The sequence below is a fragment of the Janibacter terrae NBRC 107853 genome (assembly GCF_001591405.1).
GTDB lineage: Bacteria > Actinomycetota > Actinomycetes > Actinomycetales > Dermatophilaceae > Janibacter > Janibacter terrae.
In genome coordinates this window covers 844,047-892,834 of record NZ_BCUV01000006.1, presented here as the reverse complement: position 1 = coordinate 892,834, position 48,788 = coordinate 844,047, and the positions used below count along the sequence as shown (strand labels likewise).

Here is a 48,788-nt window from a genome sequence, read left to right as displayed (position 1 = left end):
AGGGGGCGGGAGGGGCGTCGGGTCAGGAGCGGATGGTCGTGCTGTAGGTCAGCTGCATCCCGGTGGAGTAGCCGGTGCGGCGGGCGATGACCTTGGCCTGGATGCGGTGGCCGCGGTCGATCGAGCGGACCGTGTAGGTCTTGGCGGTCGCGCCGCTGATGACGCGGCCGTCGCGGTACCAGCGGTAGGCGTACGAGGTCGGCTTCGGCGTCCACGACCCGACGTAGACGGTGAGGCGGGACCAGGCCCGAGGGGTGCCGACCAGGTACGGGCGCTGGGTGGCGTGGATCGGGATCCCCACGCGGGGGGAGACCGAGGACTTCGAGGTGTAGCCGGTGCGACGGGCGGTGACCGTGACGGTCAGGTAGCGGCCGGCGTCCCAGCGGGTCGGGGTGTAGGTGCGCCCGGTCGCGCCGCTGATCGCGACGCCGTTGCGCCGCCACCGGTAGCCGTACGACGACGGGGTCGGCGACCACGACCCGTTCGTGGCGGTCAGGGTGCGGCCGACCCCCTTCGTCCCGGTGATGCGGGGCCCGGCGACGAGCGCGAAGGACTTGGGCGTCGAGGTGTTGGCGATCCGCACGACGGCCTGGGTGGAGGAGACCGACTCCGTCGTGATCGCGATCGTGCCGTCGTAGCTGGTGAGGGTGCGGCCGGCGGCGAGCGACATGGAGTTGTCGCGGGTGCCGGTGGGGGTGGGATCGAGGAGCACGCTGGTGCGCTCCTTGGAGTTCAGCCGCAGCACGCGCACGCCGGTGGTCTGGCCGAGCGGGTTGGTCGCGTCGCGGCCGGTGGCGGCGCGCAGCTCGACCCAGTACTTCACGCCGGAGCCGCGGTTGGTGACCACGGCGGCGCGGGTGCCGGCCATGCCGGAGACCGGGCGGAGCGTGACGCGGGTGGTCCCGGGGCCGACGGCCGTCGCGGCGGAGGAGGGCATGAGGCCCTTGGCGAGGGCCTGGGGAGAGGAGAGCATCGGCGCGGTCGAGCCGGAGACGCCCATGACGTCCAGCGAGTCGCCGTAGGCAGCCTCGCGGCAGCCGCTGTCCCACGAGCCGTCGCTGAGGTTGCGCGTGTCGCTGCGGCTGGAGCACACGAGCGAGTTGGCGTGGTCGAGCGAGATGTTGTGCCCGAGCTCGTGGGCGAGGACGGGGTACTTGGTGTCGGCGACGTGCAGGAGGCCTGGCGCCGAGGTGGTTTCGCCGAGGGTCCCGAGGCCGTAGCCGCAGGTGCGCTCGGTGGAGCGCGGCAGCGCGAGCACGAGGCTCGAGTTGTCCTCGACCCGCCAACCGGTCTCGACGAGCGCCTCGTCGAAGCGCGCCATCGGGTCGTCGCTGCACGTGTAGATGGAGGTGTAGTGGGGCTTCATCGTCGGCGCGCCCATGCGGATCCGACCACCGGACTGGTCGCTCCAGTACGCGTCCGCGGCCGAGACCTGCCGCGTCGCGACGGCACTGGTGACCGGGTCGCGGGTCACTCCCTTCGGCGTGACCTCGACGTAGGTGATCTTGCGGGTGCTCGTCGCGGCCTGCGGTGCGGCCTCGGCGGAGAGGACCTCGGTGACGGGCAGGGGGTCACCGCCGGGGGCGAGGGCGGTGTCCCGGCTCGCGGCACGCAGCGTCGCCGTGGGCGCGGTGGGGGAGGAGCGGCGCAGGACGGCCCGCGGGACGGCGACGTCGATGCTCACCCGGGAGCCGGGCGCGGTGTGCTCCAGCCCGGCGCCGTCGACGGGGACGACCCGGTCCTCGCTCAGCACGCCGAAGTGCTGCCGGCCACCTGCGTCCTCGACCGCGGTGCGCACGAGCGTGCCCGTGACACGGACCTGCGGGTCGGGAGAGGTCGTCGGTTGCGCCTGGGCGGTGAGCGCGGTGCCGCTCAGGGCTGCGGTGAGCAGGGCGGCGAGCAGGGTGCGCGAGCGCATGGACGACTCCGGTGGCGAAGGGGGGTGGTTCGCCGAGCGTAGTGGCTGGATGTGCGAGGATGGGCGCGGCTCACCAGCCGCCCGCTGCGACCCACCAGGTCGCCCAGGGCGCTCCGTCTCCTGTGTCTGGTATCGATTCATCCGAGGTCTGTCTGCCGTGTCTGCGCCCGAGCCCACCACCACCTACGACCTGACTGCCCCGCAGTTCGTCGCCCACGAGGGCGGCAAGGTCGAGGTACGGGCCACGAAGCCGCTGCGCGACCAGGACGACCTGTCCCTGCTCTACACCCCGGGCGTCGCCGACGTGTGCCTGGCCATCGAGCAGGACCCGTCGCTCTCGCGCACCTACACCGCCCGCAACAACACGGTCGCCGTCATCACCGACGGCACCGCGGTGCTCGGCCTGGGGGACATCGGGCCGCTCGCGGCGATGCCGGTCATGGAGGGCAAGGCGGTGCTCTTCAAGCACTTCGCCGGCGTCGACGCGATCCCGGTGTGCCTCGAGTCCGGCTCGATCGACGAGCTCGTCGACGCGATCGCCCGGATGGCGCCGAGCTTCGGCGGGATCAACCTCGAGGACATCTCGGCCCCGCGCTGCTTCGACCTCGAGCGCCGGCTGCGCGAGCGCCTGGACATCCCCGTCTTCCACGACGACCAGCACGGCACGGCGATCGTCGTGCTCGCCGGGCTGATCAACGCCTGCCGCGTCGTCGACCGCACCATCAGCTCGCTCAAGGTCGTCGTCGGCGGTGCCGGCGCGGCCGGTGTCGCCGTGACACAGCTGCTGCAGCTCGCCGGCGTCGTCGACATCGTCGTCTGCGACTCGCGCGGCATCATCGGCAAGCACCGCAACGACCTCGTCGCGCACAAGGAGATGCTGGCCGCCACGACCAATGTCTCGGGCCGGACCGGCTCGATGGGCGACGCGCTCAAGGGCGCCGACGTCTACATCGGCGTCTCGGGCGGCACCGTGCCGGAGGAGCAGATCGCGACGATGGCGAAGGGGCCGATGATCTTCGCGCTGGCCAACCCCACGCCCGAGGTGCACCCCGACATCGCGCACAAGTACGCGTCGATCGTCGCGACCGGCCGCAGCGACTTCCCCAACCAGATCAACAACGTCCTGGCCTTCCCCGGCATCTTCCGCGGGGCGCTCGACGCCGGTGGGGTGCAGATCAGCGAGGAGATGAAGCTCGCCGCCGCGCGCGCCATCGCCGACCTCGTCGAGGAGCCCACGGCCGACTGCATCGTCCCGCCCGTCTTCCAGGAGGGCGTGGCCGAGGCCGTCGCCGCTGCGGTGGCGGCCCACGCGGGCTGACGCCTCCCGCTCGTCGTGGCCGGGCGCCGGGCGGGCTACTTCGTCTGGTTGGGGTGCCGGGTGTGCACCTCGACGAGCACCACGGTCGACTCGTCGACGTAGAACCAGATGCGTGCGCCGTTGGTCAGCTCGTGCTGCCACTGCTCGTGGGTACGTCCGTCGTGGGTGACGGTGGACAGCTCGCCTTTGAGGCGGTGGTTGCGCGGGACCCGCTCCTGAGGCGTCCGGGTGAGGAACTCCCACGTCTCGACCACGGCATTGCGCTGGGTTGCGACCAGGTCCCGCCAGCCCCGCTCGGCCTGGCGGGTGCCAAAGATGAGTGTGTACTCCGTGGACCTCGTCGGCCGCGGTGCCCGTGACCGCCTGGCCATCACGCCTCGACGGGAGCCGGGGCGATGCGCGGGTCGGGTACCACCATCGGCTCGTCCAGCCACTCCAGGTCATCAGGGGACGTGTACCCCGCAGCCACGGCAGCCGCTGTCGCCTGCCACTCGTGGAGCTCGACGAGGAAGGGCCCGAAGTCGTGGATCGCCGCGCACCCGCGGGCGGTGTCGATGATGTCGGTGGTGAAGGACGTCCGGTCGCGAGCGCTGAGGAAGCGCAGCCAAGGGAAGCGCTCCAGCAGCCGATCCTCGAGGGGAGAGTCGCCGGGTGCGAGGGACACCGCGACGAGGTCGGCAGCGACAGCCAGCGCGGCGAAGTGCTCGTCGTACTCACTCTTGCGGGTGAGCACCAAGGACTCGCCGTCGCGGCGGGTCACCTCGACGGGTGACTCTTCCGCCGACCGGAAGACCTTGGCGCTGTCGCGAGAGAGGTCGGAGGCGCGATACGTGGTCATGACAGCCATCCCCCCATTGTTCTGAACATGATCAGAACAGTCAAGGCCGGGCTGACGCTCAGATCGAGTACTCGACCCCGTGCGTGCCCGAGATCATCCCGGCGCCCACGGTGTTGCCCGTGGCCGGGTCGATGAGGATGAAGGACCCCGTCGCCCGGTGGGTCGCGTAGGCGTCGACCGCGAGCGGCTGTGACAGGCGAAGGGAGACGGTCCCGACCTCGTTGAGCCCCAGCTCGCTGGCCTCGCCGTCGCGCTCGAGGGTGTTGACGTCCAGGCGCGCCCCGAGGCCATCGACGATGGCCTTGACCGTGCGGGTCGTGTGCTTGAGCAGCAGCTTCTGCCGGCTGTGGAGCGTGCCGGTCGTCATCCAGCAGACCGTCGCGGTGATCTCGCGGGTCACCTCGGGGGCGTGCTCGGCGTCGGCGATGAGGTCGCCGCGCGAGACGTCGACGTCGTCACCGAGGCGCAGGGTGACGGACTGGCCGGTGACGGCCTGCTCGTGCGTGGCGTCGAGGGTGTCGATGCCGGCGATCGTCGTGCGGACGCCGCTCGGCAGGACGACGACCTCCTGGCCCACGTGGAAGGTGCCCGCCTCGACGCGGCCGGCGTAGCCGCGGTAGTCGCGGTGCTCGCCCTGCTGCGGCCGGATGACGTACTGGACGGGGAAGCGGTCCCCCTTCGTCTCGAAGAGGTCGGCACTCTCCGCCGTCTCGAGGTGCTCGAGCAGGCTCGTACCCGAGTACCAGGGCATCGCGTCGCTCGTCTCGACGACGTTGTCGCCGACGAGGGCCGAGATGGGGAAGGTCGCGACCGCGGGCACCTGCAGCTGCTCGGTGAAGGCGAGGAACTCGTCACGGATGCGCGTGTAGACGGACTCGTCGTAGCCGACGAGGTCCATCTTGTTGACCACGAGGGTGATGTGGGGGACCTGGAGCAGGGACAGCAGGACGGTGTGCCGGCGGGACTGCTCGGTCAGGCCGTGGCGGGCGTCGACGAGGACGAGCCCGAGGTCGGCGGTCGAGGCGCCGGTGACCATGTTGCGCGTGTACTGCGCGTGCCCCGGGGTGTCGGCGAGGATGAACTTGCGCCGCGGGGTGGCGAAGTAGCGGTAGGCGACATCGATGGTGATGCCCTGCTCCCGCTCGCTGCGGAGGCCGTCGGTCAGCAGCGCGAGGTCGGTGTGGTCGTGGCCCTTGGCCTTGCTCGTCGCCTCGACGGCCTCGAGCTGGTCCTCGAAGATCGCCTTGCTGTCGAGCAGCAGGCGCCCGATGAGCGTCGACTTGCCGTCGTCCACGGACCCCGCGGTCGCCACGCGCAGCAGCCCCAGGTCCAGGTCGGTCCCCGTCACGCTCCCTGAGTCCCCCTCCACGCTCCCTGAGGTGCGAGGAGCGCCAGCGACGAGCCTCGAAGGGTCGGTCACGTTCTCCACATCAATACTCATCAGAAGTACCCCTCCTTCTTGCGGTCCTCCATGGCGGCCTCGCTGAACCGGTCGTCGCCACGGGTCGCGCCGCGCTCGGTGAGGCGGGCGATGGAGATCTCGTCGATGATCTCCTCGACGGTGCCGGCTGCGGACTCGACACAGCCGGTCAGCGTCAGGTCACCGACGGTGCGGAAGCGCACGGTGCGCTCCTGCGCCTCTTCGCCGGGACGAAGGGGGTTGTGCTCGCTCTCCGTGAGCAGCATCCCGTCGCGCTCGAAGACGCGTCGCTGGTGCGAGTAGTAGATCTCGGGGATGTCGAGCTGCTCGCGGCCGATGTACTGCCAGATGTCGAGCTCGGTCCAGTTGGAGAGTGGGAAGACCCGCATGTGCTCGCCCTCGTGGATGCGCCCGTTGTAGAGGGACCAGAGCTCCGGGCGCTGGTTCTTGGGATCCCACTGGCCGAAGTCGTCGCGGTGGGAGTAGATGCGCTCCTTGGCGCGCGCCTTTTCCTCGTCACGGCGTCCGCCGCCGAAGGCTGCGGTGTACCCGCGCTCCTCGATGGCGTTGAGCAGCGTCCCGATCTGCAGCCGGTTGCGCGAGGTCTTGCCGTCGTCGATGACGATGCCGTCGGCGATCGCCTGCTCGACGGACGCGACGTGCAGCTCGATGCCGAGCCGGTCGACCCAGCGGTCGCGGGTGGCGAGGACCTCGGGGAAGTCGAACCCGGTGTCGACCTGGAGCAGGCCGAAGGGGATCTTGGCGGGCGCGAAGGCCCGCTCCGCCAGCCGGAGCATGACGATCGAGTCCTTGCCGCCGGAGAACATCAGGACGGGGCGCTCGAACTCCGCGGCGACCTCACGGATGATGTGGATCGACTCGGACTCGAGGACGTCGAGGTGCGTCAGGGCAGCCTGTGGGGCAGCAGTGGGCACGAGGGAACCTCTCTTCGGACGGACCCCCGGAGCATAACGTCTGGTTATGGATGCCCAAACTGGTGTTCAGGTGTTGGATGGCGGGGCCGACCGAGCGAGAGGAACGTCAGCGCGTCAGGCAGAATGCTGCGCATGACATTCGGGGGGGTTGTGTGCGCGTCCTCTTGTTGACCCATCACTACCCGCCCGAGATGGGCGCCCCGCAGCAGCGGTGGGACGGCCTGGTCGAGTGGTTCACGGCCAACGGCCACGAGGTCGCCGTCATCACGCCCGTGCCCCACTACCCGAATGGCAAGGTGTGGCCCGAGGTGGCCGCGCTCGTCGTGGGAGCGGTGCACTCCGGTGCCCATGGTGAGGTCGTCCACCGGGCGGCATACCGCCCGACGAAGGGCTCGGTGTGGTCCCTGCTCGCTGACCAGGTCGTCGGCGCCGCCCACTCGGCCTGGCTCGCCCGTCGGTTCGCCGGCAACGAGCGACCGGACGTGGTCATCACGACGGTGCCGGCACTCCCTTCGCTCATCTCCGGGGTCATCGTCTCGCGTCTGATGCGTCGGCCGCTCGTGCTGGAGATGCGCGACGCGTGGCCCGACCTGCTGGCCGTCATCGACCGCTGGGAGGGGGAGAAGGTGACGGGCCGCCAGCACCTGAAGCGGGCGCTCGCGCGGGTGGCCGCGGTGGGGACGAGCGTGCTCCAGCGCCGCGCGTCGGTCGTCGTGACGACGACCCACTCCTTCGCCGAGCGGTTGCGCGAGCGTCGCTTCCGCCACGTGCGGGTCGTCCGCAACGCCGCGCACCCCTTCGAGACCACGCTCGAGCTACCGACCCGGGCGCCGGAGGGGGAGCTGCGCGTCGTCTACGTCGGCACCGTCGGCCGCGCGCAGGGTCTGGAGACGGCCGTCGAGGCAGCGCGGCTGGCGGCTCTCGCCGGTGTCACCGTACGACTACGGGTCGTGGGCGGCGGAGCGGGTCGCGCGCTCGTCCAGGCAGCGGCGGCCGAGGCAGGCGTCGACGTCCAGCTCCTCGGCATCGTCCCCCGCACCGAGGTACCGCAGCACTACGCCTGGGCAGACACCGCTCTCGTCATGCTGCGCCCGTGGCCGGGGCTGGAGCTGACGATCCCGTCCAAGGTCTACGAGCTCATGGACGCCGGGCTGCACATCAGCGCAAGCGTCACGGGCGAGGCCGCCGACGTCGTCGGTGATGCCGGCGCCGGCGATGTCGTCCCCGCCGGTGACGCGCAGGCCCTCGCCGACCTGTGGGTCAGGCTGGCCCGCGCCCCCCAGCCGCCGATGCCCTCGCCCCGAGCCAAGGCCTGGGTGGACGTGCACGCGCGGCGGCCGATCACGGGGGAGCAGTACCTCGGGTTGCTCGGCGAGCTGCACGTCGCCGTCGGTGAACGAGGGGTCAGCGCCGGGCAGCGGCTCGTCGGGCTCGCGGACAACATCTCGCTCCTCGCGACGACCGCCGTCGAGCACCTCGGTGACGACCCCGTCTCCTTCGGCGTGCTCGTGATGCGTCGCCTGCCGGGTCCGGCGCGCGACCAGGTGGCGGGGTCGCTCGCCCGGCTCGAGGCATCGCCGGTGACTGCGGCCCTGGGCCACGTCCTCGCAGACCGCCCCGAGCGTGCCCGCGCGCTGCTCGACCGTGCCGGCGCCTCCCGCCTGCGGGACGAGCTCGAGCTGCTGTTGTCGGGCACGACGACCGACGAAGGGAGGCTGCGCTCGCGTGCCCTGTGGGCCGACGGCGAGATCTCGGCAGCCATCGCCGCGCTGTCGACGAGCACCCGTGGGGCCGACCGTCGTCAGGCCGACCGCTTGCGCTCAGAGCAGCGCCTGCTCACGCCGGGCCATCGGCTGGCCGTGCCTCCGACGCGTCGGCCGGGAAGTCGAGCTCGTCGCCGCAGCGTCACGCACCTGCTCACCAACTCCCTGCCGCACACCACGTCCGGCTACGCACTGCGCAGCCACGCGATCCTCCAGGCGCAGATCGCCGCGGGCATTGCGTCGCGCGCGATAACCCGCCCGGGGTACCCGGTGACGGTGGGAGTGCCGACCGCGGCGAGGACCGACTTCGTCGACGGGGTGCCCTACCACCGCGTGCTCGCCCCGAGGCTCCCGGAGACTGTCGAGGCCCGGCTCGAGCTGTGGTCGAGTGCAGTCGTCGACCTCGGGGTGCGCTCGCGCACCGAGGTGCTGCACGCGACGACGCACTACCCCAATGCCCTCGTGGCGCAGGCGGCCGCCTCGTCGTTGGGGGTCCCGTGGGTCTACGAGGTGCGCGGCCAGCTCGAGAAGACCTGGGCGACCTCACGCCCCGGTGTCGCCGAGGCTCAGGCCCTCACGAGCGAGCGCTACCGGCTGTGGCGAGCGCGCGAGATCGAGATGGCCTGCGCGGCCGACGCGGTGGTGACGTTGTCCGAGGCGCTGCGCGACGACCTCGTCACCCGCGGGGTCCCCGCTGAGCGGATCACGATCGTCCCCAACGCGGTCGATGCCACGCTGCTGGCTGACGCGCCGCCCGCGCAGCAGGCCCGACGTCGTCTGGACCTCCCGGAGGACGGCGTGTGGGTGGGCACCGTGTCCTCGATCGTCGGCTACGAGGGCCTCTCGACCCTCGTCGACGCGATCGCCCTCGCCCGCGACGCCGGCGTCGACGTGCGTGGGGCGATCGTGGGTGACGGTGTTGCCCGCCCGCCACTGGTCGACCAGGTCCAGCGGCTGGGCCTCACCGAGCACGTCCTCCTCCCCGGGCGGGTCTCGCGGGGCACGGCCCGGTTGTGGCACCAAGCCCTGGACGTCTTCACGGTGCCCCGGCGCGACGTCGACGTCGCGCGCACCGTGACGCCGCTCAAGCCGATCGAGGCCATGGCGGTCGGTCGCCCGGTCGTGGCGAGCGACCTGCCGGCACTGGCGGAGATCGTCCAGACACCGGGCAGCGGGCTCCTCGTCCGCCCCGACGACCCCGATGACCTGGCGCGCGCCCTGGTCCGGCTGGCGACCGACGAGACCCTCCGGATGGAGCTGGGCCTGCGCGGTCGGGCCTTCGCCGAGACCCGGACCTGGACCGCCCTGACGCACCGGTACGCGGCGCTGTACGACCAACTCATCGGGGTGAGCGCGTGAGCCGTGAGGCGCCGAGCGATATGGAAACCACTCCGCAGACCCGGTACGTCGATGTCAGCCGCCTCCACCCGGTCGGTCGGCGCCCTGCGCTGAGTGCGTACCTGCGGGGCCTGTGGCACAGGCGTGCCTTCATCGTCGCGGATGCCCGGGCCCGTACCTTCACGACGAACCGGGACATGCTCCTGGGCAACCTGTGGCTCATCGGGCGACCGCTGCTCGACGGAGCGACCTACTTCGTGATCTTCGGGTTGATCTTCGGGGCCCGTGACGGTGTCGAGAACTTCATCGGTTTCCTGCTCATCGGGATCTTCCTCTTCGGCTACACGTCGAGGAGCCTCAACAGCGGCATCACGGCGGTGTCCACGGGCAAGAACCTCATCCGCACCTTCGCCTTCCCGCGTGCCGTCGTGCCTTTGGCCACGTGGTTGCGGGAGTCCTACTCCGCGATCCCCAGCGTGCTCACGATGTTCGCCCTGGTCATCCTGATCCCTCCCCACGCCGAGGTGACCATCTGGTGGGCGCTCTTCCCGGTCGTCCTCCTCCTCCAGGCAGGACTCAACCTCGGGATCGTCCTGTACGCCTCACGCTTCGGCTCGATCATCCCCGACAGCAAGGTCTTCGTCGGGTTCTTCAGCCGCTTGTGGATGTACGGCTCGGGCGTGATGTTCTCCATCGAGCGGCTCAGCGACGGTCATCCGCTGGTCATGTCCCTCTCCGAGCTCAACCCCCTCTACTGCGTCCTCGAGCTGTCCAGGGACACCCTCCTCTACGGCAGCCCAGGAGACACCAAGCTGTGGGTGGTCCTTACGACGTGGGCATTGGTCACCCCCCTCTTCGGCTTCCTCTACTTCTGGCACGGCGAGGAGCACTATGGCCGTGAATGAGACCGATGGCCAGGACCCGCTCGTCGACGACGCGAGCGTCGCCGTCAAGGACCTCCGGGTGACCTACCGCGTGATGGCTGACGAGGAGGTCGGCAGGCGTAGCCGACTGCCGTGGCGCCGCACGGTCCAGGTGCACGCCCTGCGCGGCGTCAGCTTCGTCGCCCGGCAGGGCGAGATCGTCGGCATCCTCGGGCACAACGGCTCCGGGAAGTCGACGCTCCTGCGGATCATGGCCGGCCTCGAGACACCGACGTCGGGGACGGTCCTCGCCACGAGCACGCCGACGCTCCTGGGAGTCAATGCTGCCCTGCTGCCCGAGCTCACCGGGACGCGCAACGTGCACCTGGGACTCCTCGCGATGGGGTTGACCCCGGGGCAGGCCAAAGAAGCCCATGCCGACGTCCTGAAGATCGCCGCTCTGGGATCAGCGATTCACCGACCCATGAAGACGTACTCCTCGGGCATGAGCGCGCGCCTGCGGTTCGCCATCGCGGCGGCGGCCCGGCCGGACATCCTGCTGATCGACGAGGCGCTGGCCACCGGGGATGCAGCGACCAAGGCCCGCAGCGAGGCGCGCATGAAGCAGATCCAACAGGACGCCGGGACGATCTTCCTCGTCTCGCACGCAGCCCAGACGATCGAGGAGATGTGTACTCGCGCCATCTGGTTGCATGAAGGGGAGATCATCTCCGACGGTCCTGCCCGGATGACGGCGCGGGCCTACCGCTGGTGGGCGTGGTTGATCGCACAGGGCGAGGAGAGCAAGGCCGAGGAGTTCCTCGCCACGGTGAAGGACAAGCACGAGCCGACGCAGGTGTCCTTCATGGCGCCGCGTCGCAAGCGTGCCCGGATGAGGAGGGTGCTCAGATGACCATGCCGCAGCTGCCCGACGGGTGGCGGCCTGACCCCGGTGACTACTCGCGGTGGACGCCCGTACGCGCATGGGGCAGTCTCGAGGACTTCCTCGACGGAGCCGCGCTGGACAACGGCACGGACGTCATCCGTCTCCCTTCCGGGGACCATCTCGACGTCCTCTTCGGAGGTGAGGACGGCCCGACCGGCCAATGCGTCCCGGCATTCTTCACAGGAGCGATGCCGGCCCGGGCGGAGCGGACGCCGCCCTTCTTCTCGGGCGTCAACCTCGGCCGTCTCGCAGGTGGCCGGTATGTCGCCTTCAGCGACCCGTTGGTGGCGGCTTCGACGGACGTCTCTCTTGGGTGGTACGCCGGTCGGGCGGGGGACCGGGTCCAAGAGGCCGTCGCCGCCGTCCTCGAGCTCGTCCACCTCCGGCTCGGTCGTGAGCTGCTGCTCGTCGGGGGATCCGGTGGCGGGTTCGCGGCGCTCGAGCAGCTGCGGCGGGCCCGGGTCCCTACGTCCGCCTTCGTCTGGAACCCGCAGACCGACATCCTCAGGTACCTGCCGCAGGTCGTCGACACGTATCTGTCGACCGCGCTCGGCATCAGTCGTGCGGCGTTGAGCCGACTCCCGGATGATCAGCGAGTCAGCCGAGCAAGCGCGGTTGGCATCTCGCTCACGGCCGTCGGCCGGAACGTCTCCGCGGTCGCTGACGGCGGACGGGCGCTGGTGCTGCAGAACGCGAGTGACTGGCACGTCGCCGACCACATGGGGCCCTACCTCGATGCGGCCGATCTTGATGACCGGGGTGCCGGCCTCTGGGGCAAGGACCGGGAGACCTGGCTCGTGTCCACCATGGGCCGTGGGCACGCCGTGCCCCCCCGGGCAACGCTCGAGGCGGGGTACCGGCAGATGCTGCGCGAGGGCGCGGACCCTGAGCAGATCGCGCACGACCTGCGGCGTCGTGGACACGCCCCTGTCACCCCGCCCGCCGAGTTGCCAGTGGATCTGCGGGGGATGGCTCCGTCCCTGGCGCGAAGTGGGATCCGCGCCATCCGCGACGCCTGCGGTCTGGTGCGGGTATGGCTGGCCAACCCGGAGGCGCTGCCTGATGCGGTGGGCGCCAAGGTCGAGCTGCACCAGGCCGGACACACCATCCGGCGCGACCTCACGGGCCAAGGGATCACGGTGCTCGGGCCGGGGGTCACGGGTGCCACCGTGGTGCTCCGTGACCGCTTCGGCCACGAGGTGGACCGCCAGACCGTCCCGGTGGCCCTCGTGCCAGACGGTCCCGGTGTCGCCGTCGTCGGGAGCTGCGTCTCACGAGACGCTGTTCCCCACATGTCCGTGCCGATGACCCTCGTGGACTATGAGGCCCGGCAGAGCCTCATCAGTGCTTTCTCCGGGGCGGTGCCGCTGCCCGCCGAGCACGTCGACCTCGCCAGCTCCTTCCAGCGCAGGATGTTTGAGGCTGACCATGCGAGCACCCTGCCCGATCGGGTACGTGAGCTCGCCCCGGCGACGGACCTCCTCGTCTGGGACCTGGTCGACGAACGTCTCGGCGTCTTCATCCACGGAGATGGGCGGGTCACCACGGATACGGTCGAGTGGCGCTCCCTCAATCCCGGCCAACAGGCACCCGTCGGGTCACGGCACGTGCCGTTCGGATCTGCGGAGCATCTCATGCTCTTCCGGCAGGCGCTGGTCCGCTGGCGCGAGCTGCTCGACGCGACGGGCCTGCGCGCGCGGACGGTACTGCTGGCTCCTCCGTGGGCCGATCGCGCGACAGGTGGTCAGCCCACCGACCCCAGCTTCGGGGTGAGCGCGCCGGCGGCCAATGCGGCCACGGCGGCCTATGTCGCGGCTGTCCAGGAGCTGGTCGGGATCAAGGTCGTGGGCAGGGACCTCGACACGCGTGCGGGCGAGGACCACCGGTGGGGCAATGCCCCGTTCCACTTCGACGACGCGACCGAGCGGTCGATCGCCGATCTCATCGTCGCGCAGCTGCCGAGTGGCCAGACCCTCGGGGGAACCATCGTGGGTCCATCAGGTGTCGCGGTCTCGACCGGCCCGGGCGGACCTGGTGCGGTCGTCGTGGGCGCGACACCGCCCCCGGGCTCCAAGGTGGCCTTCCACCTCTTCCGCGGGTCGGAGCGGATCGCGACGACGCCGTACGGCACGGCGACCGGGCACACCTTCTGGCGACTGACGTCCGGCCGGTACCTCGTGAGGGTCTTCGTCATGCTCCCGGACGGATCCAGGGTGTCCCAGGCATCGCCGGGCGTGGTGCTCAGCTGACGACGCGCAGCCGCAGCTGCTCCGCCAGGTACTCGTACGCCGCTGTGCTGTAGTGGAAGGGGCTGGCACCCCACCGGTGGTCGACGGGGGAGACCGCTAGGTCGGAGGGCAGGTCGATCATGGGGACGAGGCGCTCGAGCCGGTCGTAGTAGCGGCGGTAGCGCTGGTTCGCCTCCTCCGGAGCCATCATCCACTCCGGGACGTCCAGTTCGTGCCCCGAGTCGTCGTGAGCCGCCCACGGAGTCCGCAGAGAGACCGTCCGGTCCAGCAGGCCAAGTTGATCGACGGCGGCGACGATGCGGGTCATCGCGGCGGACCACAGCGCGAAGTGGGCGTCGGTCCCGAACTGGAGGTGCTCACCGCCCTTCGTCGCGCGTGCGCCGCCCGCCGACCAGATCTCGCTCAGGCGAGTGACGTAACCCCCAGAGGTGGCGACCACCCCGGACCGTTCGTCGATGAGGTCGATGACGAGCTGGTCGATCGAGTCCGCGTGGGTGGTCAGCTCGGAGAGCAGGTTGCCCTCGATGTCGCCCCGGACCATGCGCTCTTGGAAGGAAGAGGCGATCGGGGCGAGCTGCTCGGCAACGCCGGCAGCAGGCTGGCCGACACTGATCGCCGACTGCCGAGCGACGTAGCGCAGCACCTCGTGGGTGTCGTCCATGACCTCCAGGGTGTCGCGGCTGACACATGATCCGTAGATGAAGGTCCTCACCCGGCTCCGGGCCACCTCCCCACCGCTGCTCACGTCTGGTCCGTGATGATCGCGGTCAACGCGCCCACCGTCCGGTGGGTGGGGAAGAGCCGGCGAGCGGACGCCTTGTGCGGATCCGGGGTCCTGTCAGCCGTGAGGATACGTTCGACCATCGAGTCGACGTCGGGACTGATCCACTCGCGCGGGTAGATCAAGTCAGATCCGGGCCACGCGAGCAGAGCGGGGAGTGCGCCAGAGGCCGCGCCGTCGGCGACCGTGAGGTGGAAGGACTCGAAGTCGCTCGTCGAGAGCGCGACACCGATGCCCTGGTACCACTCGGCCATGTCGTCGCCGTGCGGGTCGAGCACCACCGCGCCAGGGCGCTCGGCGTTGATCCGCTTGATCCTGGCGAACTGCTCGTCGTAGTAGGCCATCTCGTCGGGGCGCCCAGCCATCCACGGGTAGTCCGCTGGCGTCTTGCCCTTGATCCTGAGGGTGTAGTCGTGCCCCCTCGCCCGGAGGATGTCGAGCACGTCCAAGGCGCGGTCGAGCCGCTTGGGACGGGCCACGATGCCGACGAGACCGAGCGTCGTCTCGGCACCAGGCGCCTTCGGCAGGTCGAGTCCGTCGAGGTCGACGGCGTTGGGCACGACGTGTGTCTTGTCGGTCGGCACACCGTGGCTGGCCACCGCGGCATCGCGGATCAGGTCGCCGACGAAGACGAAGGCGTCGACCCGGGAGTGCTCGATCGAGGCCAGGTAGGGGCGCCGCAGCTCCTGCGAGTGGACCCGCACCACGAGGCGCTGGCCCGGCATGACGTGCTGGCTGTACCAGACGGCGTTGCCCAGACCCCACTCGCAGACGACGACGTCAGCGCCCTGCAGGAGTCGGCTGGAGCGATCCTCGTCGTGGTTGGCGTGATCTTCCCACTGGTCGATCTCGACCTCGTGCCCGGCGGCGCGCAGGTCCCGGATCATCGCCCGGGCGAACTTCAGGTCGTGGCCGGCGACGACCACCTTGAGGTGGCGCGTCGGACGCTCGGTCTCGTACCCTCCCGAGACCTCGGCCGCGCCGCGCGCAGCCTCGGGCAGGGTGAGGTGCACCCCCTTCGCGTCCACGAGCTCGAGTGCTGTCTCGTACGGACGTGGGCTCGCGTGGTGCTTTCGGATGAGGCTGCGATGGACCAACGTCGGGCCAGGCATGGGCACGCGGCTCTCGTGGGCCAACGGATCACCAGCCGTGTGGTCGGGGTCGACGCCGCCGCTGATCCGCTCCCAGTTGGCGAAGGTCCGGGCGAGGAGGAGGTCTTCCATGCCGGTGCGGGTGGGGATCGGTTCGTCGACCCGAACGACGTAGTCGGCGGTCATCGCGTCAGCAAGCGCTCGTCCGTCCCAGGCCTGCACGTCGACGCCGAGGTGCGACAGCCGCTCGCGCGCGGCGTCGTCGTCGCCGACCACCAGCACCCGGGTGGGCAGGACTGACTGGTGGGCGATGGAGTCGAAGACCTCGCTGCGGAAGTCGTCGGCGATGACTGCGTACGTGGGCAGCACGTCGGCGCGGGTCGGGATGCCGGCCGTGCGGGTCAGGAGCAGCAGGGCGCTCGTCACGGTGTGCGACCGCAGCACGGTGCGCATCTGGCGCCAGGCCTCACGTAGGCGGGATTGCGGGTCGCTGGACCACAGGCCGAGCGAAGCGCGCCAGATGTCCGCGTCGTTGGTCGCAGGGATCGTCGGACCGAGGGTCTCTGGGATACCGCGCCCGGGGCCGGACAGCACGACGCCGCCGCAGGCGGCGACCTCGACGACCCGTCGGGAGAACATCGTGGGGGAGTCCGCGACGGAGTTGACGTTGAGATTGGCCAGGTGTGCCTTGTAGGAGTCGATGACCTCGTCATAGGGCAGGGAACCGCGCACGTTGCCACGGAAGATCGCCGGGAAGTGGTACGGCGAGTCGGGGATCGCGGCCTGCCGGTCGTAGATGCTCAGGCCGAACGGTTGGGCCACTGTCAGCAGGCGGCTCAGCTCGGCGGATCGTTTCGCGTAGCGCTCGCCGTAGTAGGTGCCCGCGTATGCGACGGAAGCGTCGTAGGGACGCCGGCCGGGCAGCGGGTTGTGGATGAGCGGCTGGGCGTAGAAGGGCAGGGCGGAGGCGGTGCGCACCGTCCCGACGCCCGCCGCGAGGTAGCGCGGCACGCAGTTGGCGTCGGTCGTGAAGACGTGGTCGCACAGTGACGCGGTGGCGATGAACCGCTCGATGTGGACGGGGTCCTCCTTGTTCCAGAAGACCGACGGGATCCCCAGCTCGCGCGCTCGTCCGAGCAGCGCCACGACGTCCGCGTGCTCATCGTCGTCGTAGCGACCGACGCCGCGCAGCCACTGGCCGTCGTTCCCCTTCCACGCCGACTCGATGAAGATCAGGTCCAGACCCTCGAGCTGGTCGCGCCAGCCGGCCCGGTCGAGCGGTACCAGATCGAGGCTCGGCCGCAGGGTCTCGGTCGTGAATTCGTCTGCGATGATGCCGACGCGCAGCGAGGCGAGGTCACGGTCCGTTTCCGCGTCGTGCGCGGTCACGGCAGCGGCGGCGCGTGCGTGCGCCGTGCGAAATGCCTCGGCGACGCGCACCCAGCTGCGCTCGTCGAGGGACCACAAGCGCGCGCGGCGACCGAGGTCGGCGCGTGCGTCGGCGTCGGCGAGCAGAGCGCCCAGGTCATCGGCTAGGGCCCGGGCGTCGTCGGCCGGCACGATCACCGCACGCTCGCCGTCGGCGCCAGCGAGCGTGCGGTGCGGGGAGACGTCGGAGAGGACGACCGCCTTGGCGCAGGAGAAGGCCTCGAGCGGCTTGAGCGGGGAGACCATCTCCGTGACGGGCAGGGACCGGCGCGGGCAGGGCATGACGTCGAAGAGACTGATCATCCGCTGCATCTCGTCGGCGGGGACACGTCCGACGAAGCGCACTGCCTCACCGAGGCCGAGCGCCTCGGCCTGCTGCTTCAGTCCCGGCTCGGCAGCGCCGGAGCCGGCGAGCACGAGCTGGGTGTCGACCCCCTCATCCCGCAGGAGGGCGACAGCGTCGACGAGCAGGTCGAGCCCCTCGTAGCCCACCATCGACCCGGCGAAACCGATGACCGGGATGTTCGTGCGAACCCGGTGCTTGGCCGCGTAGGTCTCGTCCTTGGGCAGGGGGACAAAGACGCTGGGGTCGACGGCATTGGGCGCCAGCGAGATCTTGTCCGCGGGCACGCCGCGTCGGATGAGCTCCTGGCGCGTCTCCTCCGTGATGGCGAGGACCGCGTCGGCCTCAATAGCCACGAGCGTTTCTAAGTCGGCCTGCTGCTGGTAGCGCTCGGTCTGCTCCCAGTCCTGCTTGCCGGAGGCCTCGGTCACCTCCCACAGGCCCCGCACCTCGTAGACGAAGGGCACACCCACGAGGCGGGCTGCAATGAGAGCAGCCAGGCCGGTGACGTGGTTGGAGGCGGACTGGATCAGCGACGGACGACGGAGCCGTGCTTCACGGACGAAGGCGTCGGCGCACGCGAGGATGTAGTGGTCGATGGGTGTCGAGCCGAGTCGGGGACCGGGGAGATGCGTGTACTCGACGTCGTCGAGGGCGACGACATTGCGGTGGGCCTTGGGTGCCTTGCCGTCGACGGCGCTGTCCCACGGGTAGCCGGCGCGGGCCACGACTGCCACGTCGACGCCCGCCTCGCCGAGACCCGCCGCGACGCCGCGTGTCCGAGTCGAGTACCCGTTGGTGTTGTAGGCCGGCGTGGAGTGGACGCAGTAGAGGAGCCGCCCCGGCTCCGGTACATAGGCGGCTCCAGACGACCTCGGTGGCACGGGTATGCCACCGACGCGCACACGTTCTGCGGCTAGGACGCGGTCGATGAAGATCTTTGCTTTCGGGTCGAGCGACGCCACGAGGTCGGGATGCTCCGAGACGAGGCGATCCGCCTCGGTGATGGACCCAAGGCCGAACCACGCGCGGTTGAGCGCGTTGACCAGGTCCCCGGTCGTGGGGCTGGCAGTCAAATTGCCGAGGAGCTCCTCGTAGGACATCTCTGACGGGAGCTTGGCGGGCGAACGCACCGGTTCGCTCGTTGCTGGTTCGGACCAAGATGCTCTGGGACGAACAATCTCTCGCTCGGACGTTCGAACGGGCCGCCCAATAACCCTGAATGCGCGGGCAGGGGAGGTCAGAACCTTGCCGACCCGCATGGAACGGGACCCCCGGACCCGCTGTAGGTCCTCCTTCAACCGCGCTGTCTCGGCGCGGTAAGCGACAAGCGACCCGTTGGCGCTAACCAACTCAGCCTTTAGGCTGGCGGCTCGCGCAACCGCGGCTCGGAGCTCGATCTCGGCAGTCTGCAGTTGGGACTGGGCCGCGCGCAGCTTGCTCCTCAGCTTCTTGGCATCCGCGACCTGCTGGCGTAGACCCCGCAACTCTGCGAGGAGGGTCGCTGGATCGTCCGAAACTTCCTCGTGCAGCCTACGGATCAGCGCCTCTGCGTCTGGACGTTCGTCGTCGTGCAAGTCGAGCCTCCTCTGGGCCATCAGGCCCCTAGGCTAGACGCTGCAGCGCAGGGCTACTCTCACTCCATCGAGTTGCTGCCCAAGCGGCCGAACCACATGTGAGGAGCGTCACCGTGTCGTTGAGAGTGCTCACGATCTACGGAACACGTCCGGAAGCTATCAAGGTCGCGCCCGTAATCAAGGCAATTGACGACGCCAAGGACATGACGAGCGTCACCGTCGTTACGGGACAGCACCGTGAGATGCTTGACCAAGTCAACAGTTTGTTCGGACTTGTTCCGGCACATGACATGGACATCATGCACCCCGGCCAAGAACTTAATTCGATCGTCGGGCGCGTCACCACCGGTGTCGACGCCATTTTGGTCTCCGAATCCCCCGACGTTGTGCTTGTCCAGGGTGACACTTCCACGGTCATGGCTGCGAGCATCGCCTCATTCAACCGGGGGATCCCTCTGGTCCACTTAGAGGCTGGCCTGCGAAGCGGCGATCTGCATTCGCCGTTCCCAGAGGAGGCGAATCGCCGACTAACTAGTGCCATAGCAAGCCTACATCTCTCCCCCACCACCGTCAGTCGCGAGAACTTGATCCGCGAGAATGTCTCTCCTGACGACATTGTTGTAACAGGGAACACGGTTATTGATGCACTTATGGATGTCACATCCAGTAACGAGACTTCCTTAACGAACCCTGCACTGCAGGAAATCGCCGTCCATCGTGCGCGAGGAGAAGGTAAGGTGCTGCTCGTCACGGCGCACCGAAGGGAGAACCTCGGACGGAAAATGGAAGGCATCGTAGCGGCCCTTGCCGACTTGGCCCAGATGGTTCCTCGCCTTTCCATTGTGTTCCCAGTGCATCGAAATCCGCGTGTGCGGGCAACTGTTATCCCTGCCTTGGAGAGCCTCCCGAATGTGCATCTGGTCGAACCCTTGGACTACGACCAATTCGCGCGGACTCTAGCGTTGGCCGATATCGTCCTCACCGACTCAGGCGGCGTTCAAGAAGAGGCACCGAGCCTCGGCAAGCCCGTGTTGGTGATGCGGGAAAACACGGAACGACCTGAAGCGGTTACCTCTGGAACAGTGAGATTGATCGGGACCAATAGGCGACGGATCGTAACTGAAGTGTCGCGTTTGCTGAGTTCTCAGGAGGCCTATTTAGAAATGGCCAACGCAGTTAACCCCTACGGAGACGGCTACGCTGCGGCCAGAAGTCTGGAAGCGCTGAGGTGGAAATTTATGGGCGCGCCCAGGCCACACGACTTCACAGTCGGCTGAAGGGGCGATGATGGGGTTACTCCGTAGCGACTACACGTCTCTCAACCTTCCATTGAACATGTGGGACTCAGTTGCATCGTTCATCTCTGACAGCTCAAAGTCAGACGCAGTTCACGTGATCAAACTTCCGAGCGGTCGTCGTCTTGAGGTGGCGGTTCGTGGTATGACCACGTGGGAGGGATCCCGCCTGCCAATATTCTTCTCGGGTGCCCTCCCCGGTCGGAAGGGCACCATCCCTCCCTATTTTTCGGGGGCACGTCTCGCCGGTCGGCTAGGGCTTCCTTGGGTCGCTATCTCGGACCCGTTGCTAGCCTCGGATCCAGAAATATCGCTTTCTTGGTATACTGGCGCGATAGGAGACGCAACTCAAGCGCGAATTGCCGAGATAGTGGCCAGCCTTGCTGGACCCCGTGAGCCGTTATGTATAGGAGGTTCGGGGGGCGGGTTCGCAGCTCTCGTCACAACGTCCCTCATACCTGGGCGGGCTTCTGCTTTGGTCTGGAATCCACAGACGGATGTACGCGCATACGCCCCATTCGCAGTGGCAAAGTATTTCGCTGTCCTCGGCATTGATGCCACCGGCGACGATCTTGGCACGACGTCGATCCCTGACGGCATCCATTGGACCATTCCCAGGCTGGATTCGGACAAGTCGGTGCTGTACCTCCAGAACTCAGACGACTGGCACGTTTCTGCCCACGCGAGTCGATTCGTCACGAGTAACGAGTTGACCAAGGTCAGGATCGGCGTTTCGCAACGGGACAACTTGGTCATGCTGCTCGCTCGCTGGGGCGAGGGGCACGCAGTGCCACCCGGCTGGCTAACAGATGCGGCGATAGGCGCGATGGGTGCGCGCGGGGTCGCTCCGATGGAGGCCGTCGTTGAGTTGGAGGACCTGGGTGCTCTGGACAGTTCTACGCCATTCAATACGCCTACCCCGCTGGCCGAAGGGCAGCGCGCGGGCTCGGCATTCCACGCAAACCTGACCTATGAGGGTCATGACACCGTCTTGAGGATCTCCCGTACGGACGGGGCGCCGACGACGGACATGGTAGTTTACGCAATGAGCGGCAGAACTGCAGACGGGCACAAGGTCGCGACGGGGCGCCAGCGAAAGCCGAACATACGATTCGTAGACACTCGCGTCGTATCTGCGTTCGTTGTAGTGCGAGATGGCTTCGATCGCACCATTGACTCCTTCACGGTTACCCCGACGGGCAGGGCAGAGGGCGGGGACGTGCACCGCTCGGGCCCTGGCGTCTTCTTATACGGCAGTTGCGTCTCACGCGATGCCTTTGCCCACGCAGGCGCTCCTCCGTTCGTCGACTACGTCGCACGTTCCCCTTTGGGCAGTGCGTTCGCGCCACCTGCCGAAGACTCTCCTGCGTATGAGTTGAACCCCTCGACCTTCCAGAGGAGGATGGTCGAGATCGATTGGAACAAGAAGTTGCAAGCTCTCTTGGCCAATTCACCTGCCGCAACAGTCTTGGTCGATCTGATTGATGAGCGCATATCATTGGCCCCGCTCGGGAACACTTTCGTGGCGAACAGCCCCGAGGTAGCCAGAATGGGCTTTGCGCCCCCGAAAGTCATTCCCTTTGGCTCGCCCGCCCACTTTGAGAGGTTTCAACAAGGGTGGCACGATCTGGTGAGCCTCGTAGGTCCTTCCAAATTGGTCGTTTCCAAGGCAATGTGGGCTGAGACAACTGAAACCGGTGAACCGGCGGGGGATCGCGCCCACATTCGTGCTATGAACAGCACCCTAAGGCGGTACTACAGGGAGATGGAAAGGTCTGCTGTTTCGTGGATCTCCTACCCCTCAGAGGTCATGGTCGCCGCTTCGCAACATCGATGGGGGGTGTCGCCGTTCCACTACATCGACGCCTTCTATGAGCACACCATTTCCAGCCTCAAGTCTCTGATGAACGATGAGTACGTGGTGGCGGCGAAAGGATGATCCGCTCTTCACCGATGAGTGTGGGGTCATAGGACCAGTCGGCCGCCGACGAGGATCATCCGACCTCGGTAGTTGTCGCGGTTTCGGAAGCCGCGGGCAATGCGGCGATGGAGCTCGATCAGTCTGTTCATGGCTTCGGTGCTTCCGTTGCTCGCCCCGTCCATGTCGAAGTAGCCCAAGAACTCGGTGCGCCGCTGCCGCGGCGTTGCGCATACGACCAGACGACCTCTACTTTGACGTGCTCGCCGCTGGTGGTGAATGCTGCCTGGAGGCGGGCACGTTGCCGGTCGGTGGGGTTCTCTTGGCCGGCGCGCAGGATGGTGCGGCTCCGGTACAGCGGGTCGTTATTGCGACCACGGTGGCCGCAGGTCTCTTTCTGCACCCGGCGCCTCACGTCGTCGGTCAAGCTCGATCCGAGTTTGACGACGTGGAAGGCGTCCAGGACTGAGCGGGCGTCGTCGAGCTGGTCGTCGATCGCGTTCTTGTACCCGTGGAACGGGCCGAGGGTGGCCACCTCGATCCCTGCCCGGAACGACTCTCCGCGTTGCCTGAGCCAGCCCTTGTACGCGGCACCCGAGCGGTCCAGGACGAGGTCGAGCAGGCGAGCCCGGGTGTGCCCGTTTGGCATCCCGGGTCAGGTCGACCATCCCAGTCAGTTCCTTCGGGCCGCGTCCACCGTCCTCGATGGGCTTGGTCGACACGCGGTGCCGCACAGGCTCATCGACCCCCAGAGTGTTCACGCCTTCGAACCGGGACGGGTCGTCGGCTGCTGCCTGCAGTAGTGGCTTGATCGACTCCCACACCGTGCGCCACCCCGTGCCGAGCTGGCGCCGGATCCCGTTACCGGACGCGTGCTCGCGGCGGAGTTGCTCGATCGCCCACCGGCGCGCCCGCGTCGTCAACTTCGCCCGCGGGGCAGGGATGTCCTCGTTCTGCTCCACGAACGACCCCACGTCGCAGGCCCGTTCCGGGCCGATCCAGCGGCGCTTGCGCCAGATGATCCGCACCGGGCGACCGAACTTGGGAGCGTCGATCAGGTGACGTTCACACGGCTGGGGCCGTGGGCGATGACGCCGCAGGAGCGGCACCCCATCGGCTCCAGCGCGGATTCCACCGTCACGACCAACCGGTCACGACCGTCACGATCGACAGCGACCACGTGCAGCGCGGGCAACCCCACGAGCAAGTCGCAACGCTCGCAGTAGCCGCCACCGTCACGGCAGCACAACGTAGCGTCGACCCCTATCCGACCTCAACCAACAGGCCTGCGCTAAGTGCTCACCCCACATCATCGGTGAAGAGCCGGATGATCAGCAACCGTCCGTGTTAGGCAACCGCAGCTGCTCATCGAAGGAATCATCTACCCCTTATCGACGGGCGTCCCCCAGATAAGGCGGTTCTCTAGGGGCAGAATTACCTCAGTCGAGGTTTGGCGTCTAACGCGGGAGGCGGCAGCTTGGGACATACGTTGAAACAGCTCGACGTCGCTGGAAAGTGTCCAGATGGCTTCCGCTAGCCCCATATGGTCCTCGCTGTCGGCCATGAACCCGCAGTCTGAATCGACGAATTCCGGAATGGCCGCAACGCTGGACGTCACTGGGACCAGCCCTGACGACATAGCTTCGTCGCGCGAGACTCCCTGGGCGTCCATTCTGGTGGGCGTTAAGAATATTCCATACTGCTTGTGAAGATCCGAGATCGCTTCATGAGTCAGGAAGCCCCGCTGAAGCGTGACGTTTGGTATGCCGACCAGAGGAGAGAGGGTTTCTTCGAACAGAACGCCATCACCGACAAACAAGAACTCCAAGTCCTCGAATCCCGGCCGGTCCTTCAGCGCGAGGACCGCCCGTACGCTCAGGTCGTTCGCGTACTTGGCCGAGGCGTAGGGGCGTACCGTCAGCACTCGCTTTCTTTGGTCCGCAGGTTTCTCCTCATAAGTGAAGATCGCCGTGTCGATCGGATTGTGAATGATTGAGTAACGTTGATCATCAAGTTCGATGCCAAGGTCCTCGAAAACTTCGTCCGCGAAATACTGCGAGACAAATACGAAGTGCATATTGGATGGAAGGTTGTCGAAGATTTCCCGCCAGAGGTCCAAGCGGTCTTGGGAGGCGGGCTTGGCCGCTTCCAGGTCTTCAGCCGTGGCGTAGTTGTATGCCCGTCGCCACCAAGGCTGGACCTCGGCTCCATGTACCCAGACGATGATCTTGTCGACGTCAGAGGCATATCGGAGGACATTCCACATGCTTCGGTCGAGGAAGTGGACCAGTACCCGTCGGACCTGCCCTTGGGCGAGCGTTAGAGACAACACGTCCTTGCCGATCCAGCCTGTGTCGACGTCCTCAAACTCTTGGAATTCAGGAGTCCGGTAGGGCCCAACGCGCAAAACGTCGCCCCGCTTACCGCTCTCCAGATACGCACGTACCCGGGAGTGTACGAAACCATTCCTATACAGATTGTCGTACGTCGGATAAACGTTAGTGAGAACCACGTCCGAAGATCTGAGCAGGAGTGGTGCGGGGTGTGCGTCGACCTTGCCCAGAGTGATGCTCTTGAGGGTTGCAGAACCGCTACCAGCGACGCGCAGCCCTACGCGAACGCTGTGGGTGAGGTCGGGAACCTCGATCTGGCTGTTCGAGCGCGGTTCCACGAAGGCGTGACCCAGGCGATTGCCTCTTTCTCCCATGAAGTAATAAACAAAAGAAACGGCAAGGCCAGTACTGATATCCAAGTATGCGGTCCGCCTCCCATTAGTGTCCGGTCTGGGTAGAATCTCTAGGCCATGATCGCGTGTGCTCACCAAATAGGTGTGTGAACCGAGCCCCAAGTGGCTGGTAACGAGCAGTTCGCCACTCGGCTCTAGATCGACGAACACGTCGGTCGCTTTAGGCAGTTCGGCAGATATCCGCTCAAGCGGAATCTCTGGGTACCGCTTTTCGATTTCCGAAGGAATGCACTGTTGTGCGGCGAATTCGCGCATCGTGCTCAAGCTGCGCCCCGAGTCGATATCTAGATCGCGCACGGGATCAAGGATAGGTTCTTGCGCGGCCTGGCCCCTGCGGCAGTACTGCGTACTTCCGATAGCGAAGCCAGACGCAGAACCCGGCAGGGCGTTCATGCTGCTGTCGTCCGTGCTGAGACTCTCTTCTCTGACCAGACCTCGTTGCAGAGATATGTTTGGGCTCATCACATAGGATTGGCCGGCGTTTCTGCGGACTACGCCCGACCCATCCGGGGTGACGGTGAAGTATTCGGCGTGCCCGACTACATCGACCTCAGCCCAACGAAAGCTTTGGACGATGTCCAAGAGATAGTGAGGACCGTACCAGTCCTCAGGGTTAACGGTTCCAATGTAGTTGCAGCCTAGGCGCCGTGCTCGTTGAACCGCGCTGGTGTCGGTATCAGCGGATGCCATCTTGGGATGAGAGGGCAGGCCATAGACTTCTGGCACCGCGATGAGGATCCAGTCGCCGTGAACCTGCGCCTCAAGAGCTTGAAGTGTCTGAGTCACGCTCTCAGGCGTGGCTTCACGAAGGACGAGTGCGCAGCGTTCGCTCGGGGGCGGGGGGACATTGACGCCTACGGATTCCGCAATATATTCCAGTCGCTCAGAGTAGGTGTGCTCCGAGAGAACCTTGCGCAGAGCCATGGCCCTAAGTCGTTCATTTCCATTCGGATTGGATTCGATAGCTTCGAGTCGGCGACGCGTCTCCTCGCCGGAGTCGGTCGCGATGACCAGGTCGCCAAACATGAGGCGAAGGCCCCGTGAGTAATTGCTAATGACGAGGGTGTTCGACGCTATGAGCTCGAACACCCTTCGGGCGAACATGGATTGAGATTGTTTGACCGAATTGAGGTTGAGATTGGTGGTATAGCCCTTGTAGGGAATGTCCAGCATTTCTGGTGGCAAGTTGCCGCCGACAATGTAACGGCTGTACTCGGCCGGGAAGGTATATCCCGGCGCCTCCTTGCCGTGGTTGCGGTCGTATATGTCGAAGCGCCGACCGCGTGCAGCAAGCTCAGTGGACAGTTCTCGGAGGTCGGCTAGGCGCTCCGGGTAGCGTTCGTAGTATGCTCCCGCGAAGGCACACCCATCGACTCGGTTGAAAACTTCGATGGGATTGGACGTGGCCGGCTGAGCGGCAAAGGGCAGGAAGTGCACACGGGGGTGTCCCAGTTCCCGCTTGTAACGGACTACGCAGTCCAAGTCAGTTGTGAAGACAGCATCGAAAAGGCTGGCCGTGCTCAGGAACGTGTTGAAATGAACTGGGTCTTCTTTGTTCCAAAAGGCGGTTGGTATTCCGCGCTCTTTGCACCACGCCAATATTCCTTGGAGTTCTGAGCCGTGACGGTGGACCGTATTCCACCAGGTCTGCTCGTGCCCGCGCCAAGCGGACTCGACTAGAAGCAAGTCAGGTTGAGCAACTGTTAACTCGATCAGCCAGTTGTCCATCGTCAGAGGCGCCAGATCTGCTTCCGGAGCGAACGAGTGGTACGAAAACTCATCAAGGATGCAGGCGATCACTAGTGACCCAGCTCGTCCAGAGCGGGTGCGGACACTGACGTCGGGTCTGTTGCGGCGTCGCGACGCAATGTCCGCGGGGGCCACGCCGACTTCAGCTGCTGCGTCAATTAGGGGGGTATTCGCAGTCTTCGTCACTTAATCGCCTTCCTAGGCCGGCGGAAAATGCGGTAAAGGGTTGGTATGAGCAGAATAATGCCTCGTCCTGACCTGGCCCGCCGTAGTGCAGTGCCTGCGCGGTAAGTCTTGCTTTGTCGCAGTTCTTGAATAGTCCTGAGTCGCTCTTCACTTACAGCACGCTCGTCGTTGCGAGATGCCCGAAGGCCATCAAGTTCCGACTGCAACTCGACCAGTGTCCTGTTCAGGCCTTCGATTTCCTTCCTGCGGCGAATATTCTGATTCGCGGTCTTCCTATGTGCCTCGTTCAGACGAGAGAACTCGTGTGCAGCTTCGGTGTTTCTCGCCTTCAGCGCCTTAATGTCCGCGGTGGTATTCGCCACGTATTCGCGGAGGACATTAAAATCGGTGCGCAGGTACTTCTGGCGCGCTAGCAATTGTGAATGGGCATCTTGTGCCTCTGCGAGGCGCACGTCGGAAGCGGCGGCTTGTTCCGCGGCGATATGTACACGTTCTTCGCTCGCAGCCAAGCGTTCCTCGTACTCCTTGACTGCATCGACGAGTTGCAGATTCAGTTTCTCCAACTCCTCTGATTTGATGCGTAAGGAATGACTGACTGCCTCCTCTTCTTTATGCTTGGCTACAGATGCGGCTAGGGACTCGGCATGATTCTTAACAACACGAGCTGCATCCTCGCGCTCTGCCCTGGTATTCCGAAGGAGTAGGCGCAGACGACGCATTTCGTCATCGGCCTTCTGAAGTTGTTCATGGTGCTGCTCGAGGGCGAGGCGCGTGCTGTTGGCGCACTCCGTGAGGTGCTGGTCGTGTGTCAAGCGTGCGTTGTCGAGTTCTTGCTTAATGTCCGAGTTGCTGGTCAGGAGTTCGGATATCTGTGCGTCTGCCTCTATGGCTAACCGCGAATGCTTCGAAGCCAGTCCAGCGAGTGCAAGCTCAAGGTCGCGAGCTCTATCGACTGCAGATTGTCTAGCCATTTCGAGGGGGTCTGGTCGGGGGTCCACGCGTGCTGTTGAGCCGCCTGCGGCATCGCTGTGCCCAGCCAAGGTTCTCGAGCGGATCTCTGCAAGTTGCCGGTTCGCCGACGCATACTTCTCATCGGCTTCCTTCAAGAGGGAGCGAGTGGAAAGATAGGCGGCGTGGTCGGCGTAGTAGCGCTCGACGAGCTGGTCGACCCTTTCTTCGTGCGCATCTTGAACGGGGCCGTCGATGCTGCTGAAGTGGAATGTTGGTGACGAGTTGTAGAGGGCGTTGAAACGATAGCCAATAGGGCGGAGGATCTTGGTGACTGAGAGATACATCCCGTATGAAAGGCATTCGACCCAAATGTCTGGCCGGTCTCGTCTCAGGAGCTGCGAGGCGCCCTCAAGGACTTGAACTTCATGGCCTTCTACATCGATCTTGATGGCGCTCACCGGCCCCGGAAGTTCTTGATCGTCCAAGCGCTCCACTGGGACCTTTTGACCTACCGCATCCGGCGCGTCCGATAGGTGTTGCCCGCCGAGGTTCCCGTCAGCGTCGTCCACCAAGGTGCTCTGTCTTAGAAGGGCCCCTAAGGCTACGTTCACCACCGTTACGCGAGCGTCGTTCTGGAGGGCTGAGCGTTCCAAAGTCTTTGACAGTCTGGGGTCTGGTTCGTACGCAATTACAAGGGCTTGTGCCGCCATAGCGAGGTAGAGGCTGTGATTGCCAATATTTGCGCCGACGTCGAGAACGAGTTCTCCGGGACGGAGGCTCGCCTTCATGGCCTTGAGCATTTCGTGTTCATAGGGCTCTGCGTTGTTGCTAATGAAATGCTGAATGTCGTCAGTCTCGGCAGACGGCAAGAGTATGGAGTACTGGACGTTGTCGGTCGTTATCAACGCGGAGGGGGTGGGTTCGGAAAGGGACTTTTCCATGCCAGTGCCTTTCGGGCGGGGCCCTAGTGCTTCGGGTACGGGGTTGTAGGGCAGATAACCGAGCGTTGTCCGTGAAGTTTCATGTCCGGTATCACCGTCACGGTGGCGTTCGCTAACAACTCCGCATCTGAACTTAACCAAGTATGCTTTCGGTGGCCGCGCACCTGCACGAACTCAAACCGGTCCGCTGAGTAGACCGTGCCGCCGGCTTTAGTCACGCGTCTCAGCAGCCCGCTGTCCTCGCCGATCTGGACGTCGGGGAAGCGGTGCTTGAGCGCCACCGAGCGCGGCATGACGATCGTCGGGCCGGCGACGAAGTCGGTGAAGCGGTGCTCGCGCTCGGGGAAGCGCACGATGAGTGCGCCCTGTCCTTCCAGGTGCATCTGGTGGGCCTGCTTGCCCACGACGTCGGCGCCTGAGTACTCCAGGGCCTGCAGGCTGTCGAAGAGGTAGTACTCGCCGTACAGGTCGTCGTCGTCCATCTTGGCGACCACGTCGCCCGTCGCGGCATCGACGAGCCGGTTGAGGCATGCCCCGAGGGTGACCTGCTGATCGGCGTGGAGGACGACGAGGTCGTCGATGCCGTGCTCGGCCGCCAGCGTCCGCACCCGTGCCTCGTCTTCGAAGCCGTGCATGAGCAGCGCCAGCTGGACGGTGACGTCGCGCTGCTGACCGACCTGGCCGATCACGTGCTCCAGCTGGTGCGGTCGGTTGGTCGACACGAGCGCCGTGACCGTGCGCGGAGCTCGGATGTGCTCGTCGAGCCCCACGGCCTCGAGGACGGCGTCGATGCGGGCCGCGTACGTGTGCTCGCGCCAGATGCGCCGTTGCGCGCGGTGCACCATCGAGTCCCGCAGCAGCGGGCTACGGACCAGGGCGCGCAGCATCCATTCAGCCTGCTGCGGCTCGGCCACCCGCACGACCTCGTCCTCGGGGAAGGAGGCGTCGAGGGCGGGACTGGGGGTGGAGACGACAGGGGTCCCGCAGGCAGAGATCTCGAAGACCCGCCGGGCGCACATGCTCGGGCTGCCGACGACCGAGTTGACGTTGAGGAAGACCTTGAAGGAGCGGTAGGCCGTGAGGATCTGCCCGTACGACAGCGATCCCCGGACCCGTTCGTCGAGCGGCGGCGGGAACTGGTAGTTGGCATCGCCCCCGGCGAACCGGGAGAAGATCTCGAGACCGTGTTCCATCCGCGGTGAGACTCGGTCGGCCGCGCCGAGCAGGAGGTCCATCTGCTCACGACGCTCCGGGTACTTGTGGGCGAAGTACATGCCGGCGAAGGCGATGTCGCGGCTTGCATGGCCCCCGGCCGGGCGGATGGGGTTGTGGATGCGCTCCTGGGCTGCGAAGGGCATGACGCCCACCCGGTCGTGGCCGAGCCGCTCCCGGTAGCGCGGCAGCATCTCGACGTCGGTGGTGAGGACATGGTCGAAGAGGGATGCGGTGTCGACGAAGTCGTCGAAGTGGACCGGGTCCTCCTTGCACCAGAAGACGGTCGGTACACCCGCCGAGCGGCAGTGCTCGACGAGGGCGACGAGCTCGGGGGAGGGGGCCTTGGACCCGGTGAGCTGGTACCGCCAGGTGCCGCCGTTGCCATGCCAGGCCGACTCGACGAAGAGCAGGTCGAGGCCTTCGGCCACCTGAGTGCGCCACCTGGAAGGTGTCACCTCGATCTGGTACCACTCGGGGGCCAGAGCCAGCCGGCTGAAGTCGTCGAGGACCACCGCGACCCGCAGGTCGGGTCGTCGCGGAGGCCGGTCCTGGACCGGCCACTCCGGGAAGTCGGTGCCCGTCACGGTCGGGACGCCGCCACCGACGCGCTGGCGTCGCCGCCAGGTCCGCACCTGGCGTATGCCGCCCTTACGCAGGTGCCACAGAGCCGTACGGGCCGCGGACGTCACGGACTTCCCCCTTCGATCGCTGGGCACAACGTATCTCCTCGGTGTCGCGACAGGGTCAGCGGATCGTCGTCCGCATCAGCTTGGCGCCGACGGGGTGGAGGAGATAGTTGTCGACGATCGCGATCCGGCGGGTGCTGACCCCTGCCGGCACCGGCGTCGCGACCCGCAGCGTCGCCGGGTCGACTGCGTACACCTTGTCGAGCGCCTGCAGGTAGATGTACCCGCCATGGCTGGCCAGGTCGGAGTTCTGGTAGGCGTGTTGGACGGGCTGCGCCGCGGGGTTGACCACGAGGGTCCGCAGCGTCTTGCCGGTCTTCGGGTCCAGCTCGAAGAGGGTCCCGGAGTCCGCCGTCCAGATCGTTCCTTCAGGACCCACGATGATCGAGCCGAAGGACTGGACGTCCGGCCGAGGTTGCACCTCCCAGAGCTTTCGGTCGGACGAGGCGTCGTAGGCGAAGACCTTGGCGCCGCCGGCGGCTGGTTCGGCGCCGAGGCCTCCCCAACGGGAGGTTCCGCCGTACACGACGTCGCCGGATGCGGCCACGCTGACGACGGACTGATCCGGCACGATGTTGCGGATGAATCGCGGCGTCGAGCTCGCCCCGTCGATGATCCCGAGGCCACCCCCGCGCAGCCCGTACTTCGGCACCGTCCCGAAGTAGGTGCGTCCGCTCGAGGTGGCCCAGGCGAGGGGGCGGTCCTGTGCGTGGGAGGGCCCGAGGGTCGTCAGCAGGGTCGGGTTCGTCCCGTCGGACCACGGCTGCGTCGGGTCGTGCCGGAAGATCCGACCGTCGGTGTAGGTGCCGAGGTACTGGTGGTGACCGCTGGCCACGGAGCCCTCGACCTCCCCGATGACCGCGCTGCCGGAGAGGTAGGACGTCTTCGGGTACTGGGTCTTCGACCCATCAGCCGGGTCGACGATGGACAGGCTCGGGCCACCGAACCCGCCCACGTACGCCGTGCCGCCCACACCCTCATCCAGGGACTTGATCTGCATGGGTGCGGAGGAGAAGGCGATCGGGTAGGAGACCTCCTTGAAGGTGTCCAGCTCGATGGCGTGCAGCCGGCCTGCCGTGGTGTCGTAGCTCGTGAGCCACTCGCCCGCAGTCCCGCCGAACGTGGCTCGCGCGATGTCCCGGTCGCGCCCGACCGGCATCGTGGTGGCGTCTTGGGAGGTCTTGACGCCGGTCCATGCGTCGACCGCCCAGAGCTGCTTGTAGCTGAGGTAGTAGAAGCGGCCCTTGCTGTCCACCGGTGAGGGGGACTGCCCTGTGACGGCCGCTGGGACGGACCAGCTCCTGCGGCTGATGTCGTACAGCCGCCGTTCGCTCGTGTAGCTGCTGCCGTCCGGTTGGGTGCCCGACGGGGTCCTGACGGCGAGGAATCCACCCCTCAGGTCCAGCTCGGTGATGTTGCCGCTCGTCACGGGCGTCGGCAGGGGGATGCTGAGCTTGTTGGACGGGGCCGCCACGTCGACGCGGACGATCTCGGGGTTCGTGGAGCCCACTCCGACGTAGGCGTGCTTGTCGTCGACCGTCACGCTGCGTGCGTACTCGGCGCCGGACCGGACCGACCCCAGCGAGGCACTGGCGCCCGTCCGGGGGTCGACTCGCCACAGCTCCGCCTTGGGATAGCTGCCTCCGTAGATGGTCCCGTCAGGGGCGACGTCGAGGTCGAAGATGTTCCGCGCGTTGGCCGTCACGGGTCCGAGGTTCTCGACCGCGCTTGCTCCGGGGGTGAACCGATAGAGCGCGCCGCTGTTGCCCCCGAGATAGATCTTGCCGTCCTGGCCGGCGGTGATCGCCTGGCCAGCGCTCATGCCGGGCAGGTCGATCGTCGTCTCGACGCGGTTGGTCTGGATGTCGAGGAGCTGCAGCTGCGCCGGGGTGGCCGAGACGATCGTCGCCAGCTTCGGTCGCCCGCCGACCACTACGATGTCACTCGTCTTGGTCTGCGCCTCGCCGTCCACGGGCGTGCCGAGGCTGGTCGTGGTGAAGGCCGGGATGGGCGCGCCCGGCGTGGGAAGCACGCTGAAGGCGTCCCAGTAGGAGTGCGCCGTGCCGGCGACCGAGGTCTGCGGTCGCACCGTGACGTAGTGGGCGCTCGTCGGTGCGACGAGCTTCGTCGCGATCAGGCCCCACCGGCCGGAGGGCTTGCTGCCGGACACCGTCTCGGAGGTCAGGGGTCGCTTGTCGGCGTCGTGCCATGTCACCGCGAGCGACGAGGTGCCACGTACGGGGAAGACCCAAGCGCGCACCGTGTGGGTGACCGACGGCTGGACCGGGACCAGGTCGCTCGTGGCCCGTGCCGCGCCGGTCGTGGTGGCGTCGTCGAGTTCCAGGGACCATTTGCCGAGTCGGGCCTGAGTGGTGGATCGGCTCGCCTTGGCTCCGCCACTGGTCGTCATGGTCCACCCGGGGACGGGTTCGTCGGACGTCGGCGTCGCCTCCGCCCCGCTGTTCGTGACGAAGGGCGTCAGCAGGGTCACCGCGTCCCACCAGACAGTGCCGCGACCGGCCGCACTCGAGGTGATCTGCAGCTCGCCGTAGCGAGCCCCTTCGGGGGCGACTGCGTCGATCGAGACCCTCTGCCACACCATGGTTGCCCCGGAGGTGGCGCGCTGGCTGCGGTCGATGAGCCTGGCGTTGGCGTCATACCAGTTGATACGCATCAGCTGGCTTCCGCCGGTCTGGTAGGCGTAGGCAGCGACGTAGTAGGTCCGACGGGGGTGGGCGCCGAAGCGCGGTCGGGTGGCGGAAGCGGCTGCAGTGGTGGACGTGTCGTCGACCATGAGCGAACGTGATCCGGAGATCGCTCGGCTGCTGGAGACCACCACGCGGTTCGGTGAGGGGGCGCTCGTCGACCATCCTTGCGGGGTCAGCCCCGTGGACTCGAACTGACCCCAAGCCTCAGGACCCGCAGTGATCGGTACAAGGGCGCTCGCGCTCGGCACTGCGACGGAGAGCACGAGAGCACCCGTCATGACGCTGAGGGCGAGCGCATGCAGAAGTCGCTTCATACGGGCTGCTCCGATGGAAGGGAACGGTGGCCCCCCGTGGACGGGACAGGGCAGTCCCATTGTCGGTGATGCACCAGTCGTCTGCCATTCGAGAGCCCAGCGCGGGGTGCAGGTCAGCGCGCCGCGATTGCCCACGGAACAAGGGCATGGGTGATACTGGCGGTCGTGAGACGCGCACGCCTGTCCGGGGTACTCGTAGGAGTGGCGGTCGTGGTCCTCAACCTCGCCATCGTGCTCGCCGTGGTCGTGGGGGTGGAGGGTCCGCCCTCGTTGTCCTCGTCGTCCAGCACCTCCTCCGAGTCCTCGACCACCTCGGAGAAGTCGTCGTCCTCCACGACGACCAAGAGTCCGAGCCCCGCTAGCGTCGTGCGGCATCGCCCCAACCCGGTCGTGGTCGTCCTGGGAGCGCAGCCCGGGGTTGGGGACGGGGGATGGGTGCAGGAGATGGCCGATGTCGCCGGAGAGCGCGAGCGCACCGTCCGCTACTCCGAGCTGGACCCCGCGGACCCCACGCGCTACCTGGACGAGACCACCTCTGGCTCCGGCAAGAAGCTCACCCTGCGCAACGGGTCGGTCGCGGCCGCCAGCCTCACCTACGCGGCCAACCGAGCGCAGTTCCTCATCCCGAAGGACGCAGATGTCGTCCTCATCAGCTTCTCCCCGCAGGACGAGGCGGATGTCGGGCCGGGGCTGAAGGCCCTGCGCGCCGCCGCACGGAAGCAGGCGCCGGACGCCGTCCTGGCCCTGGTGGTGCCTCCCCGTCCCGTGGACGGGACAGGTGGCTTGGTGCGCAGTGAGCAGCGGTCCTGGGCCAAGAGCGCAGAAGTGCCCGTCATCGACGTCGACGAGGCCTTCCGTGATGCCTCGGGGACCGAGCTGCGGGCGGACTGGTTGCCGACGGGCCTGTCCGAGGCGGGAGCGAGTCTGTGGGCCACGACGGTCGTGGACGCCCTGCTCGGGGCCGACTCGACGGACAGCTCCAGCGCCACGAGCACCACGGCCGTCCCGACCGAGAGCCCGTCGACGGCCACCCCGGAGACCGTGGAACCCGAGCCCACCACGACGAGTCCGGTGCCGTCGACGGAGGCACCGGTGTCTCCCCCCACGTCGAACTACATCCCACCGACCTATGTCCCGCCGACCTACGTCTCGCCGACCTACATCCCACCGTCGACGACCGACTCTCCCACCGAGTCACCGACGACCAGCTCCACCGAGACGTCGTCGACGGCCTCGAGCGAGACCGGCACGCAGACCGAGAGCGGGCCCGGTAACTCGTCAGTGCGCGAGCTGCTGCCGTGAGCGGCGCGGATCTCGTCTGATCCGCTTGACGATCACGGGCGCGCAGGCCCATGCGAGCGCGACGACGACCCCCGTAGCCGTGGCGACGGGCGCGCTGCATCGCTGCGCCACGAGACCCAGGCCGGCGACGACGACCGCGTGGCCCGCAGCCACCTGCGCGTGGCTCAGACCTGCCTCGTGGACCAGACGTTGGTAGGCGTGCTCGCGATGGGCCACGAGGAGCGGCTCACCGTGCAGGTGACGTCGGCAGAGGGTGAGACCGGCATCGGCCAGGTAGGGCAGGAGCGGCACGAGCAGCCGCTGGGCCTCGCGGGCACTGCTCGTCGACAGCACGCCTGAGCCGATGAGCGAGCCGAAGAGGTAGCTGCCGGAGTCGCCGAGGAAGAGCTGACCGCCCGGGAGGTTCCAGGGGAGGAAGCCGGCTGCTGCTCCGGCGACGAGGGCGGCGACCGTCGGGGCGCCACCGCCGGCACCGGTCACCCCCCACGCCAGGGCCGTCAGGCCGGTGATGCCGTTGATCCCGTCCATGAAGTTCACGACGTTGACGATCACGGGGAATGCCAGGGCCCCGGTCACGTCAGCGCCTCCACGGCCGGCGCCCCAACCTGCTGCGACCTGTACAGCCAGACGAACGGCAGCTGGTAGGCCGTGGATGTCGTCCGCGAGACCCGTGGTGGTGAGTACCCCCACCGCGAGGGCCTGGCGTCCCGTCAGACCGCCGCCCTCTCTTCGTGCGAGTATTCCGCCGGCAAGGACCCCGAGGGCGCAGGCGACCCCTCCGCCGCGGGGCACGGGCAGCGAGTGAGAGGAACGATGAGTGGGGCGGTCTAGCACGTCCGCTGCCCTCAGCGCAGAACGCACCACGGGGGCCGCAGCCCACGTGACCACCGCCGTCGTCGTCGTGACCCGCACGAAGGTGCGACTCGTCGGTCTCACCGACGGATGTCGAGGTCGGCTGGGGCGCCGGGCCGCACAGGCCGGGATCCGTCCTCGGTGACCTGACGCGGTCGACCCTGCGCCATCCAAGCCATGGCCTCGTCCTCGGACGCGGCACGTAGTCCGCCGATCTGCTGGGTCGTCATGGCGTGGACGGGGACGTGCGCCACGCGGGGGTGCCCCGAGCCCAGGATGGTCTCTCCGTCGGAGAACAACTCCTCCCGGAGCTTCTCGCCCGGCCGCAGTCCCGTGTAGACGATGTCGGTGTCAGGGCGTCCAGCCAGCGATATCAAGGTCCGCGCGACGTCTGCGATCTTGGCCGGCCGGCCCATGTCGAGCACCATCACATCGCCGTGCTGGCCGACTGCCGCGGCCTGTAGCACGAGCTGGCAGGCCTCTTCCACCAGCATGAAGTACCGCTCGACATCGGGGTGGGTCACCGTCACCGGTCCACCGCGGTCGATCTGGGTGGAAAAGATGCCCACGACCGATCCGCGGGAACCCAGGACGTTGCCGAAACGGACACTGACGAAGGTGCCGCCGTAGTTGCGCGCGAACCCGGCGGTCAGCCGCTCCGTCAGCCGCTTGCTGTAGCCCAGGATGCTCTGGGGGTTGGCAGCCTTGTCCGTCGAGATGTTGACGAAAGTGGCGACGCCGTGGGCCCTGGCTGTCTCCAGGACGTTGAGTGTGCCGATCACGTTGGTCTTCCACGCCTCGCTCGGGGTCCGCTCCAAGATCGACAGGTGCTTGAGCGCCGCGGCGTGGAAGACCACCTGCGGTTCGTGCTCGACGAAGACCTCGAACAGCCGGTCGACGTCCCGGATGTCGGCGAGGACGACGTCGTCACCCTCGAAGAGGCCACGGCCGGTCAGGCTCATCTGCGTCCCCTGCAGCGCCGTCTCGTCGCGGTCGAGCATCACGAGACTCGCGGGCGAGTACCGCGAGATCTGCCTGCAGAGCTCGGAGCCGATGGAACCGCCGGCACCGGTGACGAGCACGCGCCGGCCCATGACCGTCCGGGCGATGGCTGCCGAGTCCAGCTCGATCGGTTGGCGGCCGAGGAGGTCGCGCAGGTCGATGCTGCGCAGGCTGCGGGCGCCGCGCAGCCCGATGATCTCCGAGGTGGACGGGAGGACGAGCAGCTCGAGTCCGGCTCGTGCCGCTCGGTCCTGCAGGTCGAGGATCAGGTCCGAGTCGGCGCTCGGGATCGCCACCGCCAAGGTGGTGGCGTCCACCCGATCCGCGACCGTCTCGAGGTCGGCACGTCGCCCTCGTACCCGCACGCCGTCGATGCGCAGGCGCCGCTTGCGCGGGTCGTCATCGAGGATGGCCACCGGGAGCAGCCCCTCCTGCGGGTCACGCAGCATCGAGCGGATGAGCTGGTGCCCCCCTTCGCCGGCGCCGAAGACGACGACCCTCCGGGCGTCGGGGTCTGGCGTGTCGACATCCATGGCGCGGATGACGAACCGGGCGCCGAACATGCCGATCAGGGCCATGGCCGTCGCCGTGAGGGGCACCGACCTGGGGAGCAGGAGGGGTTCGTAGAAGAAGTTGGCGACGAAGAGCAGCCCACCGACCAGCAGGCCGAGCTTGGTCAGGGCGTAGACCTCTTCGAAGGAGCCCGCCTGGTGCCGCACGAGGTAGGGGCCTAGGGCGACCCCGAGCACGAGGTGGACGGCCGAGGCGATCGCTGCCCCGAGGACCAGGTTGTCGAGGCTGATGCGGGCGGGGTCCAGGTCATACCGCAGGACGGTCGCTGCGCCGACGGCTCCCGACCAGACGAGGGTGTCGGCCACGGCGGCGACGAGGCGGTGGCGCCGCAGACGTCGGACTCGTGCAGGCATGGCTGGTGCCACGTCCCCTCCCTTCGTCTGCACAGGATCACAAACCCCTGTGGCGAGTGTGGCAGATGTTGTGAGTCGCCGGCGGCTCGCAGGAGCGTACGGGCGCTGAGGACGGTCACAGCATGACGGTTTTCAGGCGTGTGCCGGCCGGGTAGACCAGCTGGTGGTCGACGACGGCCAACCGGGGCGCGGTCACTCCGGAGGGGACCACCGTCGTCACGTCGAGGGTGTCCGGGTCGACCGCGTGGATCTTGTCGCCCGACTGGAAGTAGATCGCGCCCTCGTGGACCACCAGTGCCGAGGAGGCGTAGGTGGGGCGCGCGGCCAGCGAAGGGGGGTGCACGGTGACCTTGCGGAGCGTTGCCCCCGTCCGTCGATCCAGCTGGTAGAGGGTGCCTGAGCCGGCGACCCAGAGCCGACCCGAGTCGTCGGCGACGATCGAGCCGAACGACTGGGCGCCCGGTTCGGGTGCGACCTCCCACAGCTTCCGACCCAGCCGTGTGTCATAGGCAAAGACCTTGGCGTCGCCGGTGGACGGGGGCGCACCAAGTCCTCCCCAACGCGAGGTGCCCCCGTAGGCCACGTCGCCGACGGCGGTCAGTGCGACGACGGACTGCTCGGGGACGACGTTGCGCACGAAGGTGGGGTCGGCCTGGTCGGAGTGGATGACCCCGAGACCACCTCCGACCTCGCCGTACGTGGGGATCGTGCCGAAGAGGGTCCGTGGTCCAGCCGTGGCCCATGCCACGGGTCGGTCCTGGCCGTGGGAGGAGCCGAGGCTCGCGATGAGCTGGGGATTCGTCCCGTCGACCCACGGCCGCGAGCGGTCGTACCGGAAGATCTTGCCGCCGGTGTAGGAGCCGAGGTACTGGTAGCGGCCGTGCGCGATCGTTCCCTCGATCTCCCCGATGGTCCCCGGACCGGGGGGCGTCGGCCGTCGCGGCAAGTGGGTCGTCGCGCCGGTACGAAGATTGACGATGGCCAGGCTCGCACCGCCGAACCCGCCGACGAAGACGCGTCCGTCGTCCCCGGCCGAGAGTGACTTGATGGCCATCGGCACAGGCTGCAGCCGAGCGGGGAGGGTGCGCTGGTCGAAGGTCGTGAGGTTGACCGCCTTGATCTCCTGGGACTGCGGGACGAAGGTGAGCATCCAGTCAGCCGTGTCGTCGCCGAAGCCCCCGTGGACGATGTGACGATCCCGGCCGACGGCTGCTCCGACGGAGGCCATCGCGCGCTTCGTGCCCGTCGTGGCGCTGACCCCCCACAGCTGGCCGTCGGCGACGTAGTGGAACTCGCCGCGACTGTCGACAGGGGAGGGGGACTGCCCGGTGACATTCGCCGGGACGTCCCACGACCCGCGACGCAGGTCGTACAGGCGTCGCTGCGCGGGGTGCGTCGTCCCGTTCGCGGTCGAGCCCGACGGGAGCCGCACGGCGAGGAAGTTGCCCAGGACCCGCACCTCGCTGATGATCCCGGCGGTCAAGGGCTCGGGCAGGGCGATCCGTGTCTTGCTGGCCGGGTCACGGACGTCGACCCGGATGATCTCGGGGCGGGTCGCGCCCACCGCGACGTATGCGTAGCGGCCGTCGACCGTCACGCTGCGGGCGTAGGTCGCTCCCGGTCGGACCTGCCCGAGGTTGTCGATCCTCCCCGAGGCCGGGTCGAGGTGCCACAACTCCCCCGTCGGGTAGCTGCCACCCCAGACCGAGCCGTCCGGTGCGACGGACATGTCGAAGATGTTGGTCGTGCCTGGAGTGGCCGCGCCCAGATCATCCGCGGTGGCCGACCCGGGCGAGTACCGGAAGACGTGCCCGGAGTCCCCTCCGACGTAGATGTGGCCGTCTCCGCCCACGGCGATGGCTTCGCCGCTCACCATGCCCGGCAGGCCGACCGCGCTGTCCACCTCTCCTGTTTCGACGTCGAGCACCTGGAGCTCTGCGGGCCCTCCCGAGACGACGGCCGCGAGCTTGGGTCGACCGTCGACGACGAGCGCCGCGCTCGTCTTGGTCCGGGCCTCGCTGTCCAGTGGTGTTCGCCACTCGTTCGTGGGCTCCATGCCGGTCCGCTGGTCGGTCCGGTCGACGGTCAAGGCGACCGCCGCGACGAGCGCGAGCAGAAGGACGATCGCGATCGCGAGCCAGGTGGTCCGACGCCTCCGCCGGAGTCCTCGGAGGGCAGCGATACGGTGACGCGGCATGTGAGAGGGGCTCCGAAGATCCGGGTGCGTTGAGGCGGAATCAGCATACGGCGGCGGAGATCGCGCCCAAGGTCCCTACGTGCATCTGGACCTCCAGCACGGCTTGACGAGGTTCGGCCGGGTACCTTCGAGGTCTCGAGCGCCGGGACGATGGCGCTCGTGGGCGATCCCGTCGACCCCAGCGGTGCTCCCTTCGCAGCTGGCGCGCGAGGGGGGAGTCAGCGGCGTCGCAGAGGGAGCGGACGACGTCGCCGACCCCACTGGCAGCCGCAGGAGGTCTGCGACCCGGATGGCAGCCGAGGTGGCCGCGGCGGTCGAGCGGCAGTATGGGTGAGGCGGTGGCGGCGGCGCGCGTGGGTGAGGGCCATTCGAGACGCTCACTGCGCGAGCTCATCAGGGAGCGTGGGGGTGAGCGTGGAGGTGAGCTCCTCAGGGAGCGTAAAGCCGAGATCCTGAGGGCACGGCGCGCCGTGACGCAGACCACCCCGCAGATGTGGTTCTTTCTGTCGTGTTTGGGTACTCCCGCAGCCGGTGTCCGTGGCGAAGGAGACGGCATGGTGGGCGATGGCGAGGGCGAAGCGGCCCTCTGGTGGTGCTCACGCTGCTACCGGGTCACCGGTGTCGCTTCCTCCTCTCCCGCGCCTCTCTTCGAGGGCTACCACTCGTGCCCCGGGTGTCCGGGCGTGTGCCTGCTGCTCCCGGCGCGCTTCGGTGAGTACGCGAGGTCGTCCTTGGTCCTCCTTGCCTCGCACGGGCCCGCCAGTCCCGTGCCACTGGCCGAACTGGGTCGCATCGTCGGTTTCGCCCGATCCCAGCACGCAGCCGGTCACCGTCGAGCCGGGTGGCCGCCGTGGTCGCGGCGGAGCCGGGCCTACGAGACCTGCTGGTGAGCGCTGAGGAGTCCGGAGACCTCGAGGACGCACTGCTCACCCTGTGGATCATCGTCAACGAGCTGCTCATCGCCACGCACGACCCTTCCGTCGTCGCCCCTGGGGCCACGCCGGACCGCTGCGACCACCTCGCCTCGCTCTTTCGAGTCATCGTCGGGTCTGAGTGAGGGGGTGCCCCCTTCGAGACGCTCGCTGCGCGAGCTCCTCAGGGAGCGGTGAGCAGTGCGCGAGCTCCTCAGGGAGCGGTGAGCAGTGCGCGAGCTCCTCAGGGAGCGGTGAGCAGTGCGCGAGCTCCTCAGGGAGCGGTGAGCGCTGCGCGAGCTCCTCAGGGAGCGGTGAGCAGTGCGCGAGCTCCTCAGGGAACGGTGAGGGGGGCGCGAGCTCCTCAGGGAGCGGTGAAGGGTTGGGAGCGGGGGTCAGGCCAGCAGGTCGAGGAGGTAGGCGCCGTAGCTGCTCTTGACCAGGGGCTCGGCGCGCTCGCGGAGGGCGGCGTCGTCGATGAAGCCCATCCGCCAGGCGACCTCCTCGGGGCAGCCGATCTTCAGGCCCTGCCGGTTCTCGAGCGTGCGCACGTAGTTGCTGGCGTCGTTGAGGGAGGCGAAGGTGCCGGTGTCGAGCCACGCGGTGCCGCGAGGCAGGACCTCGACCTGCAGCCTCCCTTCGTCCAGGTACGTGCGGTTGAGGTCGGTGATCTCCAGCTCGCCACGTGCTGACGGGCGCAGCCCGCGGGCCCGCTCGACGACGGTCTCGTCGTAGAAGTACAGACCCGGCACGGCGAACCGGCTGCGCGGGTTGGCCGGCTTCTCCTCCAGGTGCAGGGCCCTCCCTTCGTCGTCGAAGTCGACCACGCCGTAGTCGTGCGGGTTGACGACCTGGTACCCGAAGACCGCCGCACCCTCGATGTGCGCGTAGTGCCGCAGCTGCGTGCCCAGACCCGGCCCGTAGAAGATGTTGTCGCCGAGCACGAGCCCTGCGGGCCCGCCCGCGAGGTGCTCCTCACCGATGAGGAAGGCCTGCGCGAGCCCGTCCGGGCTCGGCTGCTGCGCGAAGGTGATCGACACGCCCAGCTGGCTCCCGTCCCCGAGCAGCCGCTCGAACTGGGGCGCGTCCTGCGGCGTCGTGATGACGAGGATGTCGCGGATCCCCGCCAGCATCAGCGTGCTGAGCGGGTAGTAGATCATCGGCTTGTCGTAGACCGGCAGGAGCTGCTTGGAGACGGCGAGGGTGATGGGGTGCAGCCGGGAACCCGTCCCCCCGGCGAGGATGATCCCGCGCATGAGCCCGAGCGTAGGCCCTCGACCGGTGTCAATGGCGTCGTCGCAGCTCGCTGATGATCTCCAGCTGTTCGCTCAGCAGGTGGCCGACCGGTTCCGATCCACCCGCACCGTCCTGCAGCCGCGCGAGGTTGAGCTGGTCCTCGGTCCGGGCGAGCCGCGCGATCAGCTCCCGCACGGTGAGGGAGTCCAGCGGTGTCGCGGGCGTGCCGATGTCCCGCGTGTCGTGCCGGTCCGCGCCACGGGCCGGCGGGAAGGGGAGCGCTCGGGTGTCCACATCCGTGTCCTTCCAGGGGTGTCAGGGCTGTCGTGCTCGGGTGAGCTCCTCGTTGAGGTCGTCGATCTCGTCCTGCAGCTCGATGACCATCGCGACGCCGGCGGTGTTGAGCCCGGCGTCGAGGAGCGCGTCGATGCGGCGCAGGCGCGTCAGGTCGTCGTCGCTGTAGCGCCGGGTGCCTCCGGGCGTGCGGTCGGGGCTCAGCAGCCCCTGCGTCTCGTACCAGCGCAGCTGCTGCGAGCCCATGCCCACCAGGTCCGCCGCCACCGAGATCCCGTACACCCCACGTGCCGGATCAGTCGCCGTCATCTCGCTCCTCGGGTCTTGTGTGTCTCGCTCGATCTTGCTATAAAAAATCTATCACCGCCACCACAGATCAGGTGGTGGCCCAGCACGAGGGAAGGAGTTGGACACGATGGCACAGATGCTGATGCGCACCGATCCGTTCCGGGAGCTCGACCGCGTCACTCAGCAGCTGTTTCGCGGTGACGGGAGCCTGGCTCCCACGGCGATGCCCATGGACGCGTGGCGTGAGGGCGAGACCTTCATCGTCGAGTTCGACCTGCCCGGACTCGCCTCGCAGGACATCGACCTCGACGTCGAGCGCAATGTCGTCACCGTGACGGCCGAGCGGCCGGCGAGGAGCGGGGACCAGGAGATGATCGCGGCGGAGCGCCGCAGGGGGACCTTCAGCCGGCAGCTCGTCCTCGGCGACAACCTCGACACCCAGCACATCGAGGCCTCGTACGACGCCGGCGTGCTCACCCTGCGGATCCCGGTCGCCGAGCAGGCCAAGCCCCGCAAGATCGAGATCGCTGCCGGCCGCGGTGAGGGCCAGCAGGCGATCGACGCCTGAGCGAGGTGCGCCGTGCTCGCCGGCACGATCCCGCAGGACGACCTCACCGAGGCAGCCGTGGAGCGGTTCCTGGAGGTCCTCGGCGATGACGAGTTGCTGCTCCTGGAGCTCGACGCGGTCATCGACTCCGACCCTCCAGCCGAGACCGCCTGCGCCAGGGGTGGACGCGACCGCGAGCGGGTGGCACTGACCCCCGAGGACGACGTCCCCGGACCGACGCTCCACCCGCCGCCCATCGAGCCCTGGGCCCGGGAGCGCTCACCTCCGCGCAGCTGAGGCCGGTCTGCCGGAGGCCGCCGCCCCGCCCCCCGTCCTTCACCCTGCCCACGCCGGTCGGCACGACGGCGTCCCGGGTCACGACGACACCACGGTCGAAGGGGGCCGGGCCCGGCCTTCGGCAGCTCCGCGCCGATAGCCTCGCTGCATGGACCTCACCGTCGAGCGCACGCCAGTCCCCGGGCTGCTCGTGGTGCGCACGCCCGTCCACCGCGATGCCCGCGGGTGGTTCGAGGAGGCGTGGCAGCGGGCGAAGATGGTCGCGGCGGGGCTGCCGGACTTCGGGCCGGTCCAGCACAACATCAGCCACAACGACGCGCGGGGCGCGACCCGCGGCATCCACGCGGAGCCGTGGGACAAGTACGTCACGGTCGTCCACGGGCGGGTCTTCGGTGCGTGGGTGGACCTGCGCGCGGGGGAGGGCTTCGGGACGAGCTTCACCCTCGAGGTCGAGCCGGGCACGGCGGTCTTCGTGCCGCGTGGCGTCGGCAACTCCTACCAGGCGCTCGCCGACGAGACCGTCTACAGCTATCTCGTCAACGCGCACTGGCGCCCCGGACCGACCTACCCCGCGCTTGCGCTGGACGACCCGAGCGTCGCGATCGACTGGCCGATCCCGTTGTCGCAGAGCGAGATCAGCGACAAGGACCGGGCGAACCCGCAGCTGGGGGAGGTCACCCCCTTCGCCCCGAGGCCGGCGCTCGTCCTCGGCGGCGCCGGGCAGATCGGCCGGGCCCTGCGCGCGCTCCTGCCCGACGCGGTCGCGCCGACGCGCGCCGAGCTCGACCTCACCGACCCCGCCGTGCTCGACGCCTACGACCTCACCCGGCACGACCTCGTGATCAACGCCGCCGCGATGACCGCGGTCGACGACGCCGAGACCCCCGAGGGCTCCCGGCTCGCCTGGCGCCTGAACTCGCAACTGCCGGCGCAGCTGGCCCGACGCGCGGTGAGCGACGGGTTCACGCTCGTGCACTACTCCTCGGACTACGTCTTCGACGGGCACGTCGAGACGCACGACGAGAGCGAGGCCCTCGCCCCGCTCGGCGAGTACGGCCGCACCAAGGCCGCCGGTGACCTCGCCGTCGCCGTCGCGCCGCGGCACTACCTGCTGCGCACGTCGTGGGTCGTGGGGGAGGGCGGCAACTTCGTACGGACCATGGCCCGCCTCGCCGACGAAGGGAGGTCCCCCTCTGTCGTCGACGACCAGACCGGGAGGCTGGCCTTCGCGGACGAGATCGCCGCGGCGACGCTGCACCTGGTGGCGCGGTCGGCCCCCTTCGGCACGTACAACGTCACGCAGGACGGGCCCCCGCTCACCTGGGCCGGGATCGCGCGGGAGGTCTTCGCGTTGCGCGGCCGCGCCCGCGAGGACGTCGTCGCGGTGACGACGGCCGAGTACGCCGCCGGGCGGCCGATGGCGCCGCGGCCGACGCACTCCACGCTCGCGCTGGACAAGCTGCGGGCGGCCGGGTACGAGCCGGTCGACCAAATGGATGCGCTGCGGCGCTACGTGGAGGGGATCTGACATGCGCGTACTCGTCACCGGCGGGGCCGGGTTCATCGGGAGCAACTTCGTCCACCAGACCCTGGCGACGCGGCCGGACGCTGAGGTGACGGTGCTCGACGCGCTGACGTACGCGGGCCACCGGTCCTCGCTCGAGGGGACGGGCGTGCGGCTCGTCGAGGGCAGCGTCGGTGACGGTGAGCTCGTCGACGCGCTGGTGCGGGAGTCGGATGTCGTCGTGCACTTCGCCGCGGAGTCGCACAACGACAACTCGCTGGCCTCGCCGGGGATCTTCGTCGAGACCAATGTCATGGGGACCTACCAGCTGCTCGAGGCCGTGCGCCGCCACGACGTGCGCTACCACCACATCTCCACCGACGAGGTCTACGGCGACCTCGAGCTCGATGCGCCGGAGCGGTTCACCGAGGAGACCCCGTACAACCCGTCCAGTCCCTACTCGTCGACGAAGGGGGCGTCCGACCTGCTGGTGCGGGCGTGGGTGCGGTCCTTCGGTGTGGCCGCGACGATCTCCAACTGCTCCAACAACTACGGGCCGCGCCAGCACGTGGAGAAGTTCATCCCGCGCCAAGTCACCGAGATCATCGACGGGCGCCGTCCGCGGCTCTACGGTGACGGGCTCAACGTGCGCGACTGGATCCACGTCGACGACCACAACAGCGCGGTGTGGACGATCATCGACCGCGGCCGGCTGGGGGAGACCTACCTCATCGGCGCCGACGGCGAGGTCGACAACCGTCGGGTCGTCGAGGCCGTGCTGCGGCTGATGGGGCGGTCCGCGGACGACTTCGACCACGTGACCGACCGGCCGGGCCACGACCGGCGCTACGCCATCGACGCCTCGAGGCTGCGGTCCGAGCTCGGGTGGGAGCCTGCGTACGGGGACTTCGAGGCCGGGCTGGCGGCGACGATCGAGTGGTACCGGGACAACGAGGCGTGGTGGCGGCCGCAGAAGGCCGCCGCCGAGGAGCGGTACTCGGCGACCGAGCGGGTGCTGGGCGCCTGAGCTGCCCGTTCGAGGTATTCGGGGACGCCTATCCGGTCGCTCACCCTTCGACCCCTGATACCTCGAATGAGCGGCCCAATGGGTCGAGGTATCTCCGACCGGCTATCCGGTCGCTCACCCTTCGACCGGTTTTACCTCGAACGGGTCCGGGGGGCCTGGCCCCGCGGGCGTCGGGGGCGAGGCGACGGCGCCGGGATCGGGGGAGGGGGCGTGACGTCCGGGTGGTCGCGCAGGTACCGCGCGAGGTTGTCCCGTGCCCAGTTGGACCCGAGGGCGAAGGTGAGCTGGTCCATGAAGGCGTCCTCGTCCAGCCGCCACCCGATGAGGTTGATCCGCAGCACCCGGTCCCCGTCGATGACGACCTGGTTGGCGCGCAGGGCGTCGGCCACACCGGTGAGCCCCCACAGGTGGCCCGCGCCGTCGATCTCGACCACCACGCCGTACTCCTCGAAGTACGCGTCGAGGTAGACGCGACCGTCCCGGCCCCGGCGCACGGCCTGACGGGTGGGCTCGGGCAGGCCACGCGAGCGGCAGGCGGCCGTGAAGTCCAACTCGCCGAGCGACTGGGCGCCGTCGGCGACGTCACGCACCACCTGCTTGATGAAGGCCCGTCGAGTGCGACCCCGCACCTCGTGCTGAGCGTCGACCAGCTGCCACCCGGTAGCGAGGCGCTGCTGCGCCGTCATCGCGAGGATCGTCGCGGCCGCTCGGTCTGTCGCCGCCCAGTGCGCCGCCCGGATCGCGGCGACGGCGGGCCTGGTGCGGGGGATGCCGAGGGTGAGGGCCTCCCCTTCGGTCCTGCGGATGACCTTGTGGATCCGGATGCCCCCGCGCGGACTCGGGTCGTGGGTGTGCAGGAGCGAGACGTGCACGTCGTCGTCCTGCCACCCCTTGAGGCCCGCGAGGCGAAGGGAGGTGACCCCGTCGACGAGCGTGACCCGCTCCCCGACCTCCCACACCGCGCGGCGACACAGTGCCTCGAAGCTCAGCTCGCCCGTGTGCATGGCGAAGGTCTGGCTGCCGTGCCGCGCCCACCGACCGGCCGCGACCTGGCGGGCCGCCTGCTGCCTGGTGACGTCGATCGCGCGGAGGGCGGCATGGTTCATGACGTGGTCCGTGTCGGCCGCGACGGCCAGCACGCGCCGGTGCCGCTCGAGCGGGGTCTCCCTGGTGGTCATGAGAGCACGGTGACGGGCTCTCCCTTCGCCCGCGGGGTGCGCTCGCCATCGGTGGACGGGAGCCGCTCACGCAGGAGGTGTGGGGATGACGCGGGTCGAGGTATCAGGGGTCGACGGGTGAGCGACCGGATAGCCGGTCGGGATTACCTCGAACCGGGAGGGGGGACCTCTAGCCCAGCCACTCGCCCCAGCCGTGGTGCAGCACGAGCCAGGCGATGAGGCCGTAGCCGGCCTGGCCGGGGTGCGTGCCGTCCACGGAGGCGGCGAGGTCGGACTCCCACTGGTCGTGCCCGACGAGCGGGGTGAAGGTGTCGACGAAGGTCACGCCGCGGCGGTCGCAGACATCGCGCTGGGCCTCGACGACGTGCCGCAGCGCGTCGTTGGTCTCGGGGTCGGCGGACGGCGGGGGACCGACGACGAAGGTCGCGACGCCCTGGCTCGAGGCCTCGTCGAGGATGTTGGCCAGGTTGAGCCGCAGCCGGGCGATCGAGGTGCCCGCCTGCACGTCGGCGTGACCGACCTGCACGACGAGCCGACGCTCGGTGACGCCGTCGAAGCGACGCACGCCCTCCGTGAGCCACCGCTCGGCGACCCCACCGGCGGTCTCGCCGCGCACACCGAGGTTGTACTGCGCGACGAGGGCCTCGGGGACCGAGGTGCGGGCCATGACCCGACCGGTCCAGCCGAGGGCCTTGTCGTCACCGACACCGGCGACGAAGCTGTCGCCGATGAAGACCAGCGCGATCTCCCGTCGTCCGTCCTCCGTGGTGAAGGTGGCGCTCGGGGTGAACTCGTTGCCGGCAGCGTCGGTCATCGGGTGGCCGCTCACGTCGGGGGTGCTCCTGGGGGTCGGTACGGAAGTGGACTGGCCCCCGACGTTACTCGTCGTCGAGCTCATCGTCGTCGAGGCGTGCCAGCCACGACGCGAGTCTCTCGATCGGCGTCTCGAACTCGGGGTGGAGGTCGACGAAGGTGCGGAGCTGGTCACTCACCCACTCGAGAGTGACCTGCTCCTCACCACGCCGGTCCGCGAGCTCCTCGATCCCGCGGTCGGTGAAGTACATCAGCGATCGAAGGCGGTGCGGATGATCTCCGCCTGCTCCGCTGCGTGCTTCTTCGCCGTGCCGGCCGCCGGGGAGGCGCTCGCCGGGCGGGTGACCGCACGCAGGGTGCGGGTCTCGCCATGGGCGGCGAGGTCACCCGGCAGGTTCATGGCGAGGAAGGGCCATGCACCCTGGTTCTGCGGCTCCTCCTGCACGAGCACGAGCTCGGCATTCGGGTAGTGCTTCAGCTCGGCCGCGAGCTCCTCGCCCGGCAGCGGGTAGAAGCGCTCGAGGTGCAGGATCGCGGTGGTCTCGTCGCCCCGCTTCTTGCGCTCGGCCTCGAGGTCCCACGTCACCTTGCCGGCGGCGATGAGCACCCGGGTGACCTGGTCGCCCTTCGGCTGGACCAGGTCCGGCAGGACCGCGCGGAAGGTGCCCGTCGTGAAGTCCTCCGGCTGGCTGCTCGCGGCCTTGAGGCGCAGCATCGACTTCGGCGTGAAGACGATGAGCGGACGACGCGGACGGTGGTAGGCCTGACGACGCAGCAGGTGGAAGTAGCTCGCCGGCGTCGACGGGAAGGCCACCGTCATGTTGTTCTGCGCGCACAGCGCGAGGAAGCGCTCGATGCGGGCGGAGGAGTGGTCCGGCCCCTGGCCCTCGTAGCCGT

34 protein-coding genes and 1 pseudogene (1 of these 35 only partly in view) are annotated in these 48,788 nt (G+C 68.0%); 13 read left to right on the top strand and 22 right to left on the bottom strand.

The features are described from left to right. Positions 1–22 precede the first annotated feature (22 nt). A complete protein-coding gene (locus JT1_RS09505) occupies positions 23–1,918 on the bottom strand; it encodes a hypothetical protein (protein WP_068325378.1) in 1,896 nt (631 codons plus the stop codon). Between the two features lie 157 nt (positions 1,919–2,075). Between JT1_RS09505 and JT1_RS09500 the strand changes: the two genes are divergently transcribed. After that, the gene (locus tag JT1_RS09500) at positions 2,076–3,236 is read left to right on the top strand and encodes an NAD(P)-dependent malic enzyme (protein WP_169701933.1); all 1,161 of its coding nucleotides are present in this window, start codon (positions 2,076–2,078) and stop codon (positions 3,234–3,236) included. Between the two features lie 35 nt (positions 3,237–3,271). On the opposite strand, the gene JT1_RS09495 is transcribed toward JT1_RS09500, so the two are convergent. From JT1_RS09495 to cysD, 4 genes are all read right to left on the bottom strand, one after another. Then, positions 3,272–3,607, bottom strand: a complete 336-nt coding sequence (locus JT1_RS09495; protein ID WP_068325376.1) for a hypothetical protein — start codon at positions 3,605–3,607, stop codon at positions 3,272–3,274. Beyond that, entirely contained in the window at positions 3,607–4,074 is a 468-nt protein-coding gene (locus JT1_RS09490) for a type II toxin-antitoxin system Phd/YefM family antitoxin (RefSeq protein ID WP_255218293.1), read from the bottom strand. The genes JT1_RS09495 and JT1_RS09490 overlap by 1 nt, the downstream gene beginning before the upstream one ends. 58 nt (positions 4,075–4,132) lie before the next feature. Continuing rightward, positions 4,133–5,401, bottom strand: a complete 1,269-nt coding sequence (locus JT1_RS09485; protein ID WP_068423195.1) for a sulfate adenylyltransferase subunit 1 — start codon at positions 5,399–5,401, stop codon at positions 4,133–4,135. Positions 5,402–5,514: 113 nt separating this feature from the next. After that, positions 5,515–6,429: a sulfate adenylyltransferase subunit CysD gene (gene cysD / locus JT1_RS09480; RefSeq protein WP_082807572.1), complete on the bottom strand. Its 915-nt coding sequence runs from the start codon at positions 6,427–6,429 to the stop codon at positions 5,515–5,517. Positions 6,430–6,620: 191 nt separating this feature from the next. Between cysD and JT1_RS09475 the strand changes: the two genes are divergently transcribed. Genes JT1_RS09475 through JT1_RS09460 form a run of 4 tightly spaced genes read left to right on the top strand, consistent with a single transcriptional unit; the run spans position 6,621 to position 13,588 of the window. Further along, positions 6,621–9,551: a glycosyltransferase family 4 protein gene (locus JT1_RS09475; RefSeq protein ID WP_068325371.1), complete on the top strand. Its 2,931-nt coding sequence runs from the start codon at positions 6,621–6,623 to the stop codon at positions 9,549–9,551. Beyond that, positions 9,548–10,435, top strand: coding sequence for an ABC transporter permease (locus tag JT1_RS09470; RefSeq protein ID WP_255218292.1), 888 nt, complete (start codon positions 9,548–9,550; stop codon positions 10,433–10,435). The genes JT1_RS09475 and JT1_RS09470 overlap by 4 nt, the downstream gene beginning before the upstream one ends. Then, entirely contained in the window at positions 10,422–11,306 is an 885-nt protein-coding gene (locus JT1_RS09465) for an ABC transporter ATP-binding protein (RefSeq protein ID WP_068325366.1), read from the top strand. The genes JT1_RS09470 and JT1_RS09465 overlap by 14 nt, the downstream gene beginning before the upstream one ends. Beyond that, entirely contained in the window at positions 11,303–13,588 is a 2,286-nt protein-coding gene (locus tag JT1_RS09460) for a DUF6270 domain-containing protein (RefSeq protein ID WP_068325364.1), read from the top strand. Before JT1_RS09465 ends, JT1_RS09460 begins: the two co-directional genes overlap by 4 nt. Here JT1_RS09460 and JT1_RS09455 read toward each other — a convergent pair. Both JT1_RS09455 and JT1_RS09450 read right to left on the bottom strand, forming a co-directional pair. Further along, positions 13,581–14,300, bottom strand: a complete 720-nt coding sequence (locus JT1_RS09455; RefSeq protein ID WP_255218298.1) for a DUF6270 domain-containing protein — start codon at positions 14,298–14,300, stop codon at positions 13,581–13,583. The genes JT1_RS09460 and JT1_RS09455 overlap by 8 nt on opposite strands. A 29-nt stretch (positions 14,301–14,329) precedes the next feature. After that, positions 14,330–18,364 carry a glycosyltransferase gene (locus JT1_RS09450; RefSeq protein WP_068325363.1) on the bottom strand — a complete coding sequence of 1,345 codons (4,035 nt, stop codon included), beginning with the start codon at positions 18,362–18,364 and terminating at the stop codon, positions 14,330–14,332. 569 nt (positions 18,365–18,933) lie between these two features. Between JT1_RS09450 and wecB the strand changes: the two genes are divergently transcribed. Both wecB and JT1_RS09440 read left to right on the top strand, forming a co-directional pair. Further along, a complete protein-coding gene (wecB, locus tag JT1_RS17825; protein ID WP_303621115.1) occupies positions 18,934–20,085 on the top strand; it encodes a non-hydrolyzing UDP-N-acetylglucosamine 2-epimerase in 1,152 nt (383 codons plus the stop codon). A 541-nt stretch (positions 20,086–20,626) separates the two neighbouring features. After that, on the top strand, positions 20,627–22,042 hold the full coding sequence (locus JT1_RS09440) for a DUF6270 domain-containing protein (RefSeq protein ID WP_068325359.1): 1,416 nt from the start codon (positions 20,627–20,629) through the stop codon (positions 22,040–22,042). Between the two features lie 26 nt (positions 22,043–22,068). Here JT1_RS09440 and JT1_RS19215 read toward each other — a convergent pair. The 5 genes and pseudogenes from JT1_RS19215 to JT1_RS09415 all read right to left on the bottom strand — a co-directional run bounded on the left by JT1_RS19215 (position 22,069) and on the right by JT1_RS09415 (position 33,289). Beyond that, positions 22,069–23,288, bottom strand: a pseudogene (locus JT1_RS19215) (transposase). Positions 23,289–23,402: 114 nt separating this feature from the next. Next, positions 23,403–26,567 carry a glycosyltransferase family protein gene (locus tag JT1_RS17820; RefSeq protein WP_082807567.1) on the bottom strand — a complete coding sequence of 1,055 codons (3,165 nt, stop codon included), beginning with the start codon at positions 26,565–26,567 and terminating at the stop codon, positions 23,403–23,405. Between the two features lie 131 nt (positions 26,568–26,698). Then, positions 26,699–28,594 carry an FkbM family methyltransferase gene (locus tag JT1_RS17815; RefSeq protein WP_082807566.1) on the bottom strand — a complete coding sequence of 632 codons (1,896 nt, stop codon included), beginning with the start codon at positions 28,592–28,594 and terminating at the stop codon, positions 26,699–26,701. A 23-nt stretch (positions 28,595–28,617) separates the two neighbouring features. Beyond that, positions 28,618–30,393, bottom strand: coding sequence for a glycosyltransferase family protein (locus JT1_RS09420; RefSeq protein ID WP_255218291.1), 1,776 nt, complete (start codon positions 30,391–30,393; stop codon positions 28,618–28,620). A gap of 160 nt (positions 30,394–30,553) precedes the next feature. Further along, positions 30,554–33,289 (bottom strand): PQQ-binding-like beta-propeller repeat protein, encoded by a 2,736-nt coding sequence (locus tag JT1_RS09415; protein ID WP_068325349.1) that lies wholly within the window; start codon positions 33,287–33,289, stop codon positions 30,554–30,556. Positions 33,290–33,682: 393 nt separating this feature from the next. On the opposite strand from JT1_RS09415, the gene JT1_RS09405 reads away from it, so the two are divergent. Then, on the top strand, positions 33,683–34,819 hold the full coding sequence (locus JT1_RS09405; protein ID WP_169701932.1) for an SGNH/GDSL hydrolase family protein: 1,137 nt from the start codon (positions 33,683–33,685) through the stop codon (positions 34,817–34,819). On the opposite strand, the gene JT1_RS09400 is transcribed toward JT1_RS09405, so the two are convergent. The 3 genes from JT1_RS09400 to JT1_RS09390 all read right to left on the bottom strand — a co-directional run bounded on the left by JT1_RS09400 (position 34,796) and on the right by JT1_RS09390 (position 39,655). Continuing rightward, on the bottom strand, positions 34,796–35,395 hold the full coding sequence (locus JT1_RS09400; protein ID WP_068325343.1) for an MraY family glycosyltransferase: 600 nt from the start codon (positions 35,393–35,395) through the stop codon (positions 34,796–34,798). The genes JT1_RS09405 and JT1_RS09400 overlap by 24 nt on opposite strands. Positions 35,396–35,751: 356 nt before the next feature. Further along, positions 35,752–37,599, bottom strand: a complete 1,848-nt coding sequence (locus JT1_RS09395; protein ID WP_068325341.1) for a polysaccharide biosynthesis protein — start codon at positions 37,597–37,599, stop codon at positions 35,752–35,754. A 115-nt stretch (positions 37,600–37,714) separates the two neighbouring features. Beyond that, on the bottom strand, positions 37,715–39,655 hold the full coding sequence (locus JT1_RS09390; RefSeq protein ID WP_169701931.1) for an outer membrane protein assembly factor BamB family protein: 1,941 nt from the start codon (positions 39,653–39,655) through the stop codon (positions 37,715–37,717). A gap of 1,027 nt (positions 39,656–40,682) precedes the next feature. Here JT1_RS09390 and JT1_RS09385 point away from each other — a divergent pair. Continuing rightward, positions 40,683–40,853, top strand: a complete 171-nt coding sequence (locus JT1_RS09385) for a hypothetical protein (RefSeq protein ID WP_169701930.1) — start codon at positions 40,683–40,685, stop codon at positions 40,851–40,853. A gap of 249 nt (positions 40,854–41,102) precedes the next feature. Here JT1_RS09385 and rfbA read toward each other — a convergent pair whose 3' ends face one another. From rfbA to JT1_RS09370, 3 genes are read right to left on the bottom strand one after another with little or no spacing between them, the layout of a single operon-like run. Then, positions 41,103–41,963: a glucose-1-phosphate thymidylyltransferase RfbA gene (gene rfbA / locus JT1_RS09380; protein WP_068325335.1), complete on the bottom strand. Its 861-nt coding sequence runs from the start codon at positions 41,961–41,963 to the stop codon at positions 41,103–41,105. Between the two features lie 28 nt (positions 41,964–41,991). Continuing rightward, positions 41,992–42,237, bottom strand: coding sequence for a hypothetical protein (locus tag JT1_RS09375; RefSeq protein WP_068325333.1), 246 nt, complete (start codon positions 42,235–42,237; stop codon positions 41,992–41,994). 21 nt (positions 42,238–42,258) lie between these two features. Next, complete coding sequence (locus JT1_RS09370; RefSeq protein ID WP_068325331.1) at positions 42,259–42,546, bottom strand: MerR family transcriptional regulator; 288 nt, start codon at positions 42,544–42,546, stop codon at positions 42,259–42,261. 115 nt (positions 42,547–42,661) lie between these two features. Here JT1_RS09370 and JT1_RS09365 point away from each other — a divergent pair, with 115 nt between their 5' ends. The 4 genes from JT1_RS09365 (at position 42,662) to rfbB (ending at position 45,900) form a co-directional block, all read left to right on the top strand. Next, entirely contained in the window at positions 42,662–43,093 is a 432-nt protein-coding gene (locus JT1_RS09365) for an Hsp20/alpha crystallin family protein (RefSeq protein WP_068325535.1), read from the top strand. Between the two features lie 12 nt (positions 43,094–43,105). Further along, positions 43,106–43,369, top strand: a complete 264-nt coding sequence (locus tag JT1_RS09360) for a hypothetical protein (RefSeq protein WP_068325330.1) — start codon at positions 43,106–43,108, stop codon at positions 43,367–43,369. A gap of 148 nt (positions 43,370–43,517) precedes the next feature. Further along, complete coding sequence (locus JT1_RS09355) at positions 43,518–44,897, top strand: sugar nucleotide-binding protein (RefSeq protein ID WP_068325328.1); 1,380 nt, start codon at positions 43,518–43,520, stop codon at positions 44,895–44,897. A 1-nt stretch (position 44,898) separates the two neighbouring features. After that, positions 44,899–45,900, top strand: a complete 1,002-nt coding sequence (gene rfbB, locus JT1_RS09350; protein ID WP_068325326.1) for a dTDP-glucose 4,6-dehydratase — start codon at positions 44,899–44,901, stop codon at positions 45,898–45,900. Positions 45,901–46,031: 131 nt separating this feature from the next. On the opposite strand, the gene JT1_RS09345 is transcribed toward rfbB, so the two are convergent. From JT1_RS09345 to JT1_RS09330, 4 genes are all read right to left on the bottom strand, one after another. Next, positions 46,032–47,078, bottom strand: coding sequence for a putative endonuclease domain-containing protein (locus tag JT1_RS09345; protein ID WP_068325324.1), 1,047 nt, complete (start codon positions 47,076–47,078; stop codon positions 46,032–46,034). Between the two features lie 169 nt (positions 47,079–47,247). Then, positions 47,248–47,907: a GDSL-type esterase/lipase family protein gene (locus JT1_RS09340; protein ID WP_082807565.1), complete on the bottom strand. Its 660-nt coding sequence runs from the start codon at positions 47,905–47,907 to the stop codon at positions 47,248–47,250. A 49-nt stretch (positions 47,908–47,956) separates the two neighbouring features. Next, positions 47,957–48,142, bottom strand: coding sequence for a DUF6104 family protein (locus JT1_RS09335; protein WP_068325322.1), 186 nt, complete (start codon positions 48,140–48,142; stop codon positions 47,957–47,959). Then, positions 48,142–48,788: the end of a multifunctional oxoglutarate decarboxylase/oxoglutarate dehydrogenase thiamine pyrophosphate-binding subunit/dihydrolipoyllysine-residue succinyltransferase subunit gene (locus JT1_RS09330; protein ID WP_068325320.1), read on the bottom strand. Its footprint extends 3,121 nt past the window's final position; the window shows 647 of its 3,768 coding nt (coding positions 3,122–3,768); its start codon lies off the right edge, out of view; its stop codon occupies positions 48,142–48,144. The genes JT1_RS09335 and JT1_RS09330 overlap by 1 nt, the downstream gene beginning before the upstream one ends.

Coding starts and splice junctions, on each gene's coding strand:
- JT1_RS09505 (WP_068325378.1), bottom strand. CDS start 1,918: ATGCGCTCGCGCACCCTGCTCGCCGCCCTGCTCACCGCAGCCCTGAGC.
- JT1_RS09495 (WP_068325376.1), bottom strand. CDS start 3,607: ATGGCCAGGCGGTCACGGGCACCGCGGCCGACGAGGTCCACGGAGTAC.
- JT1_RS09490 (WP_255218293.1), bottom strand. CDS start 4,074: ATGACCACGTATCGCGCCTCCGACCTCTCTCGCGACAGCGCCAAGGTC.
- JT1_RS09475 (WP_068325371.1), top strand. CDS start 6,621: ATGGGCGCCCCGCAGCAGCGGTGGGACGGCCTGGTCGAGTGGTTCACG.
- JT1_RS09465 (WP_068325366.1), top strand. CDS start 10,422: ATGGCCGTGAATGAGACCGATGGCCAGGACCCGCTCGTCGACGACGCG.
- JT1_RS09460 (WP_068325364.1), top strand. CDS start 11,303: ATGACCATGCCGCAGCTGCCCGACGGGTGGCGGCCTGACCCCGGTGAC.
- JT1_RS17815 (WP_082807566.1), bottom strand. CDS start 28,594: ATGGAAAAGTCCCTTTCCGAACCCACCCCCTCCGCGTTGATAACGACC.
- JT1_RS09415 (WP_068325349.1), bottom strand. CDS start 33,289: ATGGTCGACGACACGTCCACCACTGCAGCCGCTTCCGCCACCCGACCG.
- JT1_RS09395 (WP_068325341.1), bottom strand. CDS start 37,599: ATGCCTGCACGAGTCCGACGTCTGCGGCGCCACCGCCTCGTCGCCGCC.
- JT1_RS09390 (WP_169701931.1), bottom strand. CDS start 39,655: ATGGAGCCCACGAACGAGTGGCGAACACCACTGGACAGCGAGGCCCGG.
- rfbA (WP_068325335.1), bottom strand. CDS start 41,963: ATGCGCGGGATCATCCTCGCCGGGGGGACGGGTTCCCGGCTGCACCCC.
- JT1_RS09370 (WP_068325331.1), bottom strand. CDS start 42,546: ATGACGGCGACTGATCCGGCACGTGGGGTGTACGGGATCTCGGTGGCG.
- JT1_RS09365 (WP_068325535.1), top strand. CDS start 42,662: ATGCTGATGCGCACCGATCCGTTCCGGGAGCTCGACCGCGTCACTCAG.
- JT1_RS09355 (WP_068325328.1), top strand. CDS start 43,518: ATGGACCTCACCGTCGAGCGCACGCCAGTCCCCGGGCTGCTCGTGGTG.
- rfbB (WP_068325326.1), top strand. CDS start 44,899: ATGCGCGTACTCGTCACCGGCGGGGCCGGGTTCATCGGGAGCAACTTC.
- JT1_RS09345 (WP_068325324.1), bottom strand. CDS start 47,078: ATGACCACCAGGGAGACCCCGCTCGAGCGGCACCGGCGCGTGCTGGCC.
- JT1_RS09335 (WP_068325322.1), bottom strand. CDS start 48,142: ATGTACTTCACCGACCGCGGGATCGAGGAGCTCGCGGACCGGCGTGGT.